The 44,008-nt window shown below is 58.1% G+C and carries 39 protein-coding genes (1 of these 39 cut by a window edge); 10 read left to right on the plus strand and 29 right to left on the minus strand.

The genetic code is table 11. From position 1 onward, the window contains the following. From alaS to aspS, 4 genes are all read right to left on the minus strand, one after another. Nucleotides 1-1,385, minus strand: the 5' portion of a protein-coding gene (alaS, locus tag QP909_RS06230; RefSeq protein ID WP_284766547.1) for an alanine--tRNA ligase. The gene continues 1,300 nt to the left of window position 1, outside the view; 1,385 of the gene's 2,685 nt are visible here — the first part of the coding sequence; its start codon is at nt 1,383-1,385; the stop codon falls past the left edge of the window. A gap of 101 nt (nt 1,386-1,486) precedes the next feature. Next, the gene (locus QP909_RS06235; RefSeq protein WP_284766548.1) at nt 1,487-2,878 is read right to left on the minus strand and encodes a replication-associated recombination protein A; all 1,392 of its coding nucleotides are present in this window, start codon (nt 2,876-2,878) and stop codon (nt 1,487-1,489) included. A 43-nt stretch (nt 2,879-2,921) separates the two neighbouring features. Beyond that, nucleotides 2,922-4,136, minus strand: a complete 1,215-nt coding sequence (locus QP909_RS06240) for a phosphotransferase (RefSeq protein ID WP_284766549.1) — start codon at nt 4,134-4,136, stop codon at nt 2,922-2,924. 123 nt (nt 4,137-4,259) lie between these two features. Further along, nucleotides 4,260-6,092 carry an aspartate--tRNA ligase gene (gene aspS, locus QP909_RS06245; RefSeq protein ID WP_284766550.1) on the minus strand — a complete coding sequence of 611 codons (1,833 nt, stop codon included), beginning with the start codon at nt 6,090-6,092 and terminating at the stop codon, nt 4,260-4,262. 244 nt (nt 6,093-6,336) lie between these two features. Between aspS and ypfJ the strand changes: the two genes are divergently transcribed. The 7 genes from ypfJ to QP909_RS06280 all read left to right on the plus strand — a co-directional run bounded on the left by ypfJ (nt 6,337) and on the right by QP909_RS06280 (nt 13,926). After that, complete coding sequence (ypfJ, locus tag QP909_RS06250; protein WP_284766551.1) at nt 6,337-7,215, plus strand: KPN_02809 family neutral zinc metallopeptidase; 879 nt, start codon at nt 6,337-6,339, stop codon at nt 7,213-7,215. A 241-nt stretch (nt 7,216-7,456) separates the two neighbouring features. Further along, complete coding sequence (locus tag QP909_RS06255; RefSeq protein WP_284766592.1) at nt 7,457-9,043, plus strand: inorganic phosphate transporter; 1,587 nt, start codon at nt 7,457-7,459, stop codon at nt 9,041-9,043. A 143-nt stretch (nt 9,044-9,186) separates the two neighbouring features. Then, complete coding sequence (locus QP909_RS06260; RefSeq protein WP_284766553.1) at nt 9,187-9,909, plus strand: CBS domain-containing protein; 723 nt, start codon at nt 9,187-9,189, stop codon at nt 9,907-9,909. A 75-nt stretch (nt 9,910-9,984) separates the two neighbouring features. Next, a complete protein-coding gene (locus QP909_RS06265) occupies nt 9,985-11,097 on the plus strand; it encodes an LLM class flavin-dependent oxidoreductase (RefSeq protein ID WP_284766554.1) in 1,113 nt (370 codons plus the stop codon). A 2-nt stretch (nt 11,098-11,099) separates the two neighbouring features. Next, the gene (locus QP909_RS06270) at nt 11,100-11,759 is read left to right on the plus strand and encodes an FMN reductase (protein WP_284766555.1); all 660 of its coding nucleotides are present in this window, start codon (nt 11,100-11,102) and stop codon (nt 11,757-11,759) included. Nucleotides 11,760-11,930: 171 nt separating this feature from the next. Then, nucleotides 11,931-13,340 carry an L-serine ammonia-lyase gene (locus tag QP909_RS06275; RefSeq protein ID WP_284766556.1) on the plus strand — a complete coding sequence of 470 codons (1,410 nt, stop codon included), beginning with the start codon at nt 11,931-11,933 and terminating at the stop codon, nt 13,338-13,340. A gap of 10 nt (nt 13,341-13,350) precedes the next feature. Continuing rightward, entirely contained in the window at nt 13,351-13,926 is a 576-nt protein-coding gene (locus tag QP909_RS06280) for a TetR/AcrR family transcriptional regulator (protein WP_284766557.1), read from the plus strand. Nucleotides 13,927-13,952: 26 nt separating this feature from the next. On the opposite strand, the gene hisS is transcribed toward QP909_RS06280, so the two are convergent. The 3 genes from hisS to tpx form a co-directional block, all read right to left on the minus strand. Continuing rightward, complete coding sequence (gene hisS, locus QP909_RS06285; protein ID WP_284766558.1) at nt 13,953-15,242, minus strand: histidine--tRNA ligase; 1,290 nt, start codon at nt 15,240-15,242, stop codon at nt 13,953-13,955. Nucleotides 15,243-15,247: 5 nt separating this feature from the next. Continuing rightward, complete coding sequence (locus QP909_RS06290; protein ID WP_284766593.1) at nt 15,248-15,883, minus strand: MBL fold metallo-hydrolase; 636 nt, start codon at nt 15,881-15,883, stop codon at nt 15,248-15,250. 83 nt (nt 15,884-15,966) lie between these two features. Then, on the minus strand, nt 15,967-16,464 hold the full coding sequence (gene tpx, locus QP909_RS06295) for a thiol peroxidase (protein WP_284766559.1): 498 nt from the start codon (nt 16,462-16,464) through the stop codon (nt 15,967-15,969). A gap of 143 nt (nt 16,465-16,607) precedes the next feature. Between tpx and QP909_RS06300 the strand changes: the two genes are divergently transcribed. Both QP909_RS06300 and QP909_RS06305 read left to right on the plus strand, forming a co-directional pair. Continuing rightward, nucleotides 16,608-17,468 (plus strand): peptidylprolyl isomerase, encoded by an 861-nt coding sequence (locus QP909_RS06300; RefSeq protein ID WP_284766560.1) that lies wholly within the window; start codon nt 16,608-16,610, stop codon nt 17,466-17,468. A 357-nt stretch (nt 17,469-17,825) separates the two neighbouring features. Then, nucleotides 17,826-18,170, plus strand: a complete 345-nt coding sequence (locus QP909_RS06305) for a hypothetical protein (protein ID WP_284766561.1) — start codon at nt 17,826-17,828, stop codon at nt 18,168-18,170. 130 nt (nt 18,171-18,300) lie between these two features. On the opposite strand, the gene QP909_RS06310 is transcribed toward QP909_RS06305, so the two are convergent. The 13 genes from QP909_RS06310 to QP909_RS06370 form a co-directional block, all read right to left on the minus strand. Then, nucleotides 18,301-18,873, minus strand: coding sequence for a DUF421 domain-containing protein (locus QP909_RS06310; RefSeq protein ID WP_284766562.1), 573 nt, complete (start codon nt 18,871-18,873; stop codon nt 18,301-18,303). A gap of 97 nt (nt 18,874-18,970) precedes the next feature. Then, nucleotides 18,971-21,043, minus strand: coding sequence for a bifunctional metallophosphatase/5'-nucleotidase (locus QP909_RS06315; protein ID WP_284766563.1), 2,073 nt, complete (start codon nt 21,041-21,043; stop codon nt 18,971-18,973). 188 nt (nt 21,044-21,231) lie between these two features. Continuing rightward, nucleotides 21,232-23,520, minus strand: a complete 2,289-nt coding sequence (locus QP909_RS06320; RefSeq protein ID WP_250410623.1) for a RelA/SpoT family protein — start codon at nt 23,518-23,520, stop codon at nt 21,232-21,234. Nucleotides 23,521-23,606: 86 nt separating this feature from the next. Beyond that, nucleotides 23,607-24,152: an adenine phosphoribosyltransferase gene (locus QP909_RS06325; RefSeq protein ID WP_284766564.1), complete on the minus strand. Its 546-nt coding sequence runs from the start codon at nt 24,150-24,152 to the stop codon at nt 23,607-23,609. A 53-nt stretch (nt 24,153-24,205) separates the two neighbouring features. Then, nucleotides 24,206-25,873: an ABC transporter substrate-binding protein gene (locus QP909_RS06330; protein ID WP_284766565.1), complete on the minus strand. Its 1,668-nt coding sequence runs from the start codon at nt 25,871-25,873 to the stop codon at nt 24,206-24,208. Between the two features lie 53 nt (nt 25,874-25,926). Beyond that, nucleotides 25,927-27,087: a protein translocase subunit SecF gene (secF, locus tag QP909_RS06335; protein WP_284766566.1), complete on the minus strand. Its 1,161-nt coding sequence runs from the start codon at nt 27,085-27,087 to the stop codon at nt 25,927-25,929. Between the two features lie 2 nt (nt 27,088-27,089). After that, on the minus strand, nt 27,090-28,982 hold the full coding sequence (gene secD, locus QP909_RS06340; protein ID WP_284766567.1) for a protein translocase subunit SecD: 1,893 nt from the start codon (nt 28,980-28,982) through the stop codon (nt 27,090-27,092). A gap of 238 nt (nt 28,983-29,220) precedes the next feature. Then, entirely contained in the window at nt 29,221-29,580 is a 360-nt protein-coding gene (gene yajC / locus QP909_RS06345) for a preprotein translocase subunit YajC (RefSeq protein WP_284766568.1), read from the minus strand. 74 nt (nt 29,581-29,654) lie between these two features. Next, a complete protein-coding gene (ruvB, locus tag QP909_RS06350) occupies nt 29,655-30,734 on the minus strand; it encodes a Holliday junction branch migration DNA helicase RuvB (RefSeq protein WP_284766569.1) in 1,080 nt (359 codons plus the stop codon). A 22-nt stretch (nt 30,735-30,756) separates the two neighbouring features. Then, nucleotides 30,757-31,374, minus strand: coding sequence for a Holliday junction branch migration protein RuvA (gene ruvA / locus QP909_RS06355; protein WP_284766570.1), 618 nt, complete (start codon nt 31,372-31,374; stop codon nt 30,757-30,759). Nucleotides 31,375-31,408: 34 nt separating this feature from the next. Then, nucleotides 31,409-31,975: a crossover junction endodeoxyribonuclease RuvC gene (gene ruvC / locus QP909_RS06360; RefSeq protein WP_040425252.1), complete on the minus strand. Its 567-nt coding sequence runs from the start codon at nt 31,973-31,975 to the stop codon at nt 31,409-31,411. Between the two features lie 180 nt (nt 31,976-32,155). Continuing rightward, a complete protein-coding gene (locus QP909_RS06365) occupies nt 32,156-32,911 on the minus strand; it encodes a YebC/PmpR family DNA-binding transcriptional regulator (RefSeq protein ID WP_284766571.1) in 756 nt (251 codons plus the stop codon). A gap of 93 nt (nt 32,912-33,004) precedes the next feature. Next, the gene (locus tag QP909_RS06370) at nt 33,005-33,877 is read right to left on the minus strand and encodes an acyl-CoA thioesterase (RefSeq protein ID WP_284766572.1); all 873 of its coding nucleotides are present in this window, start codon (nt 33,875-33,877) and stop codon (nt 33,005-33,007) included. Nucleotides 33,878-34,058: 181 nt separating this feature from the next. On the opposite strand from QP909_RS06370, the gene QP909_RS06375 reads away from it, so the two are divergent. Continuing rightward, nucleotides 34,059-35,396, plus strand: coding sequence for a glycosyltransferase family protein (locus QP909_RS06375; protein WP_284766573.1), 1,338 nt, complete (start codon nt 34,059-34,061; stop codon nt 35,394-35,396). Nucleotides 35,397-35,417: 21 nt separating this feature from the next. Here QP909_RS06375 and QP909_RS06380 read toward each other — a convergent pair whose 3' ends face one another. From QP909_RS06380 to QP909_RS06420, 9 genes are all read right to left on the minus strand, one after another. Further along, nucleotides 35,418-35,879, minus strand: coding sequence for a hypothetical protein (locus QP909_RS06380; RefSeq protein WP_284766574.1), 462 nt, complete (start codon nt 35,877-35,879; stop codon nt 35,418-35,420). Further along, the gene (locus QP909_RS06385; RefSeq protein WP_284766575.1) at nt 35,879-36,982 is read right to left on the minus strand and encodes a glycosyltransferase family 4 protein; all 1,104 of its coding nucleotides are present in this window, start codon (nt 36,980-36,982) and stop codon (nt 35,879-35,881) included. The genes QP909_RS06380 and QP909_RS06385 overlap by 1 nt, the downstream gene beginning before the upstream one ends. Then, nucleotides 36,982-37,926, minus strand: a complete 945-nt coding sequence (locus QP909_RS06390; RefSeq protein ID WP_284766576.1) for a phosphatidylinositol mannoside acyltransferase — start codon at nt 37,924-37,926, stop codon at nt 36,982-36,984. Before QP909_RS06390 ends, QP909_RS06385 begins: the two co-directional genes overlap by 1 nt. 39 nt (nt 37,927-37,965) lie before the next feature. Further along, a complete protein-coding gene (gene pgsA, locus QP909_RS06395) occupies nt 37,966-38,571 on the minus strand; it encodes a phosphatidylinositol phosphate synthase (RefSeq protein WP_239277599.1) in 606 nt (201 codons plus the stop codon). Then, nucleotides 38,564-39,163: an HIT family protein gene (locus QP909_RS06400; protein ID WP_479957554.1), complete on the minus strand. Its 600-nt coding sequence runs from the start codon at nt 39,161-39,163 to the stop codon at nt 38,564-38,566. Before QP909_RS06400 ends, pgsA begins: the two co-directional genes overlap by 8 nt. Continuing rightward, nucleotides 39,150-41,213, minus strand: coding sequence for a threonine--tRNA ligase (gene thrS, locus QP909_RS06405; protein WP_284766578.1), 2,064 nt, complete (start codon nt 41,211-41,213; stop codon nt 39,150-39,152). The genes QP909_RS06400 and thrS overlap by 14 nt, the downstream gene beginning before the upstream one ends. A 77-nt stretch (nt 41,214-41,290) precedes the next feature. Next, nucleotides 41,291-42,517, minus strand: a complete 1,227-nt coding sequence (locus QP909_RS06410; RefSeq protein WP_284766579.1) for a Dyp-type peroxidase — start codon at nt 42,515-42,517, stop codon at nt 41,291-41,293. 2 nt (nt 42,518-42,519) lie between these two features. Continuing rightward, nucleotides 42,520-43,122 (minus strand): copper chaperone PCu(A)C, encoded by a 603-nt coding sequence (locus QP909_RS06415; protein WP_284766580.1) that lies wholly within the window; start codon nt 43,120-43,122, stop codon nt 42,520-42,522. Beyond that, nucleotides 43,122-43,688 carry a copper resistance CopC family protein gene (locus QP909_RS06420; protein ID WP_284766581.1) on the minus strand — a complete coding sequence of 189 codons (567 nt, stop codon included), beginning with the start codon at nt 43,686-43,688 and terminating at the stop codon, nt 43,122-43,124. Before QP909_RS06420 ends, QP909_RS06415 begins: the two co-directional genes overlap by 1 nt. Nucleotides 43,689-44,008 lie beyond the last annotated feature (320 nt).

Below are 44,008 nucleotides of genomic sequence, written 5' to 3' on the forward strand. Positions count from 1 at the left end.
CGGTAGAGGGAAAGGTCAGTGTGGCCGTGCTTCTTGGCCTGATTATCGGCCTTGGCGCGGCGGCGCTGCTCGCCCATGGCATCGTTAAAGCCATCCATGTCGACCTCAAGGCCGGCCTCCTGGGCCATCTCCAAGGTCAAGTCGATGGGGAAACCATAGGTATCGTGCAGCTCAAAGGCCTTCTCGCCCGGCAGGACCTTTGCGGTCTTCGCGCGGGAGGTGGACTTGAGCTCCTGGACGGCATCATCGAAGAGGCGGGTGCCGGACTCGAGGGTCTTCAGGAAGGCCTTTTCCTCATTCACGGCAACGCGCAGGATGCGCTCGCGGTTGTCTGCGATCTCCGGGTAGGACGGGGTCATAGTATCCATGACCGTATTCATGAAGCGCTCCATAGTCGCGCCCTTAGCGCCCAGCAGCTTGGCGGAACGGATAATGCGGCGCAGCAGGCGGCGCAGGATGTATCCGCGGCCCTCATTGCCTGGGGTCACGCCGTCCAGGATGAGCATCATGCCCGTACGGGAGTGGTCAGCTACCACGCGGAAGCGGATATTGTCCTCGTGGGAGGCCTTGTCACCATAGGTGGCGCCGGTAAGCTCCTCGGCTACGTCAATAACTGGGCGCAGCAGGTCCGTTTCATAGACGTTGTCTACGTCCTGCAAAATGCAGGCCACGCGCTCGATGCCCAGGCCGGTATCGATATTCTTCTTCGGCAGCTCGCCGACGATCTCAAAGTTGCCCTTGCCAATGCCCTCGCCGCGCTCATTTTGCATGAAGACCAGGTTCCAGATCTCCATGTAGCGGTTGTCATCGGCGATCGGGCCGCCGTCCTTGCCGTACTCAGGACCACGGTCATAATAGATCTCGGAGCACGGGCCACAGGGCCCAGGGATACCCATGGACCAGTAGTTGTCCTCCATGCCGAGGCGCTGAATGCGCCCTTCAGGCACGCCGATCTTGTCGCGCCAAATTTCGGCGGCCTCATCATCATCCAGGTAAACGGTGACCCACAAGCGCTCTGGGTCTAGGCCAAAGCCGCCCTCATCAACGGAGCCGGTAAGCAAGGCCCACGCATTGGTGATGGCGCCTTCCTTGAAGTACTGGCCAAAGGAGAAGTTGCCGGCCATCTGGAAGAAGGTGTTGTGGCGGGTGGTAATGCCCACCTCATCAATGTCCAAGGTGCGCACGCACTTTTGGATGGAAGTGGCAAGGCCCTTGGCAAAGGGCGGGTTCTGCTGGCCCAAGAAGTAGGGCTTAAACGGAACCATGCCGGCATTAACGAAAAGCAGGTTAGGGTCATCCAGGATCAGCGAGGCGCTTGGTACTGCCTCGTGACCAGAATTGACGAAGTGCTGGGTAAACCGTTCCCGGATCTCATGAGTCTTCACGAGCAACAATCCTAACTGTCTGAGCTTTCATCTTCTATCAAGAAGTTTCTAACCCGCCCAACTCTACCCTTCGCTGCACAGCGATTTCCCATCGGTGGGGATCAGCGAGGCCGGCGCGCGTTTTTGCCGGGGCCGCGTTTGCCACGAATAATGCTGCGCAAGCGGCCTATATAGTCATAAACACGCTTCTCAGCCCCGTGATCGGTGGGTTCATAGTAAACCGAACCCTCCAGCTCATCGGGCAGATACTGCTGCTCTACTACGCCGCGGGGATCATCGTGGGGGTAGACATAGCCCACGGCATTTCCCATCCGCTTGGCGCCCTCATAGTGCCCATCGCGCAGGTGCGGTGGCACGTGGCCCACCTTGCCGGCGGCTACATCGGCTTGCGCCTGCGTGATGGCAGAAATGACCGAGGGAGACTTGGGCGCGGTGGCCAGGTGAATGGTGGCTTGCGCGAGCGGGATTCGGGCTTCTGGCATGCCAATGAGCTGAGCGGCCTCGGCCGCTGCCACGGCCACCTGGAGGGCGGTGGGATCGGCCATGCCGATGTCCTCGGAGGCGTGCACAATGAGCCGCCGGGCAATAAAGCGCGGGTCCTCCCCGGCTTCTACCATGCGGGCGAGATAATGCAGCGCCGCATCCACATCGGAGCCGCGAATGGACTTAATGAACGCGGAAACCACGTCATAGTGTTGGTCGCCGTCGCGGTCGTAGCGCACCACTGCCTTATTGACGTTGTCCGTGACCGTTTGTGGGGTAATTTCCCCGCCATCGTCAACCGCCTCGGCCGCGGCCTCGAGATAGGTCAGCGTGCGCCGCGCATCGCCACCGGCGAGGAGCACCAACTGATCCAAGGCTTCATCGGTAATCCGAATGTCGCGCTCACCTAGGCCACGGTCGCTTTCGAGCGCGCGCTTGGCGACGCCCCTTAAGTCATCGTCGCTTAGCGAATGCAGCTGCAACAGCAGCGAGCGAGACAGAAGCGGCGCGACGACGGAGAAGGAAGGGTTTTCCGTGGTTGCCGCGACGAGCAATACCGTGCGATTCTCCACGGCCGCAAGGAGCGCGTCCTGCTGAGTCTTGGAAAATCGGTGCACCTCATCGATGAACAGCACCGTGCGCCGACCATGAATGAGCTCTTGCCGAGCGTGGGTGATGACCTCGCGGACCTGCTTGACGCCCGAATCGAGGGCAGAGAGGCCCACGAAGTTCTGCCCCATTTGGCTAGCGATGAGCGAGGCAATGGTGGTCTTGCCGGTGCCCGGCGGCCCGTACAAGATGACAGAGGCCTCCCCTGAGCCTTCCACGAGGCGGCGTAATGGCTTGCCGGGAGCCAGAAGGTGGTCTTGTCCGACCACTTCATCTAGGTTTTGGGGACGCATCCGCGCCGCCAGTGGCGACCCGGCGTGGGTGGCGAAAAGGTTCTTCCCGGGCAGCGGCGACGCGCTGCGGTCCGGAGTGGGCCCGCCGAATAAAGAGTCTTGAGACACTGGAAAGCTACCTCCTATAAGCGTGCGGGCACATCGCGATTGTCTATTCGTCGTCCAAGCGGCGCGCAATGGCGCTGCCAAATTCCGCAATGGGCGCGCAGGTGGGGCCATCGCAGCGCGCGGCATATCGAGATAGCGCCTCAAAGGTTTCATAGAGGTCGCGGCGCACGAGCAATTCATCTTCAGTGAACGGTCCGTGATCGGCCGGACGCAAAATGGAGCGCTGCGGATCGTGGACGACCTCGGCTTCTCCCCTAACTAGGGCAACCAGCCCTTCGATGCCGCCGGCGTGCATCGTGGTCACGCTCGATAGCGCCCAGCCAATAAGCGACGCCACGATAAGGCCGTGGATTTCTTCCGCATTGGAAAATAGCGGCCACACCTCAGATACGGCACGGGACCAGGCAGAGATGAAGATGTCTGCCTCTTCGTCCGTAATCGGCTTGGAGAAGAGGAACTGTGGGAATCCGGCGATAACGCAGGCTACGTCGAAGCCAACATTGCGGAATCCTGCCCATTCATAGTCCAAGAAGTGCAGGCGCTGGGACACAATAATGTTATCCGGCGAAAGGTCAAAGGGAGTAAAGGCCCGGTCTTTGCCGGATGCTAGGGAGCGTGCGGCTTGACCCGCAAGTTCCCGGAAGCTTGCCGGTGCTTCAAGCCCTGCCTTATCCAGCAAATCAAGGCCGATGCTAATGGAGCGCTCCAGCGCCTCATCGCGCACGGACTGGTGCGGGGCCAAGTCCGGGTTCTTGCGCAGCATCCTAGTGAGCAAGGTTTCATAATCTTGCTCATGGCCCGCGGTTCCAGCGTGCATGTGCCCCAACGCACTGCCCAGCGAGCGCAACACCCGTACGCGGTCATCATCGGTGGACTGTACGAGGACATCGGCAAGCGTTTCGCCCTCACCCAAGTCCGTCAACACAATAATGCGCTGCTCCAGATCGTGGGCCAGAAGCACAGGCCCGGGGCGCACGTCCTCAGATAACGCGGTGGTGAATTGATAAGCCACCACCTCGCGCAGCATCGCGGCATCATCGACGCCATAGCCGGTGACCGGGTTGTACTTTATGACTACCGAGCGGTGCGGCAGGAAGGCTCCAGGGGCAATCTTGGCGCGCAGGACCATTGCATTCCCGGAACCATCCAAGCGCTCTACGCTCGACATTTCCGGGGTACCACCAAAACGGCGCGACAACATCTCCGAGGCGGCTTTGATGACGTCCTCGGGTGACAGCACAGCTTTGTTATCAACCATAGTTCTATCCAGTATGCCCCCTCACACCAAAGCGGGGTCACAAGTTCGCCCGCTGCGAAATTGCCGCGGACTACGATGTGCCCCGCACGGTGCGCCTGAAAGGCCGAGGTTTAAGCTCCCGGCCTACTTCTCCTCAGCGGTTTCTGCCGTAGTGGAACCGGCCTTGTCCTGTTCCTTCTTCTTTTCTGGCTTGTAGTCTACGCCGGTCTCCTTACGCTGTGCGGCAGGGATTGCCGCCGGGGCGTCGGTAAGCGGATCCACGCCGCCGCCAGACTTCGGGAACGCAATGACGTCGCGGATGGAGTCGAAGCCGCCCAACAGGGAGACGATGCGGTCCCAGCCGAAGGCGATGCCGCCGTGTGGTGGGGCGCCGTACTGGAAAGCATCGAGCAGGAAGCCGAACTTCTCCTGAGCCTCCTCGTCACCGATTCCCATGACGTCAAAGACGCGCTTCTGCACGTCCTGCTGGTGAATACGGATGGAGCCGCCGCCAATCTCGTTGCCGTTGCAGACAATGTCATAGGCGTACGCCAGCGCCTCACCCGGGTTCTGGTCAAAGTTGTCCAGGTACTCCGGCTTCGGGGAGGTAAAGGCGTGGTGAACCGCGGTCCACTTGGAGTGGCCCAGCGCGACGTCACCAGAAGCGGTCGCATCAGCGGAAGGCTCAAAGAGCGGAGCGTCTACAACCCAGGTAAAGGCCCAGTCGCCTTCCTTAATAAGGTCCAGCTTCTTTGCAATCTCGCCACGTGCAGCGCCCAACAGGGCACGGGAAGACTTGGTGTCACCGGCGGCAAAGAAGATAGCGTCGCCCGGCTTAGCGCCGACGTGCTCTGCAATGCCCTCGCGCTCGGCGTCAGTAATGTTCTTAGCTACCGGACCGCCCAAGGTGCCGTCCTCGCCCACGGTGATGTAGGCCAGACCCTTGGCTCCACGCTGCTTTGCCCAATCCTGCCAAGCATCGAACTGACGGCGTGGCTGAGAAGCGCCGCCTTCCATGACCACGGCGCCTACGTATTCGTTTTGGAAGACGCGGAAAGTGGTGTCCTTGAAGAACTCGGTGCACTCCACAATCTTGATGTCAAAGCGCAGGTCCGGCTTATCGGAACCGTAGTACTTCATCGCGTCGGCGTAGGTCATGCGCGGGATTGGAGTCTTGATCTCGTAGCCGATGAGCTTCCACAGCTCGGTGACAATCTCTTCCGCCAAGGCAATGACATCGTCCTGGTCTACGAAGGACATCTCCACGTCCAACTGGGTAAACTCCGGCTGGCGGTCAGCGCGGAAGTCCTCATCGCGGTAGCAACGCGCGATTTGGTAGTAGCGCTCCATGCCAGAGACCATGAGCAGCTGCTTGAAAAGCTGCGGGGACTGCGGCAGTGCATACCAGGTGCCTGGCTTCAAACGCGCTGGTACCAGGAAGTCGCGTGCACCCTCCGGGGTGGAACGGGTCAAGGTTGGAGTCTCGATCTCAGCAAAGTCATGAGAATCCAGCACCTTGCGGGCCGCGCGGTTGGCAGCAGAACGCAGGCGCAGTGCCTTTGCCTGGCGCTCGCGGCGCAGGTCCAGGTAGCGGTACTTCAGACGAGTCTCCTCGCCTACCTCACCCGAGGTAGAAGGATCATCAATCTGGAATGGCAGCGCTGCGGACTTATTCAGAACCTCAAGATCCGCGACATTAACCTCAATCTCACCGGACGGCAGGTTGGGGTTTTCCGAGCCTTCTGGGCGAGGCTCCACGGTACCGGTGACCTTAACGCAGTATTCGGAACGCAGGTCGTGGGCGCGCTCCGCCACGTCAGATTCACGGAAGACAACCTGGGCAATGCCGGAGCGATCGCGCAGGTCAATGAAGATCACACCACCGTGATCGCGGCGGCGGGAAACCCAACCGGTTAGGGTGACGGTCTCTCCTGCGAGTTCTTTGCGGAGCTCACCTGCTAAGTGGGTACGCAGCACTGTTGTTCAATCCCTTCTGAAAATTGTGTCACTTGCGGGTCCCGCCACGCGTAAACAGCGCGCGCCAAACCAAGCACAAGACTAGGAACGCGCACAATTCTACATCCCTACCAGTACGCGGAGCGCAGTTAGGTGGACGCAAGCTAATCCCGAAGGTCGCAGAAGAACCACCGTTTCCCTCCTTCAGCCTCTTTGCAACAATCTTCATCCTGTGTATGAGGGGACCATGTGGCACTATTTAGGCATGACTTTTAGATCAGGTGCCGATTTCGGCGGCAAGGAAGCGCGTTCGGGTGGCGGCGGCGGTGGCATCGCCATTGGCGGTGGCATCGGCTCGATTGTTCTCGTAGGCCTCTTCCTCCTCATGGGCGGCAACCCCTCAGACTTGGGCGCAATTCTGGGCAGCGAGCAGACCCAATCCGACGGCGCTGCACAGGGCGAAAGCCCCGAATGTGAAACTGCAGAAGATGGCAACACCAAGGATGAATGCCTTGTAGAGTTCACCGGTCGCAGCGTGGATAACGTCTGGTCAAAGGTCTTGCCGGAACAGGCAGATATCCAATACACCGAGCCGGAGCGCGTGGTCTTCCACGGCGGCGTTAATACCGGTTGTGGCGCGGCCTCTTCTTCTACTGGCCCCTTCTACTGCCCGCGCGATGAGTCCGCTTATTTCGACACCGCGTTCTTTGATTCCTTGCGCAACTTCGGCGCGGAAAATGCCCCTTTGGCCCGCATGTACATCGTGGCGCACGAGTTCGGCCACCACATTCAAAACCTTGAGGGCACCCTCGGCCTGTCGGACTATGACGACCCAGGCGCCGATTCCAACGCGGTGAAGATCGAGCTCCAGGCTGACTGCTACGCAGGCCTGTGGGCTTCCTACGCCGACAAGGGCGATAACCCCTTGCTCGAGCCGATTACTAAGGAACAGGTCTCAGACGCTGTCGCGGCTGCCCAGGCGGTGGGCGATGACAATATCCAGCGCCGATCCGGCGGCCAGGTCCAGCCCGACTCCTGGACGCATGGTTCCTCCGAGCAGCGTGAGAAGGCATTCCTTGCCGGATATAACTCCGGCAAAATGTCCCAGTGCGACACCCTTGAGCGCGGCGCCTACCGCGGCTAATACTCACAACGTGGCCGTCATCTAAAAGCGGCGGCCATTATGTTCGCAAATAGCCACATTGCTTTTACGAACTCCACATCTTGAGTTCACTTTCCCGACACCTAGAGCCTTTAGTCTAAGCGTGCATTCTCTACATAAGAATTTCCTTTGAGAATCCTTTTCGCCACGCTGACAAGCGCGGCCATACCCCTCGTGCACGCTTGACTGAAAGGTTCTTTCTGTGTCTACCCCTACCACCCAGATGACGGACATTGAGGCCGTCAATGGCAAGGGCAACGACTGGATTTGGCACGCCATTTTTGGCGGCCTTACCGCCGTTACCCTCATCGGCTTTATGGTCTGGGGCCACGACTACGTCGACGGCTCTAAGCCCATTCTCCTTGGCACCGCCATTCTCTTCGCCCTTTTCATGGCCTTCAATATTGGCGGCAATGACGTCGCCAATTCCTTCGGTACCTCCGTAGGCGCCGGAACGCTGTCTATGAAGCAGGCCCTCGTTGTCGCCGCCATCTTTGAGGTCTCCGGCGCCATCCTCGCCGGCGGCGAAGTTACCGATACCGTGCGCTCTGGCATCGTCGACCTTGACGCCATCGATGGGCTAGACCCCATGGAATTCGTCTACATCATGATGGCGTCCCTCTTGGGTGCGGCCATCTGGCTCCTTGTTGCCACCCGTATGGGTTGGCCAGTATCTACCACTCACTCCATCGTCGGCGGCATCGTCGGCGCTGCGCTCACGGTCGGCTTTGTCACCGGCAAGGGCAGCTGGAACATGGTGCAGTGGGGCGAGATTGGCACCATCGCCATCTCGTGGGTGCTCTCCCCTGTCCTCGGCGGTCTCGCCGCGTTTATCCTGTTCAAATGGATTAAGACCTCAATCTTGGTCTACAACGAGGAAGCGGACCGAAAACTGCGCGAAATCAAGACCCGTCGCGCGGAGCTGCGCCAAGAGCACAAGTCTCGCTTTGCTCGCCTCAATGAGATCCAGCAGATTAGCTACACCAACGCCATGGCCCGGGACGCCGCCTTGGTGGCGGAAGAAGACTTCGATCCGGAGCAGCTGGAATCTGAGTATTACCGCGATCTGTATAACCTCAACAAGGACATGGATGATGTCAAGGCTCACCGCGCCCTGGAAAGCTGGGTACCGGTACTAGCCGCTCTTGGCGCAATCATCATTTCCGCCATGGTGATGTTCAAGGGTCTAAAGCACACTGGACTCGATTTCAGCGTCCTTCAGAACCTGTTGGTTATGGGCATGGTCGGCGCAGTGGTATGGATGGCCGTCTTCATTTTCGCCCGCTCCCTGAAGAAGAAGTCGCTGGCTAAGTCCACCTTTCTTCTCTTTTCTTGGATGCAGGTATTTACCGCTTCGGCCTTCGCCTTCTCCCACGGTTCCAACGACATTGCCAATGCCATTGGCCCCTTCGCTGCGGTTATTGACGTCCTCAAGACCGGCCAAGTAAACGATGAGGCTGCCGTGCCGGTTGCCGTCATGATTGCCATGGGCATCGCCCTGATTTCTGGCCTGTGGTTCATCGGCCGCTTCGTAATTCAGACCGTGGGCTCGGGCCTAACCCAAATGCACCCCTCCTCCGGCTTCGCTGCTGAGCTTGCCGCCGCCGCTGTGGTGATGGGTTCATCGATCTTGGGCCTTCCGGTATCTTCCACCCACATCCTCATCGGCGCCGTGTTGGGCGTGGGCATTGTCAACAAGGCAGCAAATTGGAACCTGATGAAGCCTATCGCCTTGGCGTGGGTTATTACGCTCCCAGCCGCCGCAGTCATCGCCGCCATTACCGTGTCGGTGCTGCGCGTAGTCTTCTAGGGGTAGCTCAGCGCCGCTTATCCTCGGCACCCCTTTCATCCGCTAGCCGCACCGGCCATCGAGCCGGGGCTAGCGGATTTTCCATTGGGTGGCTTGGACTAACACCCTGCTTGGCGACGCCCCCCTTCTCTACACTGGCCCATATGACCGCGCACCGAGCTACTGCATTCCTGGCCGCATTCAACGACATAGAACAACACTTGCGCTCGGCTCTCAACGCTGAGAACTCAGATTCCTTTTGGTGGATAGTAGATAAGGCACGAGACAAACACATGCTTTCTGGCAAGCAAGCCGAGGCACTGAAAGATTTTTCTAACCTTCGCAATGCCATTGCCCACGGGCGTTACTACAAATCAGAGCCCATCGCTGAACCGCACGAAGCAGTGGTCAAGCAAATCTCCGCCCTCCGAGACATAGTGGTTTCCCCACCCGACGCACTCCACGTTTTGCAGCCACAAAAGGTATTTACCTTGACATCTGCCACATCAATCATGGAGGCATTTAACGTCATAAAGGATAAAGACTTCTCCCAAATCCCCATCTATGATGAGGGCCGCTTCACCGCTTTGCTAACCACCAACACTATCGCTCGATGGGTAGCCAGAGACCTCAGCGATAATCTCGTGCTCGATGCTGCGGACATCGCGGACATTGTGGAATACAAAGAACCCAGTGATCGCGCTATCTTTCTTGCCCGCACAGTAAGCGTGCAGGAAACGGTGGACGCCCTTTCAGAAACCGACAACCAAGGACATCACCCATGCGCCGCGGTCATCACGGAACACGGCAAGGTCACTGAGAGGCCCCTGCGCCTCGTTGCACCGGCCGATCTACCGGCACTTTTTGATGCCCTAGAATGGGAATAATTCTCCCGCAGTCGGCTTTCCCGCAGTCGGCACTGCGTCTATCTGTACTCCTGTGCACCGCATAGAAAGGCAACCATGCAATTCGGCATCTTCAGTATTGGGGATTTGACCACTGACCCCATCTCAGGAAAGACCCCCACTGAGGCTGAGCGCATCCGCAACCTAACGGAAATTGCGCTTAAAGCCGAAGAGGTTGGCCTTGATGTCTTTGCTACCGGCGAGCACCACAACCCGCCCTTCGTTCCGTCCTCTCCTACAACACACTTGGCGTATATCGCCGCGCAGACGGAGCGCTTGCAGCTATCTACTGCAACCACGCTGATTACTACCAATGACCCTGTAAAGATCGCAGAGGACTATGCATTTTTGCAGCACCTTGCTGACGGCCGCGTAGACCTCATGCTCGGCCGCGGAAATACCGGCCCGGTCTATCCCTGGTTTGGCAAAGACATCCAGCAAGGAATTCCTTTGGCTATTGAGAACTATCACCTGCTGCGCAGGCTGTGGCGTGAGCCAGTTGTTAATTGGCAAGGAAAGTTCCGCGCGGGATTAGAAGGGTTTACCGCTACTCCGGCACCGCTGGATGGAATTCCGCCCTTTGTCTGGCACGGCTCCATTCGTTCGCCGCAAATCGCTGAACAAGCCGCATACTACGGCGATGGCTTCTTCCACAACAATATCTTCTGGAATAAGGAACACACCGCCCAGATGGTAGACCTCTACCGCCGTCGCTTTGAAAGCTATGGCCATGGCCAAGCGGACCAAGCAATCGTCGGACTTGGCGGCCAAGTCTTCATTGGCGAGACCGAACAAGAAGCTAAAGACTTCTTCCGCCCCTACTTCGACAACGCCCCAGTCTATGGCCACGGGCCAAGCCTCGAGGACTTCACGGCGCAGACTCCACTGACCGTCGGCACCGTAGAACAAGTAATTGAAAAGACCCTCAGCTTCGCTGACTGGGCCGGTGACTACCAGCGCCAGCTATTCCTCATCGATCATGCCGGACTGCCCCAAGAGGTAGTTCTCCAGCAGATAGAAATTCTCGGCACGCAGGTTGTTCCCGAGCTGCGACGCCGCTTTGCGCAGCGCCGCCCGAGCCACGTGCCTTCTGACCCGCCGACGCACGCAAGCTTGCTCTCTGAGCCTCATCCTTCACACCTTCAGGTCAGCCCAGGAAAGGAGAACTAGTTATGCGCTCCCTCCTCGTTATCTCAGCTGGTCTTTCGCAGCCGTCATCCTCTCGCAGGCTGGCGGACATGCTCGCAGAAACCACCCGCGCCAAAATCTCCGCGCGCGGTGAAGGAGTCCACATCGACGTCATTGAGGTCCGCGATCTCGCTTTCGAACTAGCTACCGCCATGACCGATCAGACTGCGCACACACCGCTTTTGGCTAGAGCCAAGCAGCAAGTTGCCGATGCCGATGGACTCATCGCCGTCACCCCGGTATTCCAAGGCAGCTATTCGGGCCTTTTCAAGATGTTCTTTGACGCCTTGGAGCCCCATGCCCTCGACAACCTTCCCACCATTATCGCAGCTACGGCCGGTTCTTCGCGCCATTCCCTCATTTTGGACTACGCGCTCCGCCCGCTATTTAACCAACTCCACGCCAACATCGTGCCAACTGGCGTATTCCAGGCCGCAGAAGACTTAGGCACTCCGGAGGGAGAGCGCATCGTCTCCCGGATTGAGCGCTCTGCCATCCAGCTGGCTGACCAGATAGTTGCCCCGCGAGACAGGGTGCCCGGAATTGCCGGCGATCCCACCGGGCTGGGAGGCCGCTCCACCGTCCGGCTAGCAAAGGAGAACTTCATCCCCCTTGACAAGCTCCTGAATGGGTACGGCAAATAAGCCACAACGAGAGCAGTGCTACGCATAGACGGCGATTGATAGAAGGTGTGACTTTCGCTACCCTGGTCACATAAAATCTGCCTCTACCCTTTGGGTCCAGCTCTGACCGAAATAGCGGCACAGCAAGCACCCGATAGCTATCCCTTCAGAAAGGTTCGGCACAGCTTAAATATGACAATTAGCGTCACGGACATCTTTTCCATCGGCATTGGCCCTTCTTCTTCCCACACCGTCGGGCCCATGCGCGCGGCTAAGCAATTCCTCGATTCCCTAGAGAAGCACCCAGCTAAGGTATATACGGAGTTGCGCGGCTCGCTTTCCGCCACCGGCCGTGGCCACGCTTCCGATCGCGCCGTCATCCTTGGGCTCGCCGGCTGGGATCCGCTGAGCGTGCCTATCGACGCCGAGCCCCACGCGGGCGGCTTTATCCCCAGCGAAGGAACCATATCTGGTCCCCGCGGCACGGTGGATTATGAGATCGTCTTTGATAATGAACCGCTGCCCCAGCACCCGAATGGCATGATTTTTAGCGCCTGGGATGACAACGGCAACCTCCTCGCAGAAAAGGAAGAATACTTCTCTGTCGGCGGCGGTTTTATCCTCTCCCGCGCCGAGCTCGATGCGGAAGTCGCCGAAAGCAATGAGGTTCCTGCCGGCGTAGCCGCCGCCCAGGTAGATGACTCCGTTCCCTATAAGTTCACCACGGGCGAAGAATTGCTCAACCTCTGCGAGGCTCATGACAAAGCAATTTGGGAGATCGTACTTGCCAACGAGGAAGCCTTGCACCGCGATGAAGGCGGAGCGGAATACGTTCTGCGCCACCTTGATTTAGTCTGGGACATCATGCGTGAATGCGTAACCGAGGGTATTTCCACCAAGGGGCTTCTTCCAGGTGGCCTGCGTGTGGCACGCCGTGCCCCGAAGATGTATGCACAGTTGCTAGAAAACCAGGACGACACCAGCTGCGGTTTCTCCGCCATGGAGTGGGTTAACCTGTACGCCCTAGCAGTTAATGAGCAAAACGCTGCCGGTGGCCGCGTCATTACTGCACCTACCAACGGCGCGTGCGGCATCATTCCAGCAGTTCTGCACTATGCGCGCGATTTCCGCGCAGACTTCACCCGTTCCACAGCTCGGCGCTACCTATTGACCGCCGGTGCCATCGGCATGATTATCAAGGAAAACGCGTCCATCTCCGGAGCCGAGGTTGGCTGCCAAGGCGAGGTGGGTTCCGCCTCCGCTATGGCCGCCGCAGGCATGGCAGAGCTGCTGGGTGCAGCCCCGGCGCAGGTGGAAAACGCCGCGGAGATTGCTTTGGAGCATAATTTGGGCCTTACCTGCGACCCAGTGGGCGGTTTGGTGCAGATTCCGTGTATTGAGCGCAATGCCATTGGCGCGGTAAAGTCCATCAACGCCGCGCGCATGGCCAAAATGGGCGAAGGCACTCACCACGTGACCTTGGATAATGCGGTACAAACCATGGCTGAAACCGGCCGCGATATGCTCTCCAAGTACAAGGAGACCTCCCTGGGCGGATTGGCCAAGACCATGGGCTTTAGCGTTTCGCAGGTGGAGTGCTAAAAAGGACTCCATGCGCGCAGATGCCCTTCATCGCCGTACCGCTATTATTGCCGCGGCGTGCCAGCTTTTTCGTACCCACGGCGATGATGTCGCTTTGGAAAAGGTGGCTACGCAGGCTGGCGTAAGCGTGGCTACGGTCTACCGCAACTTCCCCAACCGCGCGAGCCTTATCCGCGCGTGCGCGGAATATATGGGTAATGCCTTTGCCAAGTTTCAACAGCGCCTCATCGCGGACTTTGAAAACTCTACGCATTCTGGAGAAGACTACGTCCGCACTTACGCCACCCATATCCTGACAATGGGACTAAACACGCTCATTCCTGCGTTCGTCCCTCAGGATTTGGACTCTCTTAGCCCTGAGTTAATCGCCCAGCGCGACCTCCTGGAGCGCAACGGCCGACGGTTTATTGAGCTGGGCCAAAAGCAAGGCGAGATTGGCCCCGGCGTCACCCACCTCGAATTCATTGTGGGACTGTTGAGCCTGGCACGACCCCGCGAGGTTGATATCGAGGCCTACCAGCCGGATATACAGGAAAAGATCATTGATCTCTTTCTGGCAGGCCTAAAAAGTGGGCACCGCGCCTAAGCGCGATGCCCATCGACCAAAGAAATTTAGGCCTCGCCGTTCATTTCCCGAGCAAGTACGGACACTAGGTCCGAAACCTTGACGTCGTGCTGCTCATGGGCGGCAAGGTCCTTGAGCGCAACCGTGCCATTTTCTAGCTCTTGTTCACCCAAGACCAGCGCGAAGCGTGCGCCGGCGCGGTCGGCGCCCTTCATCGCACCCTTCAGGCCGCGGTCTCCAAAGGACATATCCGCAGAGATTCCAGCCTTGCGGAGGTCATTGATCAGGGCGGTCATGGTGCGCTTGGCGGCACTACCCAGTGCAACGCCAAAGACGTCCACGCGGGACTCAACGCCATCGAGGGTGATGCCCTCAGCCTCCAGCGCCAGCAAGGCGCGGTCGACACCCAGACCGTAGCCGATACCAGATAGGTCTTGGCCGCCTAGCTGGGCCATCAGCCCGTCGTAGCGGCCACCGCCACCAATGCCGGACTGCGCGCCGAGTCCGTCATGAACGAACTCGAAGCAGGTCTTGGTGTAGTAGTCCAAACCGCGGACCATACGGGGATTAATCTCGTAAGCTACGCCCATATCGTCCAGCATGCCGGTAACGGTTTCGAAGTGCTCGCGGCATTCGTCATTGAGGTGGTCGAGCATCAAGGGGGCGTCGGCAAGCTGCTCTTGGACCTCCGGGCGCTTGTCATCCAGCACGCGCAAAGGGTTAATCTCTGCACGGTGGCGGGTCTCTTCATCCAAGTCGAGCTTAAAGAGGAATTCCTGCAGCTTCTCGCGGTAAGCTGGGCGGCAGTTGCGATCGCCCAAGCTGGTGAGCTCGAGGCGGAAGCCGCTAAGCCCCAGCGCGCGGAAGGAACGATCCGCCAAAGCGATGACCTCGGCGTCAAGCGCAGGATCGTCCACGCCAATAGCTTCTACACCGACCTGCTGTAGCTGCCGGTAGCGGCCAGCCTGGGGGCGCTCATAGCGGAAGAACGGACCAAAATAGTTGAGCTTCACGGGCAGCTGGCCACGGTCCAGGTTGTGCTCGATGACCGAGCGCATCACGCCGGCGGTACCCTCTGGGCGCAAAGTAACGGAGCGGTCGCCGCGATCCGCAAAGGTGTACATCTCCTTAGACACCACGTCGGTGGACTCGCCTACGCCACGGGCAAAAAGCGCCGTGTCTTCGAAAATGGGCAGCTCAATGTGCTGGAAGCCGGAGAGATGTGCCTGCTCCACCATGGTCTGGCGCACCTTATAGAATGCGGCCGACTGCGGTGGGAAATAGTCTGGGACACCTTTGGGGGCGGACAGGGCTTGGAACTGCTTCTTATTACTCACGGGTATTACAGTACCTCCCTCAATGTAGCGAAGAAGGGATTGGTCGCCCTCTCCTTACGCATTGTGGTGGCAGGCCCGTGGCCGGGAAGAATGTCGAGGTTATCTGGCAGGCTCCATACTGGGCCAGCAAGCGACTTCTGCATGGCATTTGGGTCCGAGTGAGGTAGGTCGGTGCGCCCAATGGCCCCGGCGAAAAGCACGTCACCTGTTAGAGCAAAGTCCTCGGAAACAATCATCACGCATCCCGGCGAATGCCCAGGCGCGTGTTTGAGAGCAAAGGTATGACCAAGAAGTTCCAGGGTTTCGCCATCATGGAGCTCGCGAAGGTCATCGATGGGGGTCATATGGGCGGCGTCGAAAAGCTCCTGGGCCTGGGGCGACACTCCTTCGCCGCTATCGAGCATAAACCTATCAGCAGGGTGGATATAAACAGGGATGTCGAGCTTTTCTGCCAAAGACCCGGCGTCCCGGGTGTGGTCAATATGGCCGTGGGTGAGCACGATAGCCTCATAGTCCAAGTCATGCTCGAGGACTTTTTCCATCGCGTCCATGCCGGGATCCACGATGAAGGCGCGGCGGCCTTCCACAATCACATAAGTATTGGTCTGAAACGGACCGGCAGTAAAACCGAAGATTTCCATACCCACTACCCTAGCTGTCTCCATAAAAAGGAGCCGGCCTCCCCCATCTTCTTGATGAGCAGAGGCCGGCAACACCGAACGGCTTAACGCAAAATGTCCCACACCTTGTCATAATCAAGCTGGGTGACCACGCCAGGAACCATTTGAGTGTGGATGATCTTGTGGTCTTCATCAGCCACCAGCACGGAGCGGGCAAGCAGGCCTTCTAGGACGGAATCGCGCACGGTCACGCCGAACTTCTCACCAAAGTCAGAGCGAAATGCGGAGGCGGCGATGACATCATCAATGCCATCAGCTGCGCAAAAACGCTTGAGAGTAAAAGGCAAATCAAGAGAAACGGCAAGAAGCTTAGTGTTGCCTAGATGCGCCACCTGCTCATGGAAGCGGCGCAGCTGCTCCTGGCAGGCAGGGGTTTCAATAGAGGGCAAGATGGAAATAATAAGGCGCGTGCCCGCAAAAGTCTCATTGGTAATCTGACGCAGGTCGGTACCGATGAGTTCAAATTCGGGCAGCGGATCTCCCACTGCGGGAAGTTCACCAACGGTGGGCGTTGGCGGATCGGTAAAATCTGGTTCAACCACAGATGCCAGCGTACTTATGATTTGGCCTAAAAGCTATTAACTTGCTCTATTTTCCATGCCAACGCTTTCTCAGCTGTAGGGAACCGCTAAACTCGGTCAGGTTGAATCATGCCACCGAAAATCGCTAGAAAGGTTGACTCCCGGTGCCAAATAATCAAAAGCGCGGCGAAGAGGCGCTGAGCAAGCTCGAGCGCGAGCTAAAATCCCGCGAACGCAAGCAAAAGGCACGTCCGCTAGGCGTTGTTGCCGCCTCCCTCGTAGTAATCCTCGCCCTCGTCGGCGGCATCTACTTCTTGTCTACCCGCGAAGGCGACGATGAAAACGTACAGGCTGAGGAATCTTCCGCAGCTGAGACCTCGCAAGAAACGCCACAGGCGCAACCCATCGCTGACAAGCGCGCCAAGGCCCTACCGGATACCGTGACCTGTAAGTATGAGGACAACGGTCAAGAGTCCAACGGCGCGAAGAAGCCGAACGGCAAGGATATTTCCACCAAGGGCACCGTCACCGTTTCCTTTGAGACCAATCAGGGCACCATTGAGATGGAAATGGACCGCGCCAAGGCGCCGTGTACAACCAATGCTATTTCTGAGCTGGCCAAGTCGGGCTACTACGACGACACCGTTTGCCACCGCATGACCTCGGGTGGGCTCAACGTGCTGCAGTGCGGCGACCCAACCGGTTCCGGTTCCGGCGGACCTGGCTTCAGCTTTGGCGATGAGTACCCCACCGACGAGGTCGAAGAGAAGGACGCACAGAACCCCGTTGTCTACCCGCGCGGTTCCGTCGCCATGGCCAACAGCGGCCCGGACACCAATGGTTCCCAGTTCTTCCTCAACTACGACGATTCTGAGCTGGCCCCGAACTACACCTACTTCGCCACCATCACCGACAAGGGCATGAAGACGATGGATAAGATTGCCAAGAACGGCGTCGAAGGCGGCCAACCAGATGGCAAGCCCGCTAAGGAAGTCAAGATTAAGAAGGCAACCGTCAAGGCTTAGGCGGCAGAAAAGCCCTGCTTGGCGACGCCCCCTCTTAACCCCACCGCACCACACCCCCTAACGGGGGCGGGAACAAAGCCCCGGCCATTCACCACACACTCCGTGAATGAATGCGCCGGGGCTTATCCTTTCCTTAAATTAAGCTGAGCCCGATTATGAGGGTTAAGCTGCAGAAACACGAGAACACTAAAATTCCCCCGGATCACAACAGCAACAGTAGTAAACACACAGCACACAGTGGACTTTCAGCTAGTTCAGCCAGTGAACAAAAACCTGCCAATACTGTTGCGGAAGGCTGTCAGCCTGTCTAGTATTTGAAACGTCTTTGAACACACCAAGCTTGTTAGGAATCAAAAAATGAAGCTTTTCTCCCGCAAGGCACTCGTTGCTGGCGCAACCGCTCTGTCCGTCGCTTTCGCAGGCACCACCGTTGCTAACGCTGAGGACACCACCTCCGACCTGTCCTCCAAGATCACCAACTCCGTCGAGGGCCTGTCTTCTTCCTCTGACAACGACTACGCAGCTGACAAGTCTGATGACTCCAAGACTGACGACTCCAAGAAGGAAGATAACCGCACCTCCAAGGAGAAGGCAGAGGACATCAAGGCTTGGATCGGTGTTGTCACCGCTGTTATCGGCGCTCTGGGCACCCTGTTTGCTTTCGCTAACAAGTACCTCGACCTGCCTTTCGGCACCAAGTAAGGTCACCGCTTCATAGCGATTCTTAAGCCGCTGCTTTCCTTAGTGGAAGGCGGCGGCTTTTTCGTGTGCCCTTGGGCAAAGGGAGCTCAGGGATGCTCTCTACGTTTCTTGCCAAGCTTTGGCGTGTGTCCTAAGCGTCTTTAGCGTCTTCGATGTATTCAGACCCCACGAGGTCCTTGAAAAGCTCCGGGTCGATGGCTTGACCGACCTTGATGACGGAGATATGGCCTGTAGGCTCAAGGATCATTATCTGTACGTCTTCCATGCGGCTAATGCCGGCCCTACGCGCCGCCGAGAAGATATCCGATTCTGTAATGTGGGCCAGCGTCAGGTTATCTTCAACCATCTCGCCGCTAAAGACTAAAAGGATGGGACGACGGTCCAGAAAGCGCGTCCACTTCACTACCTTGCGAATCGTACCGAAGGCAGCTTCGAGCGCCATCAGCGTGGTCAGGCCGATGACGCCGGCGGCAAGGGTCGGCGGATTGCCGACGATGACACGGCCGGCGACTGCGCCAAACATAATAATGATGATGGCATCTGAGGCCGTCATGGACGTAAGCACACGAGAGCCAAATACCTTCACCAAAACCATGAAGGATAGATAGATACCCAAAGTAGCCAGCACGACAACGGGAATACGGTGCCATTCAATACCCAGCTGATAAGTAATTTCGCGCAGGAAGAGTTCTAGAGTATCCACGACTGCTTAGGTTACCTGGCAGCCGCGAGACATACAGAAAAGGCGGAGCGTCACTCCCCCGTTCAGGAAGAGCCGCTCCGCCTAGTGCTATGCTGTCCTAGATGTGGAACTGCTTGCGCAGGTCCTCAATCATCTTGCGAGCTGGGGCAGGAAGAATCTGCGGGTTCATGCCCACAACCGCAACTCCAGCTACCAGCGCTGCAACGATGGCGAATACTGCGCCACCCACGGAAGAGCCGTTGGAGGACAAGGAAGAGCCCTTTGGCGCAGGCTTAGCTCCCGGCTCTTCGGAGCCCTCGCCGCTTACCTCGAGAGGCAGAGTTGCCTTAGTGCCGGCGTCGGTAGTGATTTCCAGGTTCTGGGTACCGCTCAGGTTCTCCGGAACGGTGAGCTTTACCGTTGCGCGACCGCGCTCACCAAATTGCGCATCGCCTTCCTGTGCGGCGTTGTCGATGTCTACGGTCTGCTCAGCGTCGCCCAACTTCACGGTTGCCTTCTTCGCCATCGGCTCACCGTCGGTGGAGTAATTGAGGCTGGACAGGTTCACCGTGATTTCCTCACCCGGCTTCACGTCTCCCTCAATGTGTGCACCGATCTGGCCCTGGCCCGTGCGGACCTCCGATTCACCCGACTTGATGTAGTCGATCATGGCCTGAGTGTCCATGTAGCCCACATCGTTCTTGTCCTTGATGGAACCAGCGTTGAAGTAGCCGTCACCGCCTGCTTCTTCATCACTGGAAGCAAGGAAGGAAGACAGCGCAATGGAGTAATCCTTCTTCGGGTCAATTGGCTCGCCATTGATAGTCACGGACTTTACGCGCTCGCCCTTGCCAGCCTCCTGGTCGTAGACCACCTGGACGTTATTGGAAATCCCCATGGCAAGGCGTGGACGGCTTCCCTCCTGCCACTGGTTTTCCAATGCCTTGATGAAATCTTCACCAGAAATCTTGGCGGTAATCACGGAGTTGCCAAAAGGCTGTACTTCAAAGATGTCCTTGTAGGTAACATCTCCGCCCTTTAGGTCGGCACGTACACCGCCAGCGTTCATCACACCGATCTCGATGTCCTCGCCTACCTGCTTGCTCATGGCGTAACGCTGGCCGTCAGCAATGAAGTTATTGAGGGTAGATTCGACACCACGGTTAGAACCCGAATCAGCATTCTCATCAGATCCGCGGAACAGCGCCCGTTCCACAGTACCGGCGGTCTTGGCACCCGCGATGTCAGCCTCTTGCTGGGCCTTTTTTACAATAGCTGCGATTTCAGCATCTGGTTCAACCTTTGCTGCAGCGGTCGCGTCGTACTGCTTCAAACTGATGTCGGTAATCTTTTTAGCAGTCTTATCAAAGGTAATATCAACGTCGTTGAGCAGTTTGCCGTACTCGTGTCCCTGTGCCCACTGCAGTGGCAAGGCGCCCTCGCGCTCAATTTCGCCCTTAGTGGCAACGTGGGTGTCGCCGCCAAAAGCTACGTCGACGTCTTTGTTAAAGTCCTCTGCAAAGCCTTGGGCATCTTCGTGCATGAGCGCAACAACAACATCGGCCTCACCAGATTCTTTCAAACGAGTAGCTTCCTTATTGGTAGCCTCGGCTGGATTAGTAAAAGTGATCCCTGGGATCTTGGCAGCAGACACCTTATACTTGGTATTTTCAGTTACCGTGCCAACATAGCCGACTTTTACGCCATCAATTTCTTCGACGTGGGAAGCCTCCAGAAGAGGCTTCCCATCCTTGAACACGTTGGCACCCAAGATTGGGTAATCAGAGCTATCAGCGATACGCCCTGTAAGGTCTTCGGTACCCTTATCAAACTCATGGTTACCTACAGCAGTCACCTTCATACCCATCTCGTTGAGGGCTTCAAGGGTGTACTTGTCATCAGAAATTGCAGAGACAAAGGCAGAGCCGCCCACGTTATCGCCCGAGGAGGTCAGGTTGAATTCCTGTCCTTCATTTACCTGCTTGATAAGGGACTGCAAGCGAGCCACGCCGATCTCATCGCCGGCCTTTGCTGGGTCACCAATTTTGTCCTCCAAGTGACCGTGAATATCGGTGATATTGGTGACAGAGATGATGGTCTTGTTTTCTTGTGCTACCGCCTGCGCGCCGGAGAGAGCGACAGCGGAAACAGTAGTGGCGGCCACCAGTTGGCCGATGCGACGAAACTGCATTGAAATACTCCTAGATTGTAGAAAGCAACAGGACAATTTATATCGCTTTACTAACAACTTGGCAGGAGAAATTGAGCCCGCTTGCTGGGGATTTACCTTGCAGAAGCCGAAAATTCATACACTGGTAACCCACCTGATGCTTTCGCGTTGCTTGCCCCGCCCCTCCTTGAGGGTAGGGACAGAGCACACTAAGCAGTCACTCGGTAGACGTCGAAGACGCCTTCGGTATTGCGCAGTGTGGTCATCAGGGTTCCCAATTGCTTGGTATCTGAAACGGAGAAGGTGAACCGTACCGTCGCGATATGGTCATCGCCGCGGTTAGAGTTCATGGTCAAAACGTTGATGTTTTGATCGCTCATTACCCGAGTGAGCTCCGAAAGGAGGCCCTGACGGTCGAGGGCTTCCAATTGCAGCGTCGCGGAGAAAGCGCCCGTTGCAGAGGTACCAGAAGACCAGGCCACCTCCAACATGCGCTCTGGTTCTGCCTTGAGCTTTTCCGCGTTTGTGCAATCGGCTCGGTGCACGGAGACTCCCCCGCCGCGGGTAACGAAGCCGAAAATGGCATCGCCCGGCACGGGCTGGCAGCATTTGGCGAGCTTTGCCATCACATCGGGGCTGCCTTCCACCAAGATGCCGGTGCCCGATGCCGAGTCTTCGGTGTGTTGGGCGCGGGAGTGCTCAATTTCAGACAGTGGCGTGCGGGAGGCCAGGGTGTCGATGGCATCATCTTGGTCGCCGAACATGGCAACCAATTGGTTGGCCACGTGTTGAGCAGATACGTGGCCCGCGCCGATGGCGGTATACAGCGAATCGACATCGGTATAGTGCAGCTGTTCCGCTACCTGCTTCATGGAGCTGGCAGTAAACAGGCGGTGCATAGGCAGGCCGCCGCGCTGGACTTCGGTCGCCAGGGCATCGCGGCCTGCTTCCAAGTGTTCTTCGCGGCGTTCCTTGGCAAACCACTGCCGCACCTTTGTCTTAGCTCGAGCAGACACAAGGAAGTCTTGCCAATCGCGGGACGGACCGGCGTTGGGATCCTTGGAGGTAAAGATTTCCACCTTGTCGCCGGACTTTAGCTTCGATTCGAGCGCGACGAGCTTGCCATTGACCTTGGCACCGATACACCTGTGCCCCACCTCAGTATGTACTGCGTAGGCAAAGTCCACCGGTGTAGAACCGGCAGGCAGGTTCACCACATCGCCCTTCGGGGTAAAGGCGAAGATTTGCTTGGCGGTCAGGTCGTAGCGCAGCGAGTCGAGGAACTCATTGGGATCGGCGGCTTCCTTCTGCCAGTCCAGAAGTTGGCGCATCCACGCCATCTGGTCCACTTCTTCTTGGTGACCCGAGTTCTTGCCCTTGGTTTCCTTGTAGCGCCAGTGAGCAGCCACACCGAATTCGGCGTTGTAGTGCATCTCGTGGGTACGTACCTGGACTTCCAAGGTAGCGCCGCCATTTGCCAGCACCGTGGTGTGCAGCGACTGATACACGCCGAATCGCGGCGAGGAAATATAGTCCTTGAAGCGCCCCGGCAATGCCTGGTAGATCGAGTGGACCACGCCGATCGCGGCATAACAGCTATTGACGTCCTCGACCAAAATGCGGATTCCTACAAGGTCGAAGATCTCCGCGAAGTCGCGGCCGCGCACAATCATCTTTTGGTAAATGGACCAGTAATGCTTTGGTCGGCCCATAACCTCGGCTTCAATGCCGTTTTCCTTCAGCGCCCCGCTGACCTGGCTAATGATCTCTTTCAGCGCGCGATCGCGCGAGGGGGCACGATCTGCCACCATCCGTACGATTTCGTCGTACTTCTTCGGATACAAGATGGCAAAGGACAGGTCTTCCAGCTCCCACTTCACGCTGGCCATGCCAAGGCGGTGAGCTAGCGGCGCGATAACCTCGAGGGTCTGCCGCGCCTTCTTAGCCTGTTTTTCGGGCGGGAGGAACCGCATCGTACGCATATTGTGCAGGCGGTCGCTGACCTTGATAACCAAGACTCGCGGGTCGGTGGCCATGGCGACGATCATTTTACGGATGGTCTCGGCCTCTGCGGCCGAACCCAGCGCCACCTTGTCCAGCTTGGTCACGCCATCGACCAAGCGAGCCACCTCCGGACCGAAATCTCGGGTGAGGTCCTCTAGGGAGTAGTCCGTATCCTCCACGGTGTCGTGCAGCAGTGCTGCAACGATGGTGGTGGTGTCCATACCGATCTCCGCTGCAATCGTCGCCACGGCGAGCGGGTGGGTGATATACGGTTCTCCGGATTTGCGAAAGACCCCCTCATGGAGCCGCTCCGCGGTGTCATAGGCGCGATTGAGCAGATCAGCATCAGCCTTGGGGTGAAACTTGCGGTGGATGGACATCAACGGGTCCAGCACCGGATTCACCTTCACTCGGCCGCCGGTGAGCGAACGAGCTAGGCGAGCCGACATACTGCGCATTCCGCCGCCGGACTGGCGCTTTACGGGTTTGTCCATGGCCAAATCTACCGCCCTTCACAGTGTCATGGGCCTTGTGGCCTCATGTCCAACTAGATCGTGCGATCTAGCTTAGACATCCCATCTTAGTCTGTGGCATTCAACACAATGAGCGGTGGGCCGGATAAACGCTCACGACCGTTGAGACCCTTGACCTCCAGCACCACCACATTGCCAGCTACTTCGGCACCTGCGGACTCAAGCAAAAGCTTGGCGCCGTGGAGGGTGCCACCGGTGGCCAGGACGTCGTCGACAAGCACTACGCGTTTGCCCTTGATGTCAACGCCGCTGGCTGGAATCTCCAGCGCCGCGGAGCCATACTCCAGCTCATATTCCTGGGTATATACCGGTGGGGGAAGCTTGCCTTTCTTGCGGATGGCCAAGATACCCAGGCCCATCTTGTAGGCGACGGCCGAGCCGAGGAGGAATCCACGGGCGTCTAGGCCGCCAATCATATCTGCGCCCAATTCTTCGCAGGCGGCAGCCAAGCCGTCCACTACGGTGCGAAATGCCTCTGGGTCCGCCAAGACTGGGGTGAGGTCCTCAAAGAGGATGCCCTCCTCTGGGAAGTCTTGAACGAGGCGAACCTTATCCTTGAGTGCCTGTGCTGCTGATTCGTAGTGCGAGCTCATAATCTTCCTTGAGAAATTTTTGCGAGAGGTCGTTAACGGCCGCTGTGTGCAGCCTAGTTCTTTTCAGCTGGGGCGGTGCTGTGCCAGCGATCCATATTCCAACCGATGCCCGAGACGCCAGTGTACGGCAGGACACCTTCCACGTCGCGGCGGACGAGGAAGACCCGCGGCTGCGCTGAGAGAGGAATGGATGGCACATCCTTCCACAGAGCCTCTTCTGTCTTCTTCAGCTCCGCAGAGTTCTTCATACTGGACTCCACCGTGGAATACTCCGTCTGAGGATCGACTGGACCGAGGAAGGCATCGACGGTAGGCGCCCAGGTTTCCGGATCCATTTCCAAGTAGTGCTGGGACATGAACTCCGCGGACGCGTCCTCGATGGTGATGCCGGCAGGCTCACAGGATGCACGAAGTTGTTCCACCATGGCGGCATAGCGTTTGTCTGGCCCTAAATAGCCGACCTTGATGGTCGTACCGTTGAGATCACCGGCCTTGGCTAAATCGGTACCTTGGTGTTGCTTGCCCACCTTATCTAGACCGCCGGCAACCGGGTTGGTCGCGGAAACGGTACGCAGGTAAGCCGGTGGCACCTCCACACCAGAGGCCGCTGAGCTTGCTTGCGCAACCGCCTGCTGATCGACGCAAGCAGCAAAGCTCTCGCGCGCCCACGGCTCCGCGAATACTCCGGCTTCAGATAGCGTGAGCGTATCGGTTAACTCGCCAACCATTGGAGTGGCCTCGTAGGGGGACTCCCCTGCCTCATCCTTCGTGCTGTCCAGCCAGTCAGGGTTTTCACTTGCGGTATCCACTACGCGCAACGCACCTTTATCTGCAAGCTTCTGAGCATCAGCATCCGAAGGCCAGACCACAACATGATCCTCGGCTGGGGCGTCTCCGAAGTACTTTTCGTTTGCTTTGAGAATAATCTCCCCTTCGTCACCTACCTTGTCAATGACATAAGGTCCAAAGGAGACCTGCAGCTCGGAATCTAGTTGATCCTTGGCCACGGAAAAGCCATAGCGCCATTCCTTAGCAACCGGCGCAAGCGCCTGCATGTCTTCGACCGTGAGTGCCGCGTTGAGTTCGGCAATGCTCAACCCGGACTTTTTGGCCAGCGCATGGGCCGGCATGACCGTGCCGGCGCCAAACATGTGGCGCCAGCGCTGCCCCTGATCCTTGTTAAAGGTCAAGGTGAACGTTTTGCTTTGGGGCTCACAGCTAAAATCTGCGATGTCATTCATCAACGGCATATGGGAGGCAAATTCAGCTGGATGAGTACCGGCCACATACGCCAAAAAGTAGTCATCACAGGTAACGGGAGTGCCATCGGAGAATACGGCGTCCTCCTCTAAAGTGAGCTGGACGCTGCGCTGGTCGCTGCCGGCGACGGGCGGAAGTTCCTCGGTCTCAACTAGATCCGCATTGGGAATTAATTCGCCAGAGGGACCGGGCACAAAAAGACCCGGATAGAGCCGCGTAGACAACAAACCGGCGGAGGTAGCGTCACCAAAGGAGGTGCCAGCATTAGTGGTGGCCAGGCGGGAATTTACTTGGTAGCCAAAGTATCCATAGGATTCTGGCTCCTGGGGAGCACTAGACGTGTCCTCTTCGCCGTCCTGCCCGCTACAGGCAGAAGCAGCTAGAGCTAGAGCTGAAACGCACGAGGCAATGGCCTTCCTTCCCCAGTGACGCTCGCTAGAACTGCTCTTGGATTCAAACACCGTAATTCGCCCTCACTTCAGCTACAACTCCGCCAAAATTTTACTATCGGAGGCTACCGGCCCGGGCGCCAGGTTGCGCCAGGGTGCCCAGTGGACTCGGACGGATCATCGTCGATCTCAGCCGGGGTGGTCTTTGCACTCACTGGTGAGACCACGGTGCGGCCGGAGGATGCTGCGCCAGATTCTGCCGCGGCATTCTCGTCCTTGCCAGCGCGGTAGTCCGCGACCCGCTTGTTGTGACGCTTGATCTTCTTGGACATATTGGCGAGGGTCACGACCAGCGGCGTAGCGAAGAAGATGGAGGAGAAAATGCCCTCGACCACGCCGATGAGCTGAATGAGCGCCAGATCGCGGAGGGTACCGATACCCATGAGCCATACGGCCACCACGAAGAGCGCGATGATAGGCAGCGCGGAAATAACCGAGGTAGAAATCGAGCGCATGACCGTCTGGTTGATAGCCAAGTTTGTCAGCTCAGCATAGGTCTTCTTGCGCTGGCCTTCGAGGCCTTCCGTATTCTCGTTGATCTTGTCAAAGACGATGACCGAGTCATACATGGAGAAGGTCAGGACGGTAAGCAGACCAATGATGACGGCCGGGGATACTTCGAAGCCAAAGAGGGCGTAGATACCGGCGATAATCACGCCGTCTGCAATCAGCGCGATAATCGCGGCAAAAGCCATGTTCTTCTGCAATCGAATAGCCACGTAGACGGTCGCAGCTACCAAGAAGACCAGCATGGCAATGAGCATGCGCTGGGTAATAGAAGAACCCCAGGATTCGGATACTGTGGACGAGCCAATGGCATCCGGGGTGGCCTTGCCGTTTTCATCCTTCGGCTGGAAGTTGTCATAGATAGCCGCGCGGGCCGCATTCACGTCCTCTTGGCTCAAGCGCTCAGAAACGATTTCCAAGGTCTCGGAATCGCCAGCGCCCACGATGTGAACCTGCTCGGGTTCGACACCGGTGGAGTCTTCGAAGACCTGGCTTACCTCATCTTCCTTGAGGTCGCCTGCCGGCATCGACAACGTGGTGCCGCCTTCGAAGTCAATCGAGAGCGAGAAACCACGAATGAGGATTGCGGCCACTGCGGCCACGATCAACGCGGCGGTGATGCCGTACCACAGCTTGGTGCGACCGATAAAGTCATAACCGCGCTCGTCCTCGTAGAGGCGGTCCATCCGGGAAATCTTGTGCTTAGTCGAAACAGCCATGCTTATTTCTCCTCATCTTCCGCAGCATCTACGGGACGTGCGGTTCCTGCGGCAGAATGTCCTGCCGTTTCTTTGGTGGCTGACTCTTTAGCGTCGGAGGCTTCAGCAGTGCTTGCTTGACGACGTCCCGAGCCAAAGTAGCCGCGCTCACGGCGCTCTTCCACCAGTGCGTAGATTCCGCCGAGGCCATTCATCGAAGGTTTAGCAGCAGCCGGACGGCGGCCCACCATCTGCATCAGTGGTGCCATGACCAGGAAGGATACGACCAGGTCGAAGACCGTGGTCAGACCCATCGTAAAGGCGAAGCCCTTCACCTCACCGATGGCGAGGAAGTAGACCACAACAGAGCCAATCAGGGTCACCGCGTTACCGGTCACAATGGTGGCACGAGCGCGCTCCCACGCCTTTTGCGTAGCGGAGCGGAAAGTGCGTCCCTCGAGGAGCTCGTCCTTGATGCGCTCGTAGTAGACCACGAAGGAGTCAGCAGTTGCGCCCACACCGATGACCAGACCGGCGATGCCGGAAAGGTCCAGCGAATAACCGATCCAGCGGCCCAGCAGAACCAGGGAACCATAGGTCAGGAGGCCAGAGGCAATGAGGAAGATGAGGGATACGCCGGCCAGCGCGCGGAAGTAGTACAGCGAGTACGCCATCACGAGTACCAGGCCAACGAGGCCTGCAATGAGGCCGGCCTGCAGTGCGGCCTTACCCAGTGTTGGCGGAATGGACTCTACGGTGCCACCCGGCTCGCCATTTTCACCGGCGAAGGACAACGGCAGTGCGCCGTACTTCAGGTTATTAGCCAGGTTTTGTGCCTCTTCCTGGCTAAAGTCACCAGTAATGGAGGTAGCAGAACCGACTGGAGTTGCTCCCTGAATGACCGGTGCGGAAATAACCCCAGAGTCAAGGGTGATGGCTACCTGGTCCTTGAGGTGTTCCTGCGTCAGGTCTGCCCAGGTCTGCGAACCGTTCGGGCCATCGCCGGTCTTGAAGGAGAAGTTGATCTCCATCTGGCCGGACTGACCGTTTAGGCCGCCTTCGATAGGAGAATTGGTATCGATCTCGTTACCGGTGAGGCGGGTACCGTTTTCGTCCTTGATGCCATTGAGAAGCGGTGCGGGCTCCAAAACGTACGGGTTGCCGTTGGAGTAGTCACAGGTCACAAATGGCTTTGCAGGATCATCGGCGCCGGCCAGTGGATCGCTGCTGCCCTGGCAGGTCATCAGCGCAGAGGCTGCTGCCTGGGTGGTCGGGTCCTCGGACTGACGGTCCTTCAGGAGCATCTCCGTAACTTCATCGCGGCGCTTAGTCTGCTCAATGGAGTTGCTTGGCTCCTCAAGCGGCTTGGCGCTGACCTTAGGAGCCTTCTGCTCCTTTGGCTCCTTGCCAGTCATCTGCGCTTCTTGCTGAGCGATGGCCTTGGTCATCTGTTCCATCTGCTTATTGGCCTCGTCTGCGCTCAGTACGTCGTACTTCACCCAGCGATTCGCCATATCTTCCAGCTCCTTATTGAGCTTTTCCATATCCGGCATGGAGGGCTTAGCCACCGGACGGAAGAACAGCTGCGAGGTCTGGCCCACGGCCTGTGCCTGGGAGGCGTCCTCACCTGGCACGGTGATGACCAAGGTATTGCCGTTGATGACAACCTCGGAGCCTGAAACACCCATGCCGTTAACACGCTGTTCCAAAATGTTGCGTGCTTGCTTGAGCTGGTCTTGGGTGGGCTCCTCGCCTTGCGGCGCCAGTGTTACGCGGGTACCGCCCTGCAAGTCGATGCCAAGCTTTGGGGTGCTTTGACGGCTACCAGTTAAAAAGATAAGCGCATAGATAACAACCACAATGAGAATGAAGAGCGCGATCGCGCGCTTCGGCCATTGGCGTTTGCTATTTTTCATAGCGCCACGGGTTTTTGCGGACAACGATAATCTCCTGTGCTGCTTATAACAGGGTGTTTAAACATTAAATACGGCCCCGCCACATGGCGCAGGCACGTCAACAACGCACAATCGTACGTCATCAGGCGGAGTTTTCCTTAACGAGGTCCGGAAAAGACTCAAAGTGTGATGGGGTCTACGCTCCACGAAGGCCCCACCTACCTAGCAAACGTTAAGGCAACTCTTAGAAAATAGCGGGCTATTTCTTCTCCTGGCCGTCAAACGGAGGATATTTCTCATCTGGCAGGTTATCTGCCGCATCATTCTTCTCTTCCCCAGCAGCGGGACGCGCCAGGTCATTGGCCTCTTGTTCGGTGCGAATCACGGCCATCTTGTCAAAAGTAACCACCACACCAGGGGCGATTTCTAGATCTACATCCTTGTCGCCAGCGCTGCGCACCACGCCGTGCACGCCGCCCGCCGTAACGATGGCGTCGCCCGGCTGCAGGGAATTCTGGAGGGCCTGCATCTCATTTTGGCGCTGGCGCTGCTTTCGCATGGCCATAAACGAGGGAACGACGAAGAGGATGCCAATAATGATGAGAATGATGATTTCCATAGCACCCTAGTGTGCCAGACGGCGGTGTGCACAGAAACCCCAAGGGGGCATCGCCAAGCAGGCTAGCCTCTGAATTAAAACAGCCCGGCCGCGCCCTCCGGCGGGGTAAGCCCTAGGTGCCGCCATGCTGCAGCGGTAGCTACGCGGCCGCGTCCAGTGCGCGCAACCATCCCGGCACGCACCAGGTAAGGCTCACACACCTCCTCGACAGTCGAGGGTTCCTCGCCCACTGCGATGGCTAGCGTGCTCACGCCAACCGGTCCGCCGCCGTGCCCCTTAATCAAGGCATTGAGCACCGCCCGGTCGAGGCGGTCAAGTCCCATGTCATCCACGTCAAAGACTTCGAGCGCTCCCTGGGCCGCACTGAGATCAATCAGGCCGGTGCCATTGACCTCGGCATAGTCACGCACGCGGCGCAGCAAACGGTTAGCAATACGTGGTGTTCCGCGCGAACGAGAGCCAATTTCTACTGCCGCATCGTGGTCAATTTCCACGTCCAAAATGTGGGCGGCGCGCTTGATCACCTGGGTAAGATCGGCCGTGTCGTAGTACTCCATCTGCGCGGTGAAACCGAAGCGGTCGCGCAATGGGCCGGTGAGCATGCCGGCGCGCGTAGTCGCACCTACCAGGGTAAATGGCGGGATCTCTAGCGGAATAGAAGTAGCGCCAGGTCCCTTGCCCACGATGACGTCAATGCGGAAGTCCTCCATTGCCATGTACAGCATTTCTTCTGCTGGCCGGGCAATGCGGTGAATCTCATCGATGAACAAGACATCGCCTTCCATAAGGTTGGAAAGCATTGCGGCCAAATCACCGGCGCGCTCCAAAGCGGGCCCGGAAGTCATACGCAGCGAGGTCCCCAGCTCCTGGGAAATAATCATCGCCATTGTGGTCTTGCCCAGGCCCGGCGGCCCCGAAAGCAAAACGTGGTCGGGCGTGACCCCACGGTTCTTTGCCCCCTTAAGCACAAGGGAGAGCTGCTCGCGCACCTTGGGTTGGCCGATAAACTCCTCGAGCGACTTTGGACGCAAGGAGCGTTCAATATCATGCTCCTCGGAGTGTGCGGTCGCATCCACATCGCTATTGCGCTGGGTGGTGTGCGCCGCGCCGACGCCCTCAGGGAGATTGAACTCGGTGCGCTCTATATCGGACATGATTTTTCAGCCTTCCTGCCGGTTATTTCTTCTTGCCCAGCTGCGCCAGCGCCGCACGCAAGAGAGAGGACGTATCGGCATCGGGATTGTCCGCGTAGGCGGATTCCACCACGGGACGCGCTCCCTTATCGGTAAACCCAAGGCCAATGAGTGCCTCAGTCACGCTTTCTACCACGGCACCACCGGCCAGCGCGACGGCGGTATCTACGGAGCCTGCGGCGGCAGGCTCGCTTGGGGTAAAGGCCGCTACCTTATCTTTCAGCTCCAGCGCCAAGCGTTGGGCCATACGCTTGCCGACGCCCGGGATAGACTGCAGCGCCTTCACATCTTCCCCGCCAATTGCCGCAGCAAGCTCCCCTGCCCCCATGACAGACAGCGCCGCTAGGGCCAGCTTGGGACCTAGGCCGGACACGGACTGCAGCACGTGGAACATTTCGCGGTCTTCATCAGCGCTAAAGCCATAGAGAGTCAGAGAGTCTTCCTTGACCACCAAGTTAGTAAGAACCGTGGCCTGTTCCCCGCGGCGCAAGGTGCCCAGCGTTTTTGGGGTAGCTAAAAATTTGTACCCCACGCCTGCACAGTCGATAACCCCATGGTCGAGTCCAATATGGATTACCTCTCCACGCAGTGCAGCAATCATTGGCTTCTTATCCTTCCACTCTCAGTAAAATTCCCTAGCGCTTCTTGCCTTGCCCGCGCACGCCGCTGGTCTTAGCTCCAAGCCCGAGACCGGTATGGTCCATCCGCACAATAGCCGGGGCACGCCAGCAGTGGCAGACTGCCAACGCAAGAGCGTCGGCGGCGTCGGCAGGCTTGGGTGGTTCAGTCAACCCCAGAATACGGGTAATCATGGTGGTCATCTGCTTCTTATCCGCGCGCCCGTTTCCAGAGATGGCCTTTTTCACCTCGGACGGGGTGTACATGTACACCGGAATATCGCGTTCGGCGGCAGCTAGCACCAGCACGCCTACGACGTGGGCCGTTTGCATGACTGTGGACACTTGGCCACGTTCGAAGACGCGCTCGATCGCAACCACATCTGGCGAATAGTCATCCATCCACTCTTTCGCCGCCACGGAAAGGCGCAGGAGGCGCTCCGTCAAGTCCTTATCGCTAGGGGTGCGCACCACACCGACAGAAACGGGAAGGATTGCTCGGCCACGACCAGCCTGAACCACCGAAAGCCCGCAGCGCGTCAAGCCTGGGTCAATTCCCATCACGCGCATTCCTTCTAGGTTCATCTCTCCCCCATTGTCATGTTGGCACCACTGTGCACCGCCTACTGCCCCATTATGGACTACACACAGGTGTTCTACAAGCGTAGCATCCAGCTGCGCCATAACGAAGCGCCGGTAACGTCTCCTGCGGGCAATACCCACGGAGCGCTACCGGCGCTAAGAGCCATCCTTGCGGCGAGGTGGTTAGTCCTCGTTCAGCTCGGCTAGAACCTCATCGGAGAGATCCATATTGGTGTAGACGTTTTGCACATCGTCGGAGTCTTCCAAGGCATCGATGAGGCGGAAAATCTTCTTGGCGTCATTGGCCTCCAGCGGTACCTCGACAGACGCACGGAAGTCATTGTCGGAGTCATCGACCTGAATATCGGCGTCCTTGAGCGCGTCCTTCACGGCCTGCACGTCCGTCGGCGCGCAAACAATCTCAAACTTCTCGCCCTGGTCCTTGACCTCTTCCGCGCCTGCTTCCAGCACGGCCATCAAGACGTCATCCTCCGTCAGCTCGTCCTTTTCTACCAAGACGTAGCCGGTACGGGTGAACATGTAGGCCACAGAGCCCGACTCCCCCAGGTTGCCGCCGTTCTTGGACATCGCGGTACGCACGTCGGTCGCCGCACGGTTGCGGTTATCCGTAAGGCACTCAATAAGCATGGCTACACCGTTCGGGCCGTAGCCTTCGTACATGATGGTTTCCCAATCGGCGCCGCCGGCTTCTTCACCGGAACCGCGCTTGCGAGCACGCTCAATATTGTCATTGGGGACGGAGGCCTTCTTGGCCTTCTTGATCATGTCATCAAGGGTTGGGTTAGCCGCTGGGTCACCACCGCCGGTACGAGCCGCCACTTCGATGTTCTTGATGAGCTTGGCAAATTCCTTGCCACGCTTGGCATCGTTGGCAGCCTTCTTATGCTTGGTAGTTGCCCATTTCGAGTGGCCTGACATGTAGTCCCTTTCTAATCGGGTGCTGAAACTGGTGGCAATTATACGTGTGCTGCACGAATGCGTGAAAGCGACCCCCTTATAAGCGGGACGTTCTTATACGTTGTGCCAATTGCCATGGGCAGAGCCGCTGCCCAAATTTTCATCTAAATAACGAGTAAGACCCTCTTGATTCACCAACGCCACCAATTCACCCTGCTCGGTAAAAATCTTGCCACGCGCAACCGCCGTCGCATTCGACGCCGTAGGTGATACCTGCTCATATAGCAACCACTCATCCACGCGGAATGGGCGCAGAAACCATATCGCATGATCAAGGCTGGCCAATTGCACTTTCTCTCCCTGATGCGGAATCAGGGCCGAGCGAATCAGCGTCATATCAGACATAAAGGTCAGCGCCGCACAATGGAAGGAAGAATCCGCAGGCAGTCTGCCAGTATTGCGGAACCAAATATGCCGATAGCCTGCACCGGTGCGCTCTGCAGCCACCGGATCGCGTCCTTCTTCTGGCACGAGGCGAATATCCCATTCCTCCCACTCCTTGAGGATAATCCTGGTGGAGTACGGGGCTCCGCCGCCAATCCGAACTACTTCCTCGGGCCCTGGCACCTCTGGCGCAGGATCCTGATGCTGCGGGCCGCGATCCCCGTCGCGATGGAAACTAGCCATGAGAGTAAAAAGGAGCACTTCCCCCTGGTAGACACGCACCTGCCGGTTGGCAAATGATCTCCCCTCCCGAATGCGTTCGACACGGATCTCAATTGGCTGGCTCGCATTGCCAGGGCCTACAAAGTAGCCATGCAGGGAGTGGATGTCTTTGCCGGACACAGTGCGCTGGGCTGCGGCCACTGCTTGAGCAGCAATCTGCCCGCCGAAGGTACGTTCAATTCGCGACTCCACAGCAGGGCCTTTAAAGACATCGGCCATTGTCGTTTCCTCGACGGTCAAGACCTCGCGAATAGATGCCATCTGCACGCTCCTTATGCCCTATATCACTTTCCTAGCAATTGCCGTCCACACTACTCACTGGACGAGCCGTCAGTTTGTTTTTCCAATCCGTCCCCCACATCTGGGCGCAAAAGTGGAGGAATTTTCTAGAAGAAACTATGTCCGCTACCGAAGTAGGCGCGCATTGAATAAAGTCTTTCGAGTGAAACGCATCGCTTCTGTTCCAGCAGTATGGATTGGGTGGGTCATCGCCCGCCTCGTCCTTATTTACTTACTCAAGATTAACCACAATCCCAGGGGCGATGTCGCATATTATTTTGCCGGGATCTTTGGCGATGACCCGACAATGATGACCGAATACCCTCACGCGGGCACGTGGCCCACGGTGCTTTTGGGGTGGCTCACCGGCGAGAATATCACCGCATTCTATATCGGCTTCACCATCATGACCCTGCTTGTTGACGCCGCCTTTTTAGCTCTCCTTCTGCGCCACCACCCGACTCAACCGCGTAGTTTCCAGGCCGCCTGGTTCTGGGTCCTTTTTGGCACCGCAGCTGGCCACACCTTTGTGTGGCGTCTCGATATATTTCCCGCCCTAGCCGTGGCCGGGGCAGCTGCCCTTCTAGCTACCCGCCCGCTCACCGCCGCGGCGGTACTGGGCTTTGCCACCACGATGAAGCTATGGCCAGGAGTCCTCGCTGCCGGATTGGTGGGCCGTTTCAACAGATCCGCAACCTGGCAGCGCCTACTCGCGTTTTTCTGCACCATCGTCGCGGTCTGCACCGTCACGATAGCTGCCTCTGGCACCGAGCGCCTGCTTTCACCGCTGAGTTATCAGGGCGTGCGCGGTCTCCAGTTGGAGTCCATCCCGGCGACGTTCCTGTTGCTGCAGGCACATCGCGCTCCGGGGCGGTGGCATCTGGGCTACGCGCCGTCCAAGAGCTTTGAAATTTCCGGGCCTGGCGTAGATACCGCAATGACGTGGAGCACAATTGCCACCATTGCCATGCTCGTCTTCGCAGTGGGATGGGCGCTGTACCGGCTGTGCGCCGGCGGATGGACCACCCGCACGACCATGGCGTTTTTTACCGTTACGGTCCTGCTTCTTATCGCGACGAATAAGGTTTTCTCCCCGCAATACATCGTCTGGCTGGGCCCCTTGCTTGCCGTGGTGATCCGCCAGCGCCTGCCGGAAGGATTCGCTCCCTTGCGGGTATTCCAAGCCTTGTTAGCGTCCTGCACCATTATCGCTGCCGTGCTGGGCACCTTGGTCTACCCATTCAACTATGACTACATCTGGAACCACGTGGGCGAGAACATGTTCGCCGTCTACCTATTGGTAGCCCGCAATATCCTCATCGTTGTCATGGCCATCATCGGACTTGTCTGGTTTGCAGTCGAGGTGGCCCTGGCGTCGAAGATCGAGCGGGCGCAGGTGCAGCAGCAAGCGCCTAACGCCCCGGAGGAAGGTACGGCCGCCAGTACCGAGGCGAAGCCGGTATTCCGCCGCCGACGCGGCCGGCACGCACTTGCGTCCTGAGTCTTGAGTTAGCTCTGCTGGCTACTCGGCCAGCATATAGTCAAAGTATTCCGGCAGTTTTGCGGTGCCGCCCAGATGAAAGAGCCGTACCGCAGGGCGCAGGCGTAGCGCGCGCGTGTCGCTGACCGCCTCGTTGTAGAAGCGGTGGGCAAGTTGGATGCGGCCCTCGGCGTCGGCAAGCGCGGCAGGGCGACGGTCCGCGGGAAACTCCCTCACAATGGCGGCAGATAGTTCCCGCTCGGCCATCGTGCGCGGTTCGAAATGGCCCTGATAGAGCTCGGTAGACTCTGCTCGCTGAGCTAGCGCCGCGAGCTCTGGTGCGACCACCGCTGTCACCGCTGCCCTGCGGTCTAGTGCCGCCTGTAGCTGGGCCAGCGAGGCATCAGTGCGGATGTGCAGCGAGTTAAGCCGCTGGGCGGTAAAAAGCGCCCACAAACCTACGATGATAAGTAGGAAGAGGATTAGGGCAATTTCAATGGCCATCAACGCTTTACCCTCACCTTGGTACCGTCTTGGACAGTCTCGTAGACCTGCATCACGGCTGCCGCTACATGGTCCCAGTCATAGGTGCTGGCGCGTTGGACGCCATTGCGCACCAACTGGGCCCGATACTCGGCATCATCAAGCACCTCGTTGAGGACGCGAGCCAGATCCTCGCTGTCTTCATTGCGAAAGAGTGCGCCGGCAACCTCGTCGGAATCGGCATTGCACACCGCACGGAAGGCTTCAAGATCGGAAGCAACGACTGCCGCGCCGGCCGCCATGGCTTCTACCAGCACGATGCCGAAGCTTTCACCACCGGTATTTGGCGCCACATAGACATCGGCACGGCCCAGGATTGCTGCCTTTTCGGCGTCGCTGACCCGGCCTACAAAATCCGCGCCCTCGACCTCGCGGGCGCGGCCACCGCCCATGATGGTCACGCGAATATCATGGCGTACTTGGCGGAGCGCGCTCAGCAGGATATCGAGGCCTTTGCGAGGTTCGTCCAACCGTCCCAAGAAGACAACTTCCAGGGGATCGCCGGGGGCCTTGGCCGGGCTGCGGCGCCGAGCCTGCGCGTAGACCGACGTATCCACGCCGTTGGGAATAAGGACCGGGTCTCCGCCCAGTTGCTCCACCTGCCACCGCCGCGCCATATCGGATACCGCGATGCCACCCCGGATCTTTTCCAAAAAGGGAACGAGGAAAGGTTTGGCCAGGGTCAGCACCAGGGAGCTCGATGCGGAGGCGTGGTAGGTCGCCACCAGTGGACCTTGGGCCACGGCCAACGCGGTCATGGAAAAGCTCGGGGAGTTAGGCTCATGGATGTGCAAGACATCGAAGTCGCCCTCCTTGATGAATTGCTTAACCTTGCGCGTGACGTGGGGTCCCACGGACAGGCGGGCCACCGAACCGTTATACGCGATGGGGAAAGCCGGCCCTCCCTTGACTACGAAATCCGGCAGCTGGGTGGATTCCGCAGCGGGGCCAATGACTTGTACATGGTGCCCTTGCTCAATGAAAACTGTGGCTAGATCAAGGATATGGGCTTGAACTCCGCCTGGTTCATCGAAGGAGTAGGGGCATACGATTCCTATGCGCACTAGCTCTCCCCTTCCTGTGATGGCCCGGTGTGGCGGGCATTGCGGGTATTTTTGGCTGCCCGCGCTTGCCGACGCCTCTCTATGTCCACATTCCACTGCGGCTGCAGCATATGCCAATCCTCCGGGTGGCGGCGGATATTGGCGGCGAAGCCATCGGCCATGCGCTGAGTTGTCTCCTGCAGGTCCGTTACCTCAAGCTCAGGGGAGACCGATAGTCCCCAGCCTTCGCCTGCAAACCACGAGTGCACCACGTGCAGGGCGGCGCCAGTCTCTAGGGCCAGCTGTGCGGGACCGGCGGCCATATTGGCCTTTTCCCCCATGAAATCCACGGTAACGCCGCTTCGGGTCAGGTCGCGCTCAGCCAGCAGGCAGACCACGCCACCGGCTTCCAGCACCTTTTTGAGGCGGGCGAAAGGCGAGGCTTCGCCGCCGGTGAGGGGAAGAACCTCAAAGCCGAGGGTTTCGCGGTAGTCCACAAAGGCGTCGAAAAGCACTGCGGGCTTAAGGCGCTCCGCAACGGTGGTGAACTGGCCATAATGACCGACGAGGAAGACACCCGCCATATCCCAATTACCGGAATGCGGCAGAGCCAAAATAGTACCGCGGCCGGATTGAGCCGAAGCATCAAAATGCTCAAGGCCTTGCAAGCCGCTGAGCAAGCGCTGATGCAACCCGGCATCACCGTGGATAGCTGGCAGGCGGAACGCCTCCATCCAGTAGCGCATATAGGAGCGCACGGAATCGCGCACCAAGGCGCGGGTAACGTTTTCTGGGCCCACCACTCGCGCTAGGTTGCGGCGCAAGCCCTCCATTCCGCGACCGTTGCCACTTGCGTAGTCCGCACCCCAGCGAAAAAGCGTGCGCGCAATGGACTCGGGCAGACGGCGCACCACCTTCCATCCCGCGAGGTAACCCGCCGCGGAGAGGTCTTCTCTATCCCACATGGTGTCACAACCTCCTGGTTTTAGGTGGTGCAGTACGAGCTACTGCTGCTCCTGGCGGGCAGCAATAACCATACGCTGGCACACGGTAAAGACGGAGCCAACGGCCAAGATCCACAGCGCTACCTCAATGGCATGCGGTACGCCTAGGCCTTCGAGGCCGATGCCGCCCAAGCCCAAAATGAGCCGCTCGGGGCGCTCGATCAGGCCGCCAACCATCGTGAATCCGGACGCTTCTCCCCTAGCCTTGATATAGGAAATGACCTGGGAACATACCAAGGTGACAAAGCAGGCAATAACCGTGATGCGGGAAGAATCCGCAGAATAAATCAGCCACCATGCAATAGCACTGAACAATGCGCCATCGGTGATGCGATCACAGGAGGCATCCAAGGTCGCACCAAAGGCAGTAGCCTTGCCGGTCAAGCGCGCCATGGTGCCATCGAGCATGTCGAAAGCGGCGAAGAGGCCGGACAAAACGGCAGCGGAAAAAAGATGGCCGGTAGGAATGAGGATCACCGAAATCGCAATGGTGACTATGGTACCCACAACCGTGACCACATTCGGGGTCAGACCTAGCTTCAAAAAGGCCTTGGCTATAGGTTCCACCACCACGGCAGCGGGCTTTCGCCCATGCACGCTAAGCACGCGAATCCTCCTCTTCCATCTCGCGCCATCCTTCTGCCAGTACGCGGCGCGTATCCTGCAGAAGCTGCGGTAATACCTTAGTCCCATCGAGGACAGTCATAAAGTTACTATCCCCGGGCCACCTTGGCACCACATGTAGGTGCAGGTGATCTCCCACCGAGCCGCCCGAAGCGCGCCCCAGGTTCAGGCCCACGTTGATGGCTTCTGGGTGCGAAACTCTCTTGAGTACCCGGACTGCTTTTTGCGCGAAGGCCATCAGCTCCTGAGATTCCTCTTGCGTGAGGTTCTCGAGCTGCGATTCCTTGCGATACGGCACCACCATGAGGTGCCCGGCGTTGTACGGAAACAGGTTCAGCAATGCATAGACCGTCTTGCCGCGAGCAATGATGAGCCCGTCTTCATCGCTGCCCTGTGGGGCTTCGACGAAGGGATCCTTTGATCGCTTGGCAATATAGGCCATGCGATAAGGCGCCCATAACCGCTCTAGGCGGTCCGGCTCGCCAGCACCTGAGTCAACGAAGGTCTCCACCGCAGCTTGGTTTTCAGCGACGGCGGAGCTGTCGGTTTCGTGTGTCTCCTTAGCGTCGGGCACTGATGAGCTCTTCGGTCGGCTGCTCGTTGTTGCGCTCTGCTACCCATGCGGCGATGAGCTCCACGGCTTCCTTTACCGGCACACCATTGACCTGGGTACCGTCGAGGAAGCGGAAGGATACGGCATCAGCTTCTACGTCGCGCGCGCCAGCCACCAGCATGAACGGAACCTTGCCGGTGGTGTGGTTGCGAATCTTCTTCTGCATGCGGTCATCAGAGGTATCCACATCGGCGCGGATACCCTTCTGACGCAGCTGGGCGGCAACCTCTTCGAGGTGCGGGGAGAATTCATCAGCCACCGGAATGCCCACCACCTGGTGCGGTGCCAGCCATGCTGGGAAGGCGCCGGCGTAGTGCTCCAGCAGGACGCCAAAGAATCGCTCGATGGAGCCGAAGAGCGCACGGTGAATCATGATCGGGCGCTTCTTCGTGCCGTCCGACGCGGTGTATTCCAGCTCGAAGCGCTCTGGCAGGTTGAAGTCCAACTGCACGGTAGACATCTGCCAGGTACGGCCGATGGCATCGCGAGCCTGCACAGAAATCTTCGGGCCGTAGAAGGCTGCACCTGCGGGATCCGGAACCAGCTCCAAGCCGGACTTTTCTGCGACCGACTGCAGGATAGACGTAGAACGATCCCAGATCTCATCAGAACCAACGAACTTATTCGGGTCCTTGGTAGAAAGCTCCAGGTAGAAGTCAGACAGTCCGTAGTCCTTCAGCAAGGAAATGATGAAGTCGAGGACCTTGGTCAGCTCTTCTTCCAGCTGCTCTTCGGTGCAGTAGATGTGGGCATCGTCCTGGGTAAAGCCGCGGGCACGGGTCAGGCCGTGGACCACGCCGGACTTTTCGTAGCGGTAGACGGTGCCGAACTCAAATAGACGCAGCGGGAGCTCGCGGTAGGAACGGCCACGGGATGCAAAAATCAGGTTGTGCATCGGGCAGTTCATGGGCTTGGCGTAGTAGTCCTGCGGCTCCTTGACGGTATTGCCCTCTTCGTCATATTCGCCATCGAGCTGCATCGGCGGGAACATGCCGTCGGCGTAGAAGTCTAGGTGGCCAGACTTCTTGAATAGGTCACCCTTGGTGATATGCGGGGTATTAACAAAGGAGTACCCAGCCTGGACGTGGCGGTTGCGGGAGTGGTTTTCCATCTCCATGCGCACGGTCGCACCATTCGGGTGGAATACCGGGAAGCCGGAGCCAATCTCATCCGGGAAGGAGAAGAGATCTAGTTCCTGACCCAGGCGGCGGTGGTCGCGCTTTTCCGCCTCTTCCACCATGGTCTGGTAGGCCTCCAGCGCCTCCTTGGACTCAAAAGCGGTGCCGTAAATGCGCTGCAGGCCAGCCTTGGACTGGTCACCGCGCCAGTAGGCGGCAGAAGAACGGGTCAGCGTGAAGGCCGGGATGTACTTGGTGGTTGGCACGTGCGGACCGCGGCAGAGATCGAACCACTCTACTTCCCCGGTGCGCGGGTTGATGTTGTCATAGTGGGTGAGATCGCCGGAACCGACTTCTGCGGCCTCGTCGGAGTCAGGGTCAACGTTACCCTTGTCTTGGACCAGCTCGAGCTTGAAAGGCTCCTCGGCGAGGGCCTTTTCCGCTTCCTCCGCGGATTCATAGACGTGGCGCTCGAAGCGCTGGCCGCCCTTGATGATCTTCTTCATGCGCTTTTCAATCGCCTTGAGATCTTCCGGTGTGAAAGGCTCGGCGGTCTGAAAATCGAAGTAGAAGCCATTTTCAATGGCAGGGCCGATACCCAGCTTGGTGCCAGGGAACTCGGCCTGCACGGCTTGGGCCATAACGTGGCCGCAGGAGTGGCGGATGACGGCGCGGCCGTCTTCCTCGCAGGCGGCTACCGGGGTGAAGGTGGATTCCGTGTCTGGGGTGTGCGACAAATCAAAGAGAGTGCCGTCCTCACCGCGAACGACTACGACAGCCTCCGGGCCCTTATTGGGAAGGTTGAGCTCTCGCATTGCTGCGCCCACGGCCTGGCCGGCGGGCACGGTGAAGGAATCGTAATTGACCGGTACTGCGGGGATGAGTTCCGCCATAATCGCGCTCCTTTTTGCGCTCGTGCGTCGGCGGCATACCTGGCCGCGTCCGCTATTTAAATTTACGGATAGCTATTCTACAACCCTGCATGCTCGCAGAGCGATTTTGCCCACCATGATTCACGCCCATCGGCAGCAAGGGTGCCCGGCGGGCAGAAATACATAGCCGAACCTATATGAGTCAACCACTCGTTCAGCAGGTCCGATTCATCCAAACGGGCCTGAATAGGCTCGAATTGCTTGGTGGGATCCTGCTGGTAGCAGATGAAAACCTGGCCAATATTGGAAAGCTGCCCGTCCTTGCCATCGGGAGCCAGCTCATAGTTATACGGCCGGCGCAGGATGCGTTGCTCCGGATGATCAGCTGGTGGCGCGGCCACGGCCATGTGCGAGTTTTTATCAATCACCGGCAGGCCGTAATCATCTACCGCATCAAAATCTGCAGCATCAAATTCTTCTTCACCGGTAAGCGGGGCACCGGTGTCGAGCTTGCGGCCCACCGCATTTTCGCGGGAGGAGCGATCGAGCTTTTCCCATGTATCCACGTTCATGCGGATGCGGCGTACCACCATCGCCGTTCCCCCATTGGCCCACTGCGGGCCCTTATCAATCCACACCTGGGCTGCAAAATCTTCCTCGCTGCGTGGATTGACGGTACCGTCCTTTTGCCCGAACATATTGCGCGCGGTAGCACCCTTCTCGTGGCTGCCATAGGCATTAATAAATCCTTGCTGCAGCCACTTCACGCTGGCATAGTGTTCGCCGGCTCGCACCATGTGGCGCAGGGCGTAGGTATTCATCAGCGGATCATCGCAACAAATCTGCAAGACGATATCGCTTTGCCCCCATTGTCGTTGCAGCTCATCGCGCTTAAAGGAACGCACATCTCCCAGCCAACGTGGTTTCTCCACGCCGAGCAAGGAGAAAACCTTCTTGCCTAAACCACAGGTGATGGTCAAGTTGGCGGGCTGTTGCACCATTTCCGGCTCCAGCGTGCCCAGCGGCGCCTCCCCCGTACACAGTGCCCGAGCGTCCTCGGTCCACAGCTTCATCAGGCTGGCGAACCCCCGCTTGTCGACGCCCCTTTTAAGGTCAAACCCCACCAGGTTCAGGTGCGCTTGCTCCGCGGTTGCGATGCCTGCTTGATGCTCGCCGTCAAAAGCCACGAGGGCGTCGGCAAGCGCAGGCTGTTCCTGTGCCCCAGCATCCGGGGAAGAGCCCTGGTTATTGCAGCCTGCCAACGCGAAGGCGCTGGTCGATACCGCAGCGCCAGTGAGAAACCCCCTTCTGCTGAATCCAGACATAGCTAGTGATCGTGGCCTTCCTTATTGTGGGACATATCTCCGTGCTCCATGTGGGACATATCGTGGCCCTTCATATCGCCGTAATCCTCATCCCCGGCAGGCATGCTACGCGTTTGGATCTCGCCCAGATCGAGCTCTTCGCCGCCTTCTAGCTTCACCTTAAGGTCAAGGGATTCGCCGGGAGCAATGTGGTTTTCCATTTCCATGAGCATGAAGTGGTCACCGCCTGGTGCAAGTTCGTGGGACTCGCCGGCCTTGACCACCAACGGACTCGACATTTCCTGCATCTTGCCATCGACAGTCTCATGGATCTGGTTCACCTTGGCGTTAAGGCTGGTGGAAAAACCGGTGATAGCGATGTCCTTATCGGTGTGGTTCACCAGGGCGCCAAAAATGGCAGTCATGTCCTTGTCCTCATTGGCGCGTACGACGGCATCTTCGAAGGTCAGGTCCTCGGCCGCGGCGGAGGAAGACTTTTCTGCAGCGCTGGTGGTGGCATCCGCCTTCGACTCGGTGGAGTCATTTTGGTTCTGTGGGGAGCAACCCGCCAGGGCGAGGCCGGCCACTGTCAGGCATACAAGGGCGATGTTAGAAATCTTAGACATTATTTTTCACCTTCCGAATCAATGCGACGAGACTTGGCAATAAATAGGGCAACTACTGCGGCAATTGCCAAAACGCCGCCCACACCCAGGATGATTTTTAGCGCGGTCGGCAAGCCCTCATCCCCATCCTGGGACGCCGAATCAGCTTCAGCCGCCTCGGTACTCTCGGCCGCGTCACCCTTGACGGAGAATTCCACTCCCCCGCGGGTAGCGTGTCCGTCCGACGACGTGATCTGGAAGCCCACCTGGTAGTTACCCGGCCCAGGTTGGACATCCGCAGGAGTTTCAATGGTGAGATCCCGCTCATGTAGCTTTGGTTCCTGGCTAAAGACTTTTTCACCAGTATCCACGTTGGTCACGGCAAAGGTGTTGAAGTCTTCTTTGGGGATGCCAGAGAACTCGAGGGTGATTTCCTTAGGAAACTCGTCGAGTTGGTCGCCGTCTTTGACAGAACCGCCAATAACGGAGTCGTGCGCGAATGCGGCAGGCATCGACCCGCCCAGAACCAGTGCTGCAGTGCCGACTGCTGCCGCCGTGCGGCGCAGCCGAGGTACGCGGTAGCCCATAGATAGCTCCTTTTGTGTTGAAAATGCACAAGTTGAATTGTCAGACATACTAGCCGCGCGGTTTGCCGGAGCGGCAATCGCGATAAGCAGCGCGTCGAGTCATATGTCGGCGCGAACTGGGAATGAGTTCCTTTTCAGAAATAAAAAGAGGTATTTATCACTATTTAAGGCAAGGTTATTCAATAGTGAATTTTCGCGCCCCTTGATGCCTCGAAGTGGGGTCGCAGAAGAGCAGACTTGTGAGGCTTAAACGACAGGATGTGTTGGTGAGGTTACGTGGTTAGCCGGTCTGGCGTGCTGATATTAGGAATATTTCACTT

It is taken from the genome of Corynebacterium sp. MSK195, from assembly GCF_030228885.1.
In the GTDB taxonomy this organism is placed as follows: Bacteria; Actinomycetota; Actinomycetes; order Mycobacteriales; family Mycobacteriaceae; genus Corynebacterium.

Bases quoted from the DNA above. Each gene is read 5' to 3' on its own strand.
- QP909_RS06240 (WP_284766549.1), bottom strand. From the start codon at position 4,136: ATGGTTGATAACAAAGCTGTGCTGTCACCCGAGGACGTCATCAAAGCC.
- ypfJ (WP_284766551.1), top strand. From the start codon at position 6,337: ATGACTTTTAGATCAGGTGCCGATTTCGGCGGCAAGGAAGCGCGTTCG.
- QP909_RS06255 (WP_284766592.1), top strand. From the start codon at position 7,457: ATGACGGACATTGAGGCCGTCAATGGCAAGGGCAACGACTGGATTTGG.
- QP909_RS06260 (WP_284766553.1), top strand. From the start codon at position 9,187: ATGACCGCGCACCGAGCTACTGCATTCCTGGCCGCATTCAACGACATA.
- QP909_RS06265 (WP_284766554.1), top strand. From the start codon at position 9,985: ATGCAATTCGGCATCTTCAGTATTGGGGATTTGACCACTGACCCCATC.
- QP909_RS06270 (WP_284766555.1), top strand. From the start codon at position 11,100: ATGCGCTCCCTCCTCGTTATCTCAGCTGGTCTTTCGCAGCCGTCATCC.
- QP909_RS06275 (WP_284766556.1), top strand. From the start codon at position 11,931: ATGACAATTAGCGTCACGGACATCTTTTCCATCGGCATTGGCCCTTCT.
- QP909_RS06280 (WP_284766557.1), top strand. From the start codon at position 13,351: ATGCGCGCAGATGCCCTTCATCGCCGTACCGCTATTATTGCCGCGGCG.
- QP909_RS06290 (WP_284766593.1), bottom strand. From the start codon at position 15,883: ATGGAAATCTTCGGTTTTACTGCCGGTCCGTTTCAGACCAATACTTAT.
- QP909_RS06305 (WP_284766561.1), top strand. From the start codon at position 17,826: ATGAAGCTTTTCTCCCGCAAGGCACTCGTTGCTGGCGCAACCGCTCTG.
- QP909_RS06315 (WP_284766563.1), bottom strand. From the start codon at position 21,043: ATGCAGTTTCGTCGCATCGGCCAACTGGTGGCCGCCACTACTGTTTCC.
- QP909_RS06320 (WP_250410623.1), bottom strand. From the start codon at position 23,520: ATGGACAAACCCGTAAAGCGCCAGTCCGGCGGCGGAATGCGCAGTATG.
- QP909_RS06325 (WP_284766564.1), bottom strand. From the start codon at position 24,152: ATGAGCTCGCACTACGAATCAGCAGCACAGGCACTCAAGGATAAGGTT.
- secF (WP_284766566.1), bottom strand. From the start codon at position 27,087: ATGGCTGTTTCGACTAAGCACAAGATTTCCCGGATGGACCGCCTCTAC.
- secD (WP_284766567.1), bottom strand. From the start codon at position 28,982: ATGAAAAATAGCAAACGCCAATGGCCGAAGCGCGCGATCGCGCTCTTC.
- yajC (WP_284766568.1), bottom strand. From the start codon at position 29,580: ATGGAAATCATCATTCTCATCATTATTGGCATCCTCTTCGTCGTTCCC.
- ruvB (WP_284766569.1), bottom strand. From the start codon at position 30,734: ATGTCCGATATAGAGCGCACCGAGTTCAATCTCCCTGAGGGCGTCGGC.
- ruvA (WP_284766570.1), bottom strand. From the start codon at position 31,374: ATGATTGCTGCACTGCGTGGAGAGGTAATCCATATTGGACTCGACCAT.
- ruvC (WP_040425252.1), bottom strand. From the start codon at position 31,975: ATGAACCTAGAAGGAATGCGCGTGATGGGAATTGACCCAGGCTTGACG.
- QP909_RS06365 (WP_284766571.1), bottom strand. From the start codon at position 32,911: ATGTCAGGCCACTCGAAATGGGCAACTACCAAGCATAAGAAGGCTGCC.
- QP909_RS06370 (WP_284766572.1), bottom strand. From the start codon at position 33,877: ATGGCATCTATTCGCGAGGTCTTGACCGTCGAGGAAACGACAATGGCC.
- QP909_RS06380 (WP_284766574.1), bottom strand. From the start codon at position 35,879: ATGGCCATTGAAATTGCCCTAATCCTCTTCCTACTTATCATCGTAGGT.
- QP909_RS06390 (WP_284766576.1), bottom strand. From the start codon at position 37,926: ATGTGGGATAGAGAAGACCTCTCCGCGGCGGGTTACCTCGCGGGATGG.
- thrS (WP_284766578.1), bottom strand. From the start codon at position 41,213: ATGGCGGAACTCATCCCCGCAGTACCGGTCAATTACGATTCCTTCACC.
- QP909_RS06410 (WP_284766579.1), bottom strand. From the start codon at position 42,517: ATGTCTGGATTCAGCAGAAGGGGGTTTCTCACTGGCGCTGCGGTATCG.
- QP909_RS06415 (WP_284766580.1), bottom strand. From the start codon at position 43,122: ATGTCTAAGATTTCTAACATCGCCCTTGTATGCCTGACAGTGGCCGGC.
- QP909_RS06420 (WP_284766581.1), bottom strand. From the start codon at position 43,688: ATGGGCTACCGCGTACCTCGGCTGCGCCGCACGGCGGCAGCAGTCGGC.